Source organism: Rhodopirellula sp. J20-39 (genome assembly GCF_057365095.1).
The window spans coordinates 1,604,288-1,661,958 of sequence record NZ_CP195123.1 but is presented as its reverse complement, the minus strand read 5'-3'; the positions used below and the strand labels follow the sequence as shown (position 1 = coordinate 1,661,958).

Genomic DNA, 57,671 nt, shown 5'->3' with positions numbered 1-57,671 from the left:
TGCCAATGCGTTTCAACAGGACACGCATGACTACGTGATGCAGGTCAGTAAGCGGACCGCCACCGGTGCACAAATTGCCGTGCGCAGCATCACCGATTACGACGCGAACAACGCGACCGGAAACCTGACCCCCAGTGCTTGGCAGTCCCAGTGGCATGCCGAACTCCGTCAACCTCTCTTGCGTGGGGGCGGGCTGACATTCAATCGTATTGCCGGACCGGCAGCACTTCCCGGCGTCTATAGCGGCGTCTTGATTGCCAAAGCCAACAACGATATCTCGGTCGCCGAGTTTCGCGAGGACGCCCGCAATTATGTCAGCAATGTGATCAACGCCTATTGGGATTTGGCATACGCGTATCGAGACGCAGACGCACGTAGCGAAGCACTGGAACGAGCCCGCAAAACGTGGCAGAGCTACGACGCCCAAAAAACAGCCAACCGACGGGGCGGATCGGCCGAAGCATTGGCCCGGGAACAGTACTATCGGTTCAAGTCCGAATATCAGGATGCCGTAGCGGGCAAGCTGGTCGGGCGAACCCAGACCAACAACTCATCTTCAGGAGGCACGTTCTCGGGAATTGGCGGCGTCCTGGCAACCGAGCGACGGTTGCGACTGTTGATTGGATTGCCAGTCACCGAAGCCGATCTTTTGCGTCCCAGCGACGAACCGATGACCGCACCGGTTGTCTTTGATACCGACTCATTGAGTGTCGAAGCGGTACGGATGCGAGCGGAACTACAACAGCAGCGATTGTTGATCCAGCGGCGAAAGATGGAGCTGCTTGCCGCTAAGAACTTCCTGTTGCCGACACTCGATTTGATCTCGATCTATCGGGTTCGCGGCTTGGGGAAAGATCTGGCTGGGTCGGACAGTGCATTGCAGGAACTGGGCTCGTTCAACTACCAAGAATACGAAGCGGCGCTGGAATTCAAGATGCCCGTCGGCTACCGACAAGCACACGCCGCCGTCCAGCATGCAAAGCTACAAATCGCTCGCGACGAAGCCGTCCTTCACGAACAACAGCGTCAGATTCTGCATGACTTGCTGAGTACGGTCGCGGAGACGGATCGAGCGTTCGCATTGGCCGAAACCAGCATGAACCGATACCTCGCCGCTCGCGATGCATTGGACGCACTGGACGCAAACCGCGAAGCCGGGCTGCCGATCAGTCTGGAACAACTTCTCGATTCACAGCGACGACTTAGCGAATCGCAAACCAAGTATTACCTGGCCGTGACGGAGTACATGATTGCAATCAAGAACGTGCAATTCGAAACCGGCACATTGCTCGAGAACACTCAAATCACCATCGCGGAAAGCTTCGACTCGGCGCTATAATAACTTCGCTGACACCGGGTCAGAACTTAGCATCGATGCCAGTTACCTAGCCGCGCCAACGACGCGTCCAGGCTATCACACATGCGGATGCCTATTCAGATCGACCTAATTGAATTGAATCAATATTGGTGAACTTGCCGATCTGCATGTTGGCACCGCCGACCATCAACAACTCGTTCTCATTTCGAGGCAGCATGCGGTGGAAGAATCGTGACGGGTCGCTTTGCGCGATCGTTTTCCACTGCGATCCATCATCACTCAGTTGATGCACAAAGCCGTCCATCGCGGTGACGTAAAGCTTGCCTCCGGTGGCAAAGGAAGCGGTCCCGAATCCAGACATCGGTTTGCCAGGCAACGCAGGTCCCATACTCCACGAGTCTGTCTTCGGATCGTAGATATCGACTCGAGTGGTCGGCCCATCTTCAGGCCCCATTCCGCCGACGACGAACAGCTTGTCGTGATGAGCCGCAACGCTGATCGCTCGACGTTGAAACGGTGGCTCAGCGAGCGGTTGCCAAGCGGCGTCTGCATCATTCAAATCCAACAACCAAGCCGTCTGATGCCATTGGCTATCGTCACTTTCACCCTGCAAACTCCAACCGCCGAAAACATACGCGGTATTGCCCAACACAGCCGCATCTAACGACGATCGAGGCTCGGGCAGATCGGCTAGCTTCGTCCATTGGTTGGTTTCAGGGCTAAAGCGAGCAACCGAAGTTTGCGATTGCAGATCTTGCTCCTCACCCTCTTCGTTCATTGCCGTGAACCCGCCAATACGGATGACGTCATCACCATGAGCGACGAGTGCCAGACCTTGTAGCGACGGACCGGAGGGAAGCTGTTTCCACTCGCCGTTACTTCCTGCGGTCAGCTCCAACATCCAGAAACGGTTGGATTGTTCAGCCTTCGAATACAAGTGTGCGCCGCCGGTATGGCCGCCATAAACGAACAACCCGTTGCCCGCGATGGCTGCGCCGAAGCTAGTCAATTCCTCGGGAAGATCCGGCAAATCCGAAGGCACGATCGATGCCGAACTGTTGGGAATGATTTGTGGCTCGGCTGGCTTGGTTTCGGTCGGTTCAGTTTCCGCCGACGTCGTCTTGTCCGACGCAGAGATACGGAACGTAGCCGTTAGGTAATCCGTGGTGCTGCCGTAGGCTTCCCCTCGGTGAGTTCCGGAAGCATCCTTGTTGGTCATGCCTACGACAACCGCGTTCAACCCTTTTTCTAACTCATCCGCTTTGAACCGAACGATGCCGTTATCGTCGGTTTCGCGAGCAGCCTCCTCGTGTCCCTCTTCGCAATACAGCGAAACCTTCGTAGCGGCCAAAGGTTTATCTTCGTGCAACACCGTGACTTCCACGCCACCTTGCTCGTCGGCGCGAATGATGGTTTGCAACGCAGCATTCTCACGCGGCTTCGTCGGCCAATCGTCTGGGTTGGATTGTGGAAGGTGTTCGACGTGGTAGGACAATTTTGTTCCGTGATAGAGGCCGTAAGTTACCGATCCAGAGATCTCCGACTTCGGATCGATAGGCGTCTTGCATTGTAGACCAACCAGGGCGTCGTTGTTCACTGGAGTCGTCGCGATGGCTTCGCTTGAACCCTCGGTCATCAACTGAATCGTTTGGATCGACTCGGGCATCGGATAGGTGCGGTCGTCCGGCGTCTCACCGAACCACATGATGACGCCACCATCGTCATCGGTCGCAAGCCAGGGGAAATGAGCGGTTGCCACATTCGCCCAAAGCAGCACGAAAGTCGCCGCGGTCGTTGTTTTGAAATGGCGTTTACTGATATTCATGATCGATTTTGCTAATAGGTGTTTAAAGATGAACAGACCGACGCAGTCGCGGTCTGAATACTCGCAAGATACGAGGTAAGTTGTTTCGTTGATCAGCGAGTCGTTAGCTCAAAGAGAAATTGGTTATCCGTTTCGGGATCGACTGTCGCTTGCAGTACTCCCGCACGCTGGTAGCGAGCGGGCACAGTGCGACTTTTCAGTGGGTCGCGTTCACCAGACTGGATCGCCTTAATCGCTTGCGGCAATTCAGGAACGTCTGGCATCACAACCACGTCATAATGCCCCGGTTTCACTCCCTGTTCTGGAGCCATTTGGAACTTTCCATCCACGACAACACCCGTGGCATCGCCGCTGCGTTCTTCGCCAATGAATCGGATCATCGCCGAAGAAATGGGTTTCCCATCCAATGTAACTTCACCCGCGACTGGAATACGCTCCAACGTTGTTTTTTGGTCACATCCACCAGACATCGATGATGCCATCATAAAAGCAACGATGCAACAAGTTGTTCGAAGTCCAATCCTCACGGCGCGTTCTCCACCACTTCATGACCGTTGCGGGTCGCCAAAGAATTCAGCAACTCACGATCAACAAATTCAGAAGCAAAACGGACGCTGCCGTCACCAAAGAGCATGTGAACACCACCGGGGTGCATGCTTTGAAAGCCACCGTTATTGGCCGCCGTGTGAACATTCAATTCTTTTTGTGTTGTCCCAAGTGAAACAACAGGATATCCCACGACCCAACGTGCCGTTCCCCATTTCACACTGCCCGCCGAGGCGGCCGGTGGAGTCCACAAATAGTCAACCATGTCGTAGGTTGTTTCGCTGAACGCCAACGTCATGCTGGTTCCGTCGGTCAGATCGCGGAAGCCCGTGGCGGGGTTGTTGTATCCGTAAGCGGTCCAGTTCAAACCAAACATGCCATCATTCTTTGGCATGTAAGAACCTGTGCCTTCACAGGCTAAATAGCTTGACGGGCCACCGGTTTCGCCGTTGCTAGTATCGGGCACCAAACGGGGCAACGGCATGGATGGGCACAGATAAGTCTGGATCTGTTGAGCGGCAACTTCTTGGTTGTACGGGTCCGAGTAAGACTTACTGAAGTCAAACTGCGAATACGTGTTGTCTTGTTCCAGATACGGCAACACAGCGGCTAGTGGACCGATGAAGTTGCTCAGTCGTGAGCCCTCGGGGAACTTGTTGAAGCTGCCGTGATAGTTGTGCAGTGCGAGCCCAACTTGCTTGAGGTTGTTACTGCACGACATCCGACGTGCCGCTTCACGAGCGGATTGGACGGCGGGCAGAAGCAGCCCAACCAGAACGCCGATGATCGCGATCACCACCAACAATTCAACAAGCGTGAACGCGGACCGGTTAGTTGGACGAGCCCCGGATGCTCGCCGCGATGAACGTTTTTGATTTGAGAAGCAAACCGCGGACGGACTGACAACAGCCAGACCCAAACGAGTTAGGGCGATAGGGGAATTGAACGCGGACATGCATACATACAAGCACTTCATGGAAGGCTCCAGCGAAAGGGCACACGGAAGATAGATCAATCTCGAAAAAACAATTTTCGAGACGGGATCGAGCGTGGCTGGCTGGAGGGCACAAGATGGCCCGTTGCTTGCTGCGTCGTCGACAGACTGACCCTATTGCGAATCAGTCTCAAAGAGTGTGGCCAGTGGACCGGTTCGACGCAAGTGTGAGAATGAAATTTATTACTAAGTCGTCGAGCTGCTCGTTTCATCCGTTTCTGGATTCACCAGTGAGATGCCTCCAAAAACTAGGGTCAGAGTTGTGACGAATTCGCGCTATCGGTTCGGAGAACCAACGTGTAACAGGTTCACGCTGTCGGTTCGGAGAACCGAGCGACAATACGCCCAGCTTTCCAAGCTCGTTGTTTCGAGCGACAATAATGTGACTCAGCTTTAATGTCGCTCTGTTTTAGTGTCGCTCAGCTTTCCAAGCTGATAGCGTCCGCTTACACAACGCGACCTTCGACCCGCTCGACTTCGTTTGCCTAGGATCCACCATGGATTCATCTTGTGAACTATTCGATCCGAACGCCGACTTCGACCAATGGGATCGCACACGCCCGCATCGACACCAACCGGCTGCGATTTGTTTCCTCACTATGCGGCTGAACGATTCAATCCCCGCATCGGTTATTCAGACTTGGCATCGAGAACGAATCGACTTTCTGCAGCGTCACGGAGTTCACGTCGATCGGGACTGGAAAGCTGGCTCCCAAGAACTCTCTCTCGACGAACAACGGAAGTTTGACAAACATTTCTCGCAACAACGGGAAACCATGTTGGACACATGTCTTGGTGCATGCGAACTTGCCAATCCGATCGCTTCGCTGGAAGTTGCGAAATCACTGGCCAAATTTCATGGTGATCGCTATTGGCTCGGTGATTTTGTGATCATGCCAAACCACGTTCATTGCTTGGTCGCGTTCAAGACATCCGAAATCGCCAAATCGCAACCCGGTGGATGGATGAGATACTCGGCGAGACAGATCAACAAGTTGATAGGGAGGAGCGGCTTGTTGTGGTTTCCCGAACCGTTTGATCATCTTGTGCGGAGTGCGGAGCAATTGCAGTATCTGCGAAACTACATTCGCGAAAATCCGGAGAAGGGGGGGATCGCGGAGGGGCGTTACCACTACCGATTTTCTGATGGGCGTTTCTAGGGCAAGAGTGTTCGCGGGTGCTAATTGTCCGATTGGGTTCGCGTTTGTCTTTGAGAACCGACGGGTAACAGCTTCGCGCTATCGGTTCGGAGAACCGAGCGACAGTGTCGCTCAACTTTTTAAGCTCGGAAATTCGGGCGGCAATAATGTCACTCAGCTTTAATGTCGCTCAGCTTTCCAAGCTGATAGCGAAAGCCTGGAATACGCTAACCAACTGCTTACGACCGGCAAAACTCGTCGTGACTCACCCTATCGATCCCGAAGCCCAACGGATAAACAGGTTCACGCGTTCGGTTCGGAGAACCGAGCGACACTTTTCTTCGATTCGAATTTGATAACTCAAATACAAGACCATCGCCAAATCGAGAAACGACATCATCCGGCAGAATCACAACCGGGAATGGTTGGCTGCATTCCGAACATCTTTCTGCTGGACCAAAAGAATCTGACGCGGAGTCACCTGGTGACCAAGACAACGATCCTAGCGTCGCTAGCTACAAAGCCACTTCCGGCCAACCTTGGTAACACACCGGTCGGATGAAACGCTCCAGACTGGCGTAGCCGACCGAGGTGCTGCGGCCATCCAGGCTCGCCGGGTACGGACCGCCGTGGTGGGTTGCTGCACCGATTTCCATGCCAGTCGGCCAGCCGTTGTAAATGATTCGCCCGGCAAATCGTTCGGCGATCGCAAGCCACTTGGCTTGGAAGTCCGTGTCCTGCGGATCAGCGTGTAGTGTTGTCGTCAAGGAACCTTGGAACTGCCGGGCGACATACAGCATTTGTTCTTCGTCAGCACATCGAATCAACAGCGAGGTAGGGCCGAACGTTTCGCAGTGCAGCAAATCCTGTTCAACTGCGGTAACCGCATCGGTTGCGTACCAATGAGCGTCACGATGCCACGGCCCGATTGATTTTGGATTTGAATCAGGTACTGCAACTTCCATCCCGAGTGAACCATAAAGTTGCTCCACGTTGGGTGTCTGATCCAACTTCGCCACGCCTTGGTCGAATGCGGCCGCGATGCTCGCACTCAACATGGGCATCGGTCCGGTCTCGCTAATGACGCCCATTACTGCTTCGATGAATATATCCGCTTGACGATCGAGCATAACCACGACGCCGGGCTTGGTGCACATGTGCCCATTGCCGAACCGCAAAGACGATGTGAATCCGCTAGCGATGCTTTCACATCGGCGATTAACCGCGACGGGTGCCAGGAAGACCGGATTGGTGCTGCCCAGTTCGGCAAACAGCGGAATCGGACGTTCTCGCTTCAAACAGGCTTCCGCCAGTGCTCGCCCGCCGACGGGGCTGCCTGTGAATCCGACCGCTGCGATGCTGGGATGCTGCACAAGGGCAACCGAGGTTTCTGGACGGCGCCCGTGCAACAGCGTGAACACGCCTTCGGGGAACTCCATATCTGCGATGACTTCACGAACGACTGCTCCCAACAATTCACACGTGCCTGGATGCGAGGGGTGCGACTTGACGATGACCGGACATCCAACGGCGATCGCGGCGACGAAATCGTTCCCGACAACACTGATCGCCAGCGGGAAATTGCAGGCACCGAATACCGCGACGGGGCCAACCGGGATCATCCGCCGCCGCATCTCCGGCTTGGGGATCGGTTCTCGACCGGGGTTGCCTGAGTCGAATTGACGCACGTCCCAGACTGATTCCTCGGCGAGCCCCGCAAATAAATTCAGTTGACCGGTCGCGCGGACGAACTCGCCTCGCACCCGCTCGGGCAGGTAGCCAGTCTCCAGCTCACACCGGTCAAGGATCTCCGTCTCACGCTGCCGCATCTTCGCCGCCACCGCTCGCAGGAAGTCGCCACGTCGTTGCGGTGGGCAATTCCGCAGCCATTCGCACGCCACTTCGGCGGAACGGGCCGCGTTGTCGATGTCCGCGTCAGTCGCCTCGCAAAAAATATCGGGCAATGGAAGCCCTGTTGCGGCGTTATAGGCGGTGAAAGTGTCTCGCTCGGTCATGACACGCTGGAGAACGAAGGAGTGAATGGTCGACAAGTATTGGATTCAACAGTACTGGCGGCCTGAAAAGTGGCAGCGCGGCCCAAAGACAATGATACCGATCGTTGTTAAACTACCGCGACCCATCAGAGTCGTTCATTGTCATTCAACTTAGGGAAACTAGCCATGGCTGCGGATCTATTTGGCGCACGCGATCAATTCGAAACCGGTTCGGGGAAAGCCGCCCTCTACCGCCTGGAAGCGTTGCAAAAGCAAGGGTTTGGTCAGATCGATCGTCTGCCGTTCTCGATCCGTGTTTTGCTTGAAGCTGTCCTGCGAAATTGTGATGACTTCCAAATTTCGCAAGATGACGTCAAGAACCTGGCGGGCTGGCAAGCCACCGACGTGAAACCGCACGAGGTGCCCTTCAAACCTTACCGAGTCGTTCTGCAAGACTTCACCGGTGTCCCTGCCGTCGTCGACTTGGCCGCAATGCGTTCGGCGATGGAACGAATCGGCGGCGATGTCACCAAGATCAACCCGCTGATCCCGGTGGATCTGGTGATCGATCACTCGGTTCAAGTCGATTTCTTCGGCAGCGAAGGAGCTTTGATCCAGAACGTCGATATCGAATTCAAACGCAATAAAGAACGTTATGAGTTCCTGCGTTGGGGTCAACAAGCGTTCGACAACTTCACCGTTGTGCCGCCGAACGTCGGGATCGTTCACCAAGTCAACTTGGAATACTTGGCCCGCGTCGTTGCACTGACTCAAGACGAAAAGGGTCCTGTGGCCTGTCCCGATACGCTCGTCGGCACCGACTCGCACACCACCATGATCAATGGTTTAGGCGTATTGGGCTGGGGCGTCGGCGGGATCGAAGCCGAAGCGAACATGCTCGGCCAACCCCTGTACATGCTGATGCCGGAAGTCATCGGCTTTGAATTGACAGGTGAAATCCCAGCCGGGGCGACCGCCACCGACATGGTGTTGCGTGTTGTTGAGATCCTTCGCGAAGAAGGCGTGGTGGGCAAATTTGTCGAATTCTTCGGCAAGGGCATGAACGCGATGAGCGTCGCCGACCGAGCCACGATCGCCAACATGGCTCCAGAATACGGTGCCACCATGGGCTTCTTCCCTGTCGATGATGTGACGCTGCAATACATGCGTCAAACCGGACGTACCAAAGAAAACGTCGAACTGGTTGAGCGTTACTGCAAAGAACAAGGCCTGTTCCGTCTCGATGACGGCCCGACGCTGAACTACACCAAGACCTTGTCGCTGGACCTATCGACGGTCGAGCCTAGCTTGGCGGGACCGAAGCGGCCACAAGATCGTATCGCCTTGAAAAACATGAAGGCGTCGTTCAACGAATCGCTGACCGCTCCGGTAGGAAAAACCGGCTTCGGTCTGCCAACGACCGATTTGAGCAAGACCGCCAAGGTCGTCAACAAAGACAACACGACGGAAATCACGCACGGAGCCGTCGTAATTGCCGCGATCACGTCCTGCACCAACACATCGAACCCATCAGTGATGATCGGTGCCGGCCTGGTCGCCAAGCGTGCTGCTGAACGAGGCCTGAAGGTTCCTGTTCACGTGAAAACGTCGTTGGCTCCGGGTTCACGCGTCGTGACCGATTACCTGAACCGGGCTGGCTTGACCGAGTCGCTAGACAAATTAGGTTTCAACACCGTTGGATATGGGTGCACGACCTGTATCGGCAACTCCGGACCGTTGCCCGAACCGGTTGCCAACGCCATCAAGGAAGGCGACCTGATCGCATCGGCGGTCTTGTCAGGCAACCGAAACTTCGAAGGCCGAGTCAATCCGCTGACCAAGGCAAACTACCTGGCCAGCCCACCGCTTGTGGTGGCCTACGCCTTGGCAGGCACGACCGACATCGACTTAGTCACCGAGCCACTAGGCCAAGACCAAAACGGGAAAGATGTGTTCCTGAAAGAAATTTGGCCAACCGCCGAAGAGATCCGCGAGACCATCGCGACTTGCATCAAGCCGGAAATGTTCACCAACGAATACGAAGCGGCCGTGAAGGGCAACGAGCTTTGGAACGCGATTGAAATTTCCGGTGGCGGTCTGTTCCCTTGGGACGACAACAGCACCTACATCCATCACCCACCGTTCCTGGATCATGTGACCGGCGAAGCAGTTCCCGACATCGCTCCGATCCGCGGTGCTCGCGTGCTCGCTTTGCTTGGCGACAGCGTCACGACGGACCACATTTCGCCAGCCGGTGCGATCGCAACGGACGGGCCTGCTGGAAAATATCTGCAAGCCAATGGCGTCGACGTGCGTGACTTCAACTCGTTTGGTTCACGCCGCGGGAACGACCGAATCATGGTCCGCGGAACGTTCGCCAACATTCGCATCCGCAACCAATTGGCCCCCGGCACCGAAGGCGGCGTGACCCGCCACCTGCCCGGCGGCGAAGCGATGAGCATCTACGATGCATCGATGAAGTACCAAGAAGAAGGCGTGCCATTGGTCGTCCTGGCCGGAACCGAATACGGTACCGGATCAAGCCGTGACTGGGCCGCCAAGGGCACCATGATGCTGGGCGTTAAAGCGGTGATCACAGCCAGCTTTGAACGGATCCATCGCAGCAACTTGGTCGGCATGGGCGTGCTTCCGCTGGAATTCACCGATGGTGCCACGTGGGAATCACTGGGCTTGGACGGAGAAGAAACCTTCGACATCGAAGGCCTTTCCAACGACCTGGAACCACGATCGTTAACCAAGGTGGTTGCCACCAAGGCGAGCGGCGAGAAGGTCGAATTCCAGTGCCGAGTCCGGATCGACACCCCGGTCGAACTTCAGTACTACAAGAACGGCGGGATCCTTCCAACCGTGCTGCGAAACCTTCGCGGCTAGTCGAGATCGCCGATTGCTTTGGGCTGACCAAAATTGCGAATCCATGCCAGACTTTCACCCGCGAAAGTCTGGCATCGTCGACAATGGCCTACCGAAGCTTACGAATGCAACACATCCTCACCCCGAGCCGAACCGTCACCTAAGTGGCTTGGTTCGGCTCATTCGTTGATTGGCAAAGAATAGCTCCCATGGACTGGATCACGATCGACACCGCTCGACAAACGGATTCCTCCTCGCTTCCACAATCCATCGAGGTCCGCGGTTGGGTTCGCACTCGGCGGGACTCCAAAGGCGGCTTCAGCTTCATCGAAATTAACGATGGGACATGCTTAGGCAACCTGCAGGTCGTCGCCCCCGCGGAACTTGCCAACTACGCCGACGAAATCCAAAAGCTGACCGCGGGCTGCTCCGTCGTCGTCTCCGGTGAACTGAAAGAGTCACCAGCGAAAGGCCAAGCGACGGAACTTCACGCCGATGCCGTTCGCGTAATCGGTTGGTGCGATGGCGAAACGTACCCGTTGCAAAAGAAACGGCACTCATTCGAAAAGCTACGGGAATGGGCACACCTGCGTCCTCGGACCAACACGCTTGGTGCCGTCATGCGAGTTCGAAACCGGATCAGCCAATCGATCCACCGGTTTTACGACGAAGAGGGTTTCTACTACCTGCACACGCCCATCATCACGGCCAGTGATTGCGAGGGTGCCGGTGAAATGTTCCGCGTCACAACCGTGGACCTCGAAAAACTCGCTACTGGCGATAAACCGCTCGATCCGTCACGCGACTTTTTCGGCAAGCCAACCCAGCTCACCGTCAGCGGCCAACTCGAAGGCGAAACCTACGCATCGGCCCTGTCACGGGTGTACACCTTTGGCCCTACCTTCCGCGCCGAAAACAGCAACACATCCCGCCACTTGGCTGAGTTCTGGATGGTCGAACCGGAGGCTGCGTTCTTCGACCTGCAAGACAACATGGCGCTTGCCGAACGGTTCCTCAAACGGATCTTCACCGATTGCTTGAACCAGTGCAGCGAAGACATGGCGTTCTTTGACTCCATGATCGAAAAGGGCAAGATCGCCCAAATCCAAGCGGTCATCGACAAGTCGTTCGAACACATGACGTACACCGATGCGGTTGAAAAGCTGACCACATGCGGCGAGAAGTTCGAGTATCCGGTGCAGTGGGGCACCGATTTACAAGCTGAACACGAAAAGTACCTGACCGGACTTGTCGGCGGCCCCTTGATCCTGACGGACTACCCATCGTCGATCAAACCGTTCTACATGCGAGTCAGCGACGATGGCAAAACCGTTGCCGCGATGGATGTCCTCGTTCCGGGCGTAGGCGAGATCATCGGCGGCAGCCAGCGTGAAGAACGCCTCGACGTGCTGTCATCTCGGATGCAAGAAGCCGGATTGGATGAAAGCGAATACTGGTGGTACGTCGACCTACGTCGCTACGGCACCGTGCCGCACGCCGGCTTTGGCTTAGGCCTTGAGCGGGCAGTCCAGTACGTCACTGGAATGACGAATATACGCGACGTTATCCCGTTCCCAAGAACCCCCGGCAGCGCCGAGTTCTAGAACCATGCCGCCACGATCACCACTCGCTAGAGTGGCTTTGCGTTCAGCCGCTCGGTGGTGGTGAGCGGCTGAGTCCTGACTACCGTCGGCTAAATCCATCTGGCAGAAACCGCAGGGCGGCGTCCAAAACCAGCCCCGAGTGGAACGCGATTCGCGTCTTGTGCGTACCGAAGGGAAACCTTGCGTGATTCCGTGCCAAGGTGGCAGCCGCCTGAACGAATACTCCAATGCCCCCTATTTGCCATTAAATGAGGCAGCGGGCGCCAGGGCGGCCTCGACGCGATTGCTCCACATTTAGCGAGAGCTCATTAGATGTTTGCCAGACTGTTGATCCTTTTTATCGTCGTTCCATTCGTGGAACTAATCCTGCTGCTGCGTCTCGCCGACGCGACCAGCTGGCTGACGACGCTTAGCATCGTGATCGTGACTGGGTTAATCGGATCCTTTTTGGCCCGCCGCGAAGGCATTGCTGCATTCCAGCGTTTTCGCCAGGCGATCGCGGACGGCCGAATGCCGGGCCGGGAAATCCAGGATGGGCTGATGATCGCGTTTGCGGCGGCATTGTTGCTAACCCCGGGCATTCTGACCGATGCGACGGGCTTTTTGCTGCTGACACCGTTTGGCAGGCGGTGGATCGGCGGAGCGTTACGCCAGCGATTCACGGGGCAATTCCAGGTTCGAACGAGCGGTTTCGGGCAATCCGACAGTGGACCGGGCCAGGCGAATTCGCCGCACATGCACGGCTCGTCTCAACCGGGCCCAACTCGCCACTCAGGCAGCCAATCCGGAGCCGGCGACGGCTACACGATCGACTCGCCAAGCTTCCGCCCAAAAGCGCCTCGCTAGGCGTCTCAGCGAAGGCATCTCGCTCAATCTTCGGCGATCCAGCTTTCTGATCGCTTCCAGCGGTGGGGCAATCACGCTCGAGAAAGATTTTTGAGTGAATTGTGGCTGATTTTCTTCTCGCACCAAATTTTTTTCGTGCGCAAATCGTCACAACCTGAAGGGCGGGCAAATCACCCCAGAAAAAATTGAGTCGTGTTACCAATAGGTGCACGCCGATGCCCGGGGCCATATCAATGGGGCCGCTGAAACACGGCAATTAGCGGGGCGATCGCTCGAGAGACGGTTAATAACCGAGAAAGGGCCAGAACTGCGTACTTAGCGTTCCAATGGCCAACAGTGGTTAGGGGCGGGCTCGAACCGCCGACACCGGCCTTTTCAGGGCCGTGCTCTACCAACTGAGCTACCTAACCTGAACAAAGTGAAGCATTTCCTCGAAAGGTTAGCGATCGAAGTCGCCTGCAAATGCTTTTCTGCTCAACAGAGGAGAAAACTACGCTATCATGTGGGTTCGCGTCAATCGGCCCCGGCAACAATCTTTTCCCGATTCTGCTCAAAACTTTTCAAAACGCATTTTTACTATGGGCACGGCTGCTCCTCCAGAACACGATTCCTCGCTAAATTCCGGCGTAGCATTGGCTGAATCCGGCGTTCATGACAGCGCGGACCCACACAGCGATCTCACCCCGATCCAAAGAAAACGGCTCGAAGAACGCGAAAAATTGCGGACGAGCCCGTTCGATGCTGTGACTTCCTTCTTTATGGCGGTCATTTTGTTCTTGGGTGTTTTCGTTTTCATGCTGTTTGTCATCTGGTTGACCATGCGAATGCCCGAACGCGTCAAACCGATCGAACCGATTATCGAAAATGCAGCCGGACGAGCGGACAACGCCGAAGGTTTCGAACGAGATTTCGAGCCACCAGGTGCTGAAGAAGTCGAAGAACTGATGGAACCCACCCTTCAAGACACGATTGAAGCGGTCACCGAAGCAGTTTCCAGCGTCGCTGCTTCCCTGGACACGATGAACACGAACGCGACGGCCAGCACGTCTGGCACCGGCAAGGGCGATTCACGCCCACCAGGCCCCGAAGGCGAAGGGGAAGACATCGTGCCTCGGTTCGAACGCTGGCAACTGAACTTCACGTCCAAGGGCCTGAAGCCTTACGCCCAGCAATTGGATTTCTATGAAATCGAATTGGGTTCGATCGGCGGCGTGCAGGGGGTCGACTATGCGACTAATTTGTCGACCAGTCCAAAATCACGCCACAACAACGACAGCAAAAGCGAAAAGCGGCTCTACTTCATGTGGGCGACCGCCAGCCCGCTGAAGCAATTCGACATTCAGCTTTTGACCCAGGCTGGTATCAACACCAGTGGTCGCCAAATTTTGAAGTTCATTCCACCGGACTTAGAAAACCGCCTAGCTCGTACAGAATTGGATTACGCGATCTCCAAAGGTCACAAAAGCGTGACCGAGATTGCGAAAACGGTTTTCTTGAGCAAGCCTTCTGGAAGCGGTTACGCATTCGAAGTGACTGAGCAACGCTACCGCAAGGGAAAGTAGTCCTTCAGTGACGACCTTCCATCTCCTAAACTCGCCCAACCTTAAACAACCACTGAAGCAGGAATCGACCTTTGTTTTTCTTTGCCGCCGCTGACCTTTACACCCTGATTTCCAACTCGACGTACGGTGCCCTGGCGATTGTCGCTCTGTGGGGGCTCTACCAAATCGTGATCGTGTGGACCCGCGTCGCTCAAAAGCGTTTCAAAACGGAAGAGCAACAAGATGAATTCATGGACGATTGCGAGCAAATGCTGAAGGTCGCCGACTTCGAAGGTGTTGAGCAGTACTGCGAAGGCGACACGCGGGCCATCCCGCAAATGATGCACATGGCAATCGATAATCGCCGCGAAGGTTTTCGCCGTGCTCGACAAATCATGATGGACCGTTTCCAACGTGACGTCATGAGCGATCTGGAATACCGCTTGAGCTGGGTCAGCACGGTGATCAAGAGTGCCCCCATGATCGGGCTATTCGGAACGGTTTTCGGGATGATGGGGGCGTTTAAGACGCTTGCGACCGCGGAATCGGTCGAACCGTCGCTGTTGGCCGGTGACATTCAAGTCGCACTGGTCACGACCGCTAGTGGTTTGGCGATTGCGATTCCGTTGATGATTTTGATCGCGACCGTCAACATCCGGATTGCAAAGATGGAAGACTTGGTCGGTTCGGGATTGGTACGGTTCTTTGAAGCTTTCAAGGTTGGTCTTGGCTTGGAAGAGTCGGGCCAGGTTCCTGCACCTGCCGCACAGGCCGTTGCGGTTGAGGAAGAGGAGATTCAAGAGGCAACCATGGCTGAGTAGTTCGCGTAGTAAATGCGTTTACTGCCAAAGCGTACTCTCCAGCGTTATCCGGTCGACCGACCTTCCCGCAAGCACACCATCACGACAAACGTTCCCACATGAGCACCCATCTCGACGACGACAACGACGAAGAAGACTTGGCGCCGCCACGCGCGAAGCGTGAAGAAGAAGAGATGGACATCACGCCGATGATCGACATCACTTTCCTGCTGCTGATCTTCTTTGTGGTGGCCTCGAAGATGGACCCGACTCAAACCGGAAACATCCCCGACGCAGAAAACGGGCTGGCGATTTCCGCAAAAGACTCAGCGGTTATTTTCATTGAACCGGTCGGCAAAGACAAAGTCGTGCTGAAGCGACGCGACCAAAGCGAATTCAGTAGCGACGAAGAAGCCCAATCCAGCGAGATCGTCGAGTACATCACCAACGAGCTGGAAAAATCGATCAGCAAGAACAAAGACCAAGTCATGCTGTTGGGCGACGGCGCGGTCAAGGTTTCGCAGGTAACCCGCATCCAAAAGATCATCGGCGATGAATTCCAGGACATGGAATTCACGTACATCGCGGTCAAAGAAAAATAACCCAGCAAACGAAATAGCCGATGTCTATCAAAATCGAATGCGAGCACTGCGGAGCGAAGCGGAAGGTCAACGAACGGTTGGCCGGTCGCGTTATTCGCTGCCCAAAGTGCGAACAACCGCTGACCATCCCCCAGGTCGAAACAGTCGCCGAAGTGGTCACTGCTGATGTGGTGGCAGCCGAACCAGTGGAAGCCCAGCCCGTTGTTGCCCAAGCGACTGAGCCAGCCGAGGCTCCAGCGGCGGTAGCGGTTGCCGCTATGGCTGCACCCGCGCGAACGGCTTCTCCCACGGCGACGCAACCTTCTCCCTCACCGCGTCCACGTGACGACGAAGAAGAGGACGATGGCGTCCCCCCGCGAAAGAAGCGAGAAGACGGCGAACTCGACATGACACCGATGGTGGACGTGACGTTCCTGTTGCTGATCTTCTTCATGGTCACGGCCAGCTTCAGTCTGCAGAAATCGATCCAGATGCCGCGGCAGAACTCGGACCTGCCGAGTATGTCCAACCAGGAAGAAGAGACCGAAGAGCTTGATCCAATCGAATTGGAAATCGACGAGTCCGGTGCCTTCCTCGTTTTAGCAGCCGAATGGGAACGCGAAACGCCTGGCAAACAAAACTTGATCACGGCGTTGAAGCAAGCCATCGGCGACAACCGCGACGGAATGAAACTCGACATCAAAGTCCACGAGAACGCTGAACTGCAAATGCTCGTTGACGGCATGGACGCAGGAACCATCGCCGGCTTCGCCCAAATCCAAGTCACCGAAGTCGACGGCTTTGATTGAACACGGCTTTCATGATTAGTCCGTTTGCATAGCCAACTCACTAATCCTGCCCACTTGTTATCCAGATCACCCGTGTTGGCGATCGACTCTCGTTTCCATCCGTTTAGCGATTTTCACAATGCACTACGATGACTTTGATCATTCGCTCGTTGCCGAAAGCGTCGCAACGGTGGCTCCCGCATCCAATTCCGATACGGTTAACAATTCAGGACGCGGTACGGACGAACAAACCCCGACTTTCCCACCTCATGTGGCTCGCGATGGCGGCGATTTGGACATGACGCCAATGGTCGACGTGACGTTTTTACTGCTCATCTTTTTTATGGTCACGGCCAGTTTCTCGCTGCAGAAATCGATCCAAATACCTCGTCACACTTCGGACCAAGCGTCGACGTCCCCGACCGACATAGATCTTCCTGAGCTAACGCCGGTTGGCCTGGAAGTAGATGAAACCGGCGCTTTTTTGGTTCTTTGCCCCGACTGGGAACGCGAACCGATTGGCAAACAGAACCTAGTAACCACACTTAAAGAAGCCCTCGGCAATGACGCTGACACGATGAAACTAGAAGTTCGCGTTCACGAGAACGCTAAGCTTCAAAAGCTCGTAGATGCAATGGACGCAGGAACCATTGCCGGCTTCGCCCAAATCCAAGTCACCGAAGTTGACGGCTTTGATTGAGTTTCCAGCAAGGTGAACTTGCCTGCGGCTTTTTTGTTTCACGCGTTCACTCCCGCTTTCTGCTTTTCGAGTCTCATCTCAACGCCCCCTATTCCACGCTCCTTGCTTCTCATCTCTGCCCCATATGCTTGCTAACGAACTGATCGACCGCTTGGAACGCCGCGGTCTACTCGACCAAGAAATCATCGAAGCGCTTCGGCAACAATTGTCTGAAGGTGGTGCCCGCGTGACGCCCGAAGCGGTTGCTAAACTTCTGGTCGACAACGGACAACTGACCAAGTTTCAAGCGTCCAAGCTGATTGGCGAACTTCGCAGCGATGACTACGGGGATGCAGGCGAAGTCGTTGAAATTGTCGACGACATGGATGAGATGGAGTTAATCGACGACGACATGGCCGAAGAAGTCGTTGAGGTCTTTGACGATGAAGCTGACATCGTTGAGGCGGAAGAGGAAATTATGGAAGCGGAACCGGTGATGGCCGAAGCTGAGCCCGTTGAGGCGGAAGCGGTTCAAGCCACTCCGGAACGCCCCGTCCGAAAACGCCCTGATTCCCGAGTCAAGCCACCGGAGCAGAAATCGACTTGGGACTCGTTCAAAGTCTATGGCTACGTAGGCATCATTTTGTTCTTGGTGCTTGCCGCGGTGTTCTTCACCTTCGTCTTAGGCAAGCAGAGCGCCGAAGACGTGATCGCGATCGCGAACAAACAATACGATTCCCAGAGCTACCAACCGGCCCAAGATTCGTACATCTCGTTCCTCGCATCATTCGGACAAGAGAACCAATATTCGTCATTGGCGCGAGTGCGAATCACGATGTGCGAGTTGTATCGTGGTGCTCAAATGACTGACCCGACCAAAGCGTTGGATCTGGCGAAAGAGAAACTGCCTGGCATTGTCGATGAAGAGGCAATGAACGAGGAACGCGGTAACCTAGCGGGGCTGCTTGTCGATATCGCTGAAAACATAGCGGAAGAAGCAAGTAAGGCGACGGTGACTTCCGAAAAGCAAGCGTTGTTGGACAAACTGGACGAACAGTGGACGCTGATCGACGATCCTAACTACATGCTTGCGTCGATGAAGACGACATTAGAAGGACGCTTGCTACAAATCACCGAAGCCCGCAACCGGGTCAAGCGTGACATCGACCGGAACATCCGCTTAGACGAAACCGAAGCGGCGATGCATGCGGCACTGAAGGACAAAAACACCAAGGAAGCCTACGACGAGCGTAAGTCGCTGCTGCGTGACTTTCCGGAACTGGCGGTCGATGAACGCCTAACCGTCCTGATCCAAGAAGCCAGTGACATCCAAGAAACGCTGGTCAAGCTGTCCAACAACAAGCCGGAACCAACCACCGAAATCGAACAAGACGTTTCACTGAAATCGATCGTCTTAACCACCCGGCAAGGCGATTCGATCGCCGGATTGGAACGAGACATCTTTTACCTGCGTGCCGGCGGTAGCGTGTTTGCGTTCTCGGCGTTCGACGGTCGCTTGTTATGGCGACAATTCACCGGCTACGGTGAAGATCACACGCCCATTCGACTGGAAGACGGTGACGCGGTTCTGCTCAGTGACATCAAAACCAACGAAGTTCGAAATTGCCGCGGTGAAGACGGCCAACTTCAATGGCGGACTTCGATTGACGAACCTTTCGTCGAACCGGTCGCCGGCAAGGATTCAATTTTGATATCCGGCAAATCCGGCCGGCTGATTTCGCTGGATTCGGAAACCGGCGATTCCAACTGGGTAGCCGAACTGCCGCAACCACTGACCACACCGGCCGGCTTGGACGACAAGCTTCGCCGGGTCTATATCCCTGGCAATCATAGCAACCTTTATGCACTGGATTCGCGTACCGGCAAGTGCTTGGAGAGCTTTTACATCGGTCACGAAGAAGGCACGGTCGCGGTAGCCCCGATTTCGCTGTTAGGTCACTTGTTTGTAATTGAAAACGCCGGTGCGGACTACGCTCAAGTGCATGTTCTGCGGATGGACGAACAGGGCGGCAACCTCACCGTTGCTCAGCCGCCGTTTCGCTTAACCGGAAACGTCCTGGTTCCACCAGTACTGCAGCAACGACGCATGATTGTGCTCACCGATCGAGGCCAAGTTGCGGTCTACGACATCGAACCCACCGCTGAACGGCAACAAGTTTCTCGCATCGCCGAACAGGTCGCCTCTTACGACACGCCGACCCTGACTCGGATGGCGGTTGGACGCAGCCAGATGTGGATCACCGGTACGCGGGTGGGACGTTATGAATTGCAAATCAACACCGGTCGTGTCGTCTACGACTGGGGTAAAGCCGAAGGCGACATGTTTGTCGGCCAACCGCTGGCGTTCGAAGATGCACTGATCCACGCTCGCATCCTGCGAGGAACCTCAGCGATTCGAGTCACCGGTGCGGAACCCAAAACCGGCCGCGAACTTTGGCGTACCGACGTGGGAACTCCCATTTCCATGCTGACCCAGACCGACAACGGTTTCCATGCGGTCACTAGCCAAGGCGCTTTGTTCCAACTTGACCGCGAGTCACTGTCGAGCGGTTCGACTCAAGGTCCGATCGAAAACCCGGGTGCGAATTCAATCAAAATGAATTTCAACAACCCAATCGACTTGGGCGAAAACCGTCGCTTGTTGTTGAATCAATCGCAGCGGGGTGAGGCGATGGTTTACGATCCGTCACGCCGATCCGAGAAACTTCGCAAGATCACGTTCAATCTGACGGGTCCAAAACCGACTGGCGTTGGCATCTTCAGCGGCGAAGGAATCTTCTTGCCACTTGATTCGGGACGTGCAGTTGTGATGGACTGGCAAACCGGTACCGAAGAAGGCCAATCACAAAGCAAGAGCTCACCCTTCCAGCCGCTAAGCGATCCGACAGCCACGGTTAGTTGGACGAATCCTGTTTTGGTTGGTGATGACCGCAGCCAGGTTGTGATCGCCGACAGTCGCAAGAAGATTTACCGACTTCGCGTAGATGAACAAATCAAGCAAGTCGAAATCCAGGATCTGGAAGTTTCGTTCTTGGGACGTGCCGTTGGGATCGACAAGGTCTTCATTGGCGGAGCCAACGGCCCGGCAGCTGACTTCTTGATCGGCTACGAAATGAATGGGCTAAACCAGAAGTTCAAGAAGCTTCTCGACGGGCGAATCGCCTGGGGTCCTTCCCTAGCCGCATCGGATAACGGCGACTCACTCGCTTTAGTGATCACCAACGATTCAGTCCTTCGCGGATTCGCCAGCGACGGCAGCCAAACTTTTGAAACCCCTATGCCTGTCGAAGGCCTTCCGATCGATGACGTGGTCTCTATCGAAGGCAACTGGGTGTTAACCGGTCGCGATGGTTGGTTGGTTGCAATCGATCCTAGTAATGGATCGGTACGAGGCACGACTGAGCTGGGTCAACCGTTATCGGCCAGCCCATTGCCAGTTGGCAATCGCCTACTGGTTCCCGGACGGGAAGGCGTCGTCTACATCACCAACATTCCTGGCCAATAACCTGATACTGAAACTGTGATCGAAGACTGAAACAGTGACCCGAGACTGAAACACAAAGGCAACTTATCCGAAAGCTTGTCGGCGAATTGGCCGACGAGTACCCCCTCTTGGTTGGCCGATTCCATTGATCGAACCGGTTAACGTTGATCGCCAGCATTCCCGACCCTCGCTTTTTAAGCGAATAGGTTTGGACTCATCCTGAATACCAACTTCATGTTTTCACTCAGCAAAAATCTTATTCGCTTTTCGAGTTGCTTTGCCGGCCTCTTGTGCATTGCTTGGATGACGGTCCAGACCTGTTCTGGCGAGATCATCAATTATGCCGAAAAGGGCCGACCAGAGGCTCCCGGCCTCGAACTGCTTCAAGAAGAACCGCACGATATCATCCAGTTCAACGAAGAAGCGGGTGGCGGCTGGGTGAAGGCACGCCTGCTGGAACTGGAAGGGGGTCGCACGATGCCTCAAGATCCCAAGGGCGTGATTAAGTTCAAGATCATCGGTATCGAAACGAAGGAGTTCGTAGCAGATTGGAAGAACATTGAGTCGATTGATTTTTGGGAAAAACGACTAGAACGCGAGACCGCTGAACGCATCAAGGCGGGCGATTTTCCTGGCGCGTATCCGTTCCTATCAATTTTGATTCGGGATTACCCCAATCGTCGCAATCTTCGCACACTGCGAGGCGAGTTTCTTTTTCGAGACGCGGGACGTCGTGCTCGCAACGGCGAAATCGGTCCCGCCTTGGCCATGCTTGAAGAACTCCAGCGATACGCCCCGGAATACAAGGGCGGCGTCGTCATGCGTGCTCTGTCCGAAATGACCGATCGGTTGATGTTGGACTTAATGAAGAAGAAGCAATTGGAACTCGCCCAAAAGCTGCTCGCCCGTCTGGAAAAGGACTACGCCGGTAAGCCGCTGACCTCGATCAAAAAGTGGAACGATACGTTTTACAAGATGGCCGAGGAACGGCGAGACAAAGCCAAAGTTGCTCTGGCCAAAGGGATCGAAACAAACGTCTTCCAAGAGTTCCGCGACGCTCGTCGTCTAGCACGCGAATGCCTTTATTTGAAGCCGACCATCGAAGGCGGTAAGGAACTGGCACGAAAGATCGAAGAGATTTACCCGCTCGTTAAAGTGGGTGTCTTGCAGACCGCCAAAGATCCCGATCCCACGCGACTGGACAATTGGGCGGCGAGACGTGCAGGTCGCTTGCTGTACCGCGTGTTGTTTGAAATGCAGGGCGCTGGACCTGAGGGCGGTGAGTACGAGTTCCTGTTTGGCGAAACCGAACAAAGTGCCGACCGTATGAAGTTCTCGATGATTTTGGTTCCAGAAAAGCTGCAAGCACCACTTAACCGCGTCAACGGTTTCTTCGTCGCCGATCGTTTGGCTGAACGTGTCATGCCATCCAGCGACCTGTACTTTTCACCCTGGGCTGCCTCGGTCGAACAAATCGGTCTGGATGGTCCCAAGCAAATCGATTGCGTACTGCGTCGCCCCAACGTGCTTCCTGCCGCCCTGGTGCAAATGAATGTCGACGGCAGTTGGTTTGGCGGTGAACCGGGTTCGCCCACCGGTGATTACCGACGCGATAAGGTTGAAGGCGACACGGTTCGGTACACACTGGTCGGCGAGCAACGCACCGCATCCCAGCCTCGCGAAATTGTCGAGATCCGCACCGAGTCCGCACGCGAAGGCGTCGCGATGCTGCTTCAAGGCGAAGTCGATGTGCTGGACCAACTCTTCCCCGCCGACGCGGTGCGATTGGAAAAGAACCGCAGTGTACGAGTCGCACGCTATCCGCTACCCAGCATCCACATGCTGGTACCGTGCAGCGACCATCCCTATCTTGCCGAACGTACGTTCCGACGTGCACTGGTCTATGGGACCAACCGCGAAGACATCCTGACCGGCGAATTGCTAGAGAGCATGGAAGTACCGGGCTGCCGAGTCCTATCAGGCCCGTTCCCCGCTGGCTTGGAAGACAATGATCCGCTTGGTTATGCCTACGACCAAAACATCAAACCGCGACGCTACGAACCCCGTCTGGCCAAGCTGTTGATGACCATGAATGCGAATCAAATGGAAGCTCTTGCGGACCGTCGAAAAGAAGAGACCCCCGAACTGACACCGATTCGACTGGCGTACCCGCCCGAGAACCTGTCGCGCACCGCGTGTGAAGCGATCAAGAGCCAGTGGGAACTACTCGACCTGGAAGTTGAACTGGTCGAACTCCCCGTCGGGGAAGCGTTCCCGAAAGAAGGACAGGCTGATCTGGCATACGTCGCCGCGGCAGTCTGGGAACCCATCATTGATGCTCGCCGCGTCCTCGGCCCCAGCGGCATGGCCGGCAGTACCGATCAACTGGTGGGACTGGGGCTACGACGTTTGGAAGAATCAAAGAACTGGAAAGATGCTCGCGACCGCTTGTTGGATCTGCACTTCATTTCCAATAACGAACTCCCAGTGCTCCCGCTTTGGCAACTCGTGGACTCTTACGCTTACAACCGAAATCTACTCGGCGTGGGCTCTGACATCGTGTCGCTCTACCAAAATGCTGAAAAGTGGAGGTTGTCCCTATGAATCAATCTAACAAGATGAGTCATCGTATCCTCCATCACTCGGCGCGAACCGTGGCGTTACTTGCCGCTGTCGCTTGGATCAGTGTTGCTACGATCTCGAACGTTGTTGCCGTTGAATCTGCAACCGACCCGAATGCTAGTAATCCAGTTGCCAATCAGGCGACCGCAAACCCAGACGTCGGCCCCAACTCGATCGACGTCACCGCGCCGGGTGGAACTGATTCCCCGACGACTCCCGACGGATCATCTTCGAATGCCTCACCTTCGGATGCGTCAGCCAGCGAAAACTCTTCGGAGGGTCTGGAACCAGGACAACTGGAAGCTCGTCCTGAGGAACCACCACCGTTCGACTACGCACCCTATCGCGTGCTGATCTGGATCGCCTCGGACAATCCTCGCATCAACGCCGATTCCCTTCGCCAACAAGTCCACGACTTTGTCGATCGCGACTTCTTTTCAGTCTGGCGGACCGCAATCGCTGACGCTCCTCCCGCCGTATCAACAATGGCCCAGCGGGATTTGGGATCACTCGACTTTGACGTGATCGCGGGATCCGATCCGGTGATTGCGATCAAACGCACCCACAAAGATTCTCTTCGCATCCACTTCGCTGGCGATGCGGGACGATTCCTCAATGGCATCCAAGGCACCAAGGCTCGCGTCCAGGACATCATCGACCGAATCGAAGCCGATCCCGAATTTGAAACCACACCGGCCAAGTTTGCCTGGAAGGATAAACTCGTCCCAATCCAAGGTGATGCAGTTGCCGTGCAAGAGCTTTGGAAAGAGGAGTCGACCGAAGCCATTCTCGTTTCTCGAGGTATGGGCGATACGCTGACCGATCCGAATGCCAAGCTGATCGTGCCTCCGATCAAAGGCCAGGTTGTGCAGGCGATTGAGCAGTTCGACAAAATTTACATTGCTCGGCTGCAAACCCAGCAGGCACCGATGAGCGTTCAGGTAATCGAACTGGACACACTCATGCGTCACTTCGGCAGCGTCACGACGATGCCATTGGCCACCGAAGGACAACTCGCCGAAGTCGTCGGGGCATCCGTCCGCAACGCTTTTTCTCCGGTCGTTCGTATTGATAACGCCGGGCAAAAATCAGCCACCGGCCTAGTCCGTGCCGCAGGACTGGCATTGGACAAAGACTCCCCCGCACACATTCGGGTCGGCGACGTCTTGCAGCCGATGGTGCGAAAAGACGACCGCAACGGAAAGCCCATGACCATCGGACCACTTGACTGGGCATACTTAATCACCACCGAAGCGGACGGCGAAAAAGTCAAAATGGACTTCCATGCGGGACGTATGGGTGGGCTCCAGGGACGCAGTAATAACCGCACCCATCGCATGGGAATTCTGGTGCGACCGCGTCTGGAAGAGACAACTCTGCGATTGCACGCCAAGGGAGATCCCAACCAGCCGCTAATCGGCTACGAGATCTACGACAAAGAACTCGAAGGCAAGTCCATGACATTCGTTGGCCGCACTAACTGGAATGGTGTCATGACGGTAGGAAAGATCGAAAGCCCGTTGCGTTTGCTGTATGTCAAAAACGGTGGTGCTGTGCTCGCACGTTTGCCGATCGTCCCCGGCCACTATCCCATCACGGTTGCTGACCTAGCCGGCGACGACATGCGACTGCAAGCGGAAGCCTACATCCGTGGCGTCCAAAACGTGATCATTGACCTAATTGCGGTTCGTGAACTCTTCAAAGCTCGAATCATGATGCGACTGAAGAAGGGCGAACTTAAAGAGGCCGAAGAGTTGCTGGAAGGCTTGCGTAACGAACCGTCCAATGAACGGATTGCCAATGACATGGGCAAGAAACAAACCGAGTTTCTAAAGGCAATCGGTCGCAACGCTAACCAGCAAGCCAAGGTCGACCAAATGTTTAGCACGACCCGAGGCTTGCTATCCAAGCACATCAACCCCAAGATCATTAATGAACTTGAAGACGCTTTGATCTTGGCCAAGCAAAACGGCAAATTGCCATCCGAAGACGACGAAGACGACGAAGAAGGCGAAGAAGGCGAAGAAGGCGAAGAAGGCGAAACATCGTCGGAAACAGAAACCGCTGAATAGGGCAACTTTAACCTGGCCTAATCTGCTTTAATAACCGCTTTATTCACCGCGGAACGCTACACCAAACTGGTAACCACCGATCAACGCTAGAAGCGAGCCTGACGCTGCTGCAGGTACTCGGTGAGCGCCTTGTCGAACGGCATTCCAGTGTCCAGCGGGACGTAGTCGATCCGCATCGCGCTGCACCCTTTTTGGTACGCAGCCCTAAAAGCTTCGACGCCCTGCAAATACTCCGATCGAAACCCGGTCGCGTCCACCGTGACCTTCTCGCCGGATTCCGGATCTTCAAATTCGATCGGCCCTTCGTAGGGGAATGTCACCTCGGCTTCGTCCATGACATGGAACACAATCACATCGTGACCGCCATGTCGCAAACGTCCCAACGCGGATAGCACTTCACTGGGATCCCCTAACAGATCCGAAAACAACATGATCAAACTGTGGTGCCGCAGCATCGCGGCGACCTGGATTAAGCTATCGGGCAACTCAGTCGTGCCATCCGGCGTCATCGCCGAAAGCGCCGCCATGACGTCGCCCATTTGCCCACGACGACTTCGCGCCGGCAAGACCGCCCGCAACTTATCCCGAAACGTTAGCAATCCCACAGGATCCTTTTGCATCGTCATCAAATACGTCAACGAGGCAGCCAAGCATGTTGCGTATTCGAACTTGGTCATCGAATGCAGATCACCAAATCCCATCGATTTTGAAAGGTCCATGACCAAGTAGCCGGTCAGGTTGGTTTCCGCTTCGAACCGCTTGATGTAGTGCTTGTCCGTCTTGGCGTACACCAACCAATCGATCAGCTTCGGATCATCGCCGCGGTTGTAACGTCGGTGCTCGCTAAACTGAACCGAAAAGCCTTGAAGCGGGCTGGTATGAAGCCCCTGCAAAAACCCTCGCACTACCATCCGAGCCCGCAAGTCGAGCCGCTTGATCTTCTGGAGCGATTCAGGTGAAAGCGAGGCGGTCATGATCGCGACTCAAGTTGGCCATCAACCAATTCCCAGCGTTGATCAAGCGACTCGGCCAAAGCCGTCGAGTGGGTCACGGCTACCAAGACGGCATTCTCGTCCGCCTGCAAACGCAACAACAACTCGGTGATCTCGCCAGCCGTTCGGGCATCCAAATTACCGGTGGGTTCATCCGCTAAAATCAGAGTGGGACGCATCAACAACAACCTCGCAATCGCGACTCGCTCCCGTTCACCACCAGACAACTGACCTGGCAAGTGGGTCGTCCGTTCACCCAAACCGACCGATTCGATTAACGACAATGCTCGGTCACGGTGTTCCGAAGTCGGTCGCCCGATCGCCAGCGACGGAATCAGCACGTTTTCCAACACCGATAGTTGTGGCAACAGATGGTGATCTTGAAACACGAAACCGATCGATTGGTTTCGGAACAAAGCCCGCTGCTTCTCAGTCATCGAAAACGGATTGTCGCCATTGATCGACACGGTTCCGCCATCGGGTGAATCAAGTGTCCCCAAAATCTGCAACAACGTTGTCTTACCGCTCCCGCTGGGACCGACAATCGCCGCGGACTGTCCCGGCGACAAATCCAACGACACATCTTTCAGAACGCAAAGGGGCTCTCCGGGGGTCGGGTACGCTTTACGAACGTGCTGAACTGTTAACACGGATGGCTTTCAAACTACGGGACAACGGGTGCACAACCAGTGTAACAAACCACCAAGCGTACCGAACCGCCAGATCCCCCCGCGTCAGACTTCGTTGCATAACAGTGGCTCTATCTCAGGCCGTCTACCGCAATAGGCCTGTCCTGCACCACTCGCCCAAAGCAATCGGTTTTTCAAACGCTGATCGTGCCCATGCTATCTACGCGGGACCGTAGCCGAACACAAGTCCGCTACAGCTAAACCATCCACTGTGGCTGCGACTTTGCATCGTCGCCGAACCAACCGCGTTTCTTAGCCGCATCGACCAATCGTTGTGGTGGTCGCACGACAAGCAATGTCATCAATGTAATGAACACGATCCCGATCACGGCGAAAATCCGTCGCATATCAGCAACCGCATACACACCGCCTTCTCCCGCTGGGGTAATTTCGGTTGGTGTGACCGGCAAGCCATACTGCTTTGCCAACTTCACAGCGTTGATCATGTTGATGACCGGAATGCCTGACGCTAAGAACCTCGCTGCGACACAATCATTGGGCGAAGGTTTCCCGTCTGGGGTTTTCGACATTCCGACCTGGGTCGCGCCCAGAAGGCGACTTGGCGAATAGGCTGATACCGGACGAATCACACCTTCACCAAGCGTATCATTGCCAACAGTACCGCCAACGGAGGCATCACCACCACCGACGTTGATATAAACCGCGTAGGTCTCGTCCTCAACGGCTTCGGAGTAAACGAGCATCCGGCGTTCAATCGCATCCTGATCATCCGAACTGTCCATCAACGGCAGCCCACTGCGTTCAATGGATGCTTCCAGAATTTTACGCGTTTCGTCACTCATGCCAGCGGCCCGATCCTCGAACCCGCCGCGCGAAACCATTTCGCTGCGAAAAGGCATAATCCCTTCGTCAAATAGCATCTTCTCCATGTCCGGCCACATCAGGTCGGGCGAATTCGCACCGAACTGGCTAGAAGCCGCACTACTGACGATCACAGGCCGACAATCAAGCGACTTCGCCGCGCTGTACACCGCAATGTTCAACGCTGGAAAAGATCCGGTGCAGCCAATCGCAATCCGGTCGCCGGGGCGAACCCCCGCATCAACCAACAATCGCATGGCTACGGCAGCGAAATTCGGATTCACACTGGTTTGTTTTGCATCGAGGTGACCAGGAAGACTGGTCACCAAGGACATCGACGGGCCCAACATGCCCGTGTCCGCTGGATCATGGATATCAAGCATTGTGTGGTTGAGAACGACGCGACGACAATGAATCGCGTCGAACGCTTCTTCAGCTCGCTCGGAAGCGTCTAACATCCGATCCTGCAGATCGGGAACGCTCATCGCGAAGACAGCCCATCTGTCAATCACTGGCCAGCGAGCAGGCATGCTGCGGACCGCCACAACAACTGCGATCGACACGACCGCCAAGATCACCAGCGACCACGACGAAATCTTTTGTGGTCGATAGTACAGTTTCTTCATCTTCAGGATTCTTTCATCATCAATTCAAAACGTGACACGCCGCGTAGCTCCAACAATCCGCTCAAGCCAAATTCGTAACGCCAATCGCAACCAACACCAAATGCACCAACGCGGAAGCAATGACCAGCGGCGATAACGTTTGCACCACACCGCTACGTGAAATCCACAATGCGACCAAGCCTGGGATCACGAACCCAATCACGGTCATGTTTTGCAGCCAACCAAGCGACACCTCGCCACTGGGAACCGTCCCGGTGGAACCTGTCGCCATCGCCATCGAGACGCTCGGCCAGATCAATTCCAACATCGCTCGCAGTGTGGCCGCAACCGCGAAACCAAACACCATCGTCAACACGACCCGGCGACGTCCGAACAAGATCGCAAAACGATCCACCTCGTGCACCAACCACGCGGTCAGTAATGCAGCCGCGATAGTCGCGACCACCGTCAACGGTTGATCAAAAGACAGAGCCAAGTATCCAGGAACAATCATTCCTCCGACACTCAACCCGAAGGCTTCCGTGAACAGCAGACTGACGACCAACCCAATTCCGATCGACAACGCTAACCATTCCATCTCAGACCATCTCCAGCACACGTTTGTCTTCAGACGCGGTTGCTTGCGAATCGCCAGCCGTGGCTGGTTGATTGACAACCTTCTTGGCAGCGAAGTCGGTGCAGCTATTTGCGTCCGCGAAGAAATCGGCCAATGCCATCCCGGGTCCGGCAATGTTGCCAACGCCCATTAGCATCATATCAGTTGATGCTAGGCCGGTCGAACTTTCCGAATTTGCATCCGTTGCTGATGATTCCGAGCTGAACGAACTGCCCGCCCCAGCGGCGACAAGTTGCGTCTTGGCTTCTTCAGCGGCAAACGACTCCGTTAGCATCGAAACCACTTCGCGGCCGTTGGCGTTCCCCAAGCACAAGATGTGATCTGGGTTCATTTTGCCCTTCAGCAAGCGACGAAGGAACACGTCTGTTCCCGAACCGATGATGACGACTCGATCCACGCTACGCCAATCGACGCAGGCATTCGCCATTGTCACGCTGCGGTCGATTCGGTCGACGCGGCAATTCATGATTAGCACTCGACGAGTCACGCCGGGGAAATAATCGTGAGCGGCTTCCCAGATTCGGGTTGTCGATTCAGGGTCGTTAGCAGCAAACGCGTTGACGAAGTGCCAGTTGTCGCCAGCCACCGTTTGTTGGTGAACACGCATCGCACCCGGATCCGGTTCCGCAGCCCACATGCCTTGCAAAGCCACTTCCCGGTCTACACCCATCTCGGCACAAACGGCCAACGACAGCGCGACGTTTTCAGCGTGTTCCAGGTAAGAGAACTGCGAAAGCTCTTCGGCGGTCACGCTCGCGGAGTCTTCCGATGTAATGTTACGCATTTCCGAGCCGCGGTCACGACAAGCTTCGTTCATCACGTTTAGCGAGTCGTTGCGATCTTCGGCGGTCAAGAACTTTCCACCCACAGGAACGGTCGCCGAAAGAGCGCGAGCCACGTCCAAGCGTGTAGGTCCCATCACGTCCAAATGGTCGGCACGGGCGTTGGTGATCACACCATGGGTGGAGCGGACCAACTTGAGTTCACAAACCGATTGCAACAGCGGTTGCAAAGCCATGCACTCAATAACCAATGCTTCGGCTTTTTCGGCAACTGCAGTTTTGACAATCCGTTTTTGCTCGATGACGTTTGCACGATCCGGGCGGAAGATCGGCATCTCGCGACCGTCAGCGAAGATCATTCGTGCCAACGTACCCGTGGTCTTGGCACATGTTTTGATTCCACCGGCCCGCAAACCAGCGGCGATCAGACGGGTCACCGAAGACTTACCGCGAGTCCCGTTGACGTGAATTCGATAAGGGATCTTCTCGAGTTGACGGCGATACCACCAGGCCTCAACAAGAGCGGCCAAACCAACTGTAGCGGCAACCGCTACCAATGCATGCAATCCGTTCACAGACGGTTCTCTTTCATACCAGAGGAGACGCGAGCCAACGGTTCAACGCCAACATTGGCGAAAGGGGGAAACCGATTGACCGATACGACAAAACCGACAACTAACGGCAATCCAGCCGCTAGTTCAAAAGGGGGTTTGGTGACCGCGACTTCGCTGGAGGTGCGGAATCATCGTTGCTGAAGGTCCGCAAAGTAAGCCGCGCAGATCTCCCGCGCTGGATGCATTACGAATTCTCTCGATGACTCGGCCCGACAGTGTGGGGGCGGTCGATTGGCTTAGAAAAGGCCCGCGAACGAGTCAGCCAAACTCATGTCGTTCTTGGGAAGTTCGAGAATTATTCTCTAGCATCGGTCTGAGTAAAGAGCAGTCCGCAATAATTCCCGTTCGAACTACGAAAGTCGCCTAAAACACCTAGAAAGGCACCTTATGGCTGAGACGACGCCACAGAATCCACCAGCCGACCTTGACGGACAGGTCAAGTTTGACGGTTAGGAAAACATCCCCGGATTTTCCTAACAGTCCGGACCATCCGCAGAGTCTTTAAGACTCGATCGGGCGACCCTTTCGGTCTCCAGTCGCTTCCCGCCAACATCGTTAACCATACCGATGAAGACACTAAGCCCCCCACATTCTTAGCGGAATATTGGCGGCTAAGCGATCAAATGGCGTCTCTGCGCTAGGTGGCAACTTGCCCCTGGTCGTGGTGACCACCATCGGCTGGATAGGCCTTGGCTAAGAACCAAACTCCAGCGTTGTTAACCAACCGTTACAGCTACTGAACCGGAATGACGTCGACTGATTCGGCTTGTACTAGTCCTGATTCAGCCAGTCGGATCGCTTGCTCTCGCTCGTATTGGCTCGCGAAACCCAGGCTGGCTGGCCGGACTCGCCAAACGGGATCTGCTTGCAGATGCTCCATCCCATGCTGCCGCGCATCCACGCCGGCCAAATCCCAAGCAGCCCACACGGCGGCGTCCTGCACCCGAGACCGAATGGGCCAGGACGACGGCCACGGGTTTACGCCATTAGCCTTCAACGCTTTTCTCGCTCGACCAATCGCACCCACCAACACTTCGGGATGGGTCGCGACAATCCGTTGGTCTTTCATTGCATCACACAGCCATGACTGACGCATTGATTCGGTGGCTAATTCACTGCGGAAGCGTCCATCCATTTCGAGCTGATGGATCGCGAGCAGCGCCGCAACCCGATCCTGAGGCAAGCATTCCGACGCAAGCGTTCTTGTACTAATCGCTTCCACCACTGCATCACGCCGATACATCAGGGCTAAATACAAACGCTGTTCGATCGACCATCCATATGGGTTGCTTAGCAAAGTGGCGTCGACTAGACGGCCCAGCACTCGGGTTGTCGCATCGGGATTCTCAAGGCCGTGATCAACGCCTTGGAAATGATCCAGGTGCGAATAAATGATCTTTGACTCGACACGGTACAAGTGCGGGCTTCGCGAAGCAACACAACCGAGATGGGCGATCAATGTTTGCGACGATTCGTGGCGGCCCCATCGCCCCCAGCTATTGGCACAGCTAGCCGTGATGGGCGACCAATCCAAATCGGGCCCCGCCTGCTCAGCAAGTCGGGTGAAAACGTCGAAGGTTTCGGATCCCTTGCCAGCCCGCTGTGAAAACGTACGCCACGCATCCAACACGGCAGTTCCTACACTTTGTTCCGCGTCGTCGTACATGTTCGCCGGATCCAGTCGATCGAGTTCTTGATGATGGACCTCGTTTGCGATTTCATCGACAATCCGTTCAATCTGTAATTGTGTTTCCAGGTCGGCTAACAGACTTGATCGCCACAACGCTTGTACGATCTCCCCACGTTCAAACGAGTCCGACTCAGTCGCTAGCCGCACCAGATTCTCGATCGCGAGTTGGCGAGCATGATAGTGCGAATTGTTGATACGCCCGATCCAGTGCTCGTACCCGCGACCGTTCAACTTGTCGAAACGGGGTCGTTCCACGTCATCGGGACCTGCCTTCAAAAGAGGTGAGTTCAGCGGTTCTTTCGATTCCCGTTGATGTCCGCTCGAACCAGAATTCATCGCACGAGGATCGGTGCCGTCCGCGATCGCGATCATTCCAAAAGGCAAACCTGACGCCAGCACCACACCGATAATGAACGCAGTCATGCAAGCACAGTTTGCTACACAGGTAGCTACACAAGGCTCACATGCCACGCCCTGAACAGACCGCTGCGAACAGCGTGGTTGTGTCATCGAAAAGACTCGGCGAGGACGCGCCAAACGAGTGGCCGGTTCGCTTTGTGTTGAATGTCGTTTCAATCCTGGCCCTCATATGTCGATGTGCACTCAACCTTAGTTCGCTTCTAGTGCCAAGGCCAACGATTCCAACCGGTTCTGGTCATCCATCGATGGCAACTACCAACCCAAACGTCGCGATCAGCTGCCGCACGAATCCACCTCGGAAAGCCTATTTCGGCCACGACAGTTTCAGTTGGAGACCTCCATCGACACACTGATGTGGCTAATAACGTTGACCATGCATCAAACGCACAATCCGGTTAAACTTCCTAACCCATTCATTCAATGCTTTACGAAAACTTACATTTCGGCCGCATTTCCCTCGACTTAACCTGACGACCAGTTTGATGCTGATTTATTGCTTCGAAGATGATCGTGTCGCAAAACTAGCTCCGATCACCCACGCTCGGCCCGCTTATGCAATCACGTGCGCGGGTTACCGGCTGATCGACTGGCTGCAAGAACTGCAAAGCCAAAACTCCGGGTCGAAGCTGGTTGGCGAAGTTCGGCCTCACCTGCGGTCGATCCAAGACACGGACTTTGCAATCGAAGAGGTTCCCACGCTGCTTGGTCGACCTGACGCCTCAGCATCCACCGAGAAAATCGGCGACGTTTTGCTAGTCAACGCGCGGCTGGCCCCCACGCTGGCCAACTTCAAGCGACTTCAAGAACTCACCAAGTCAAAACGCTTTGCCGTGGCCACCGAAGTCGGTGACGACCAAGACACTGAACCTGACGACGAAGCAAGCGGTTCAGATCGACCTAGCGTTTTGGCGGCCTGGCTACCTGCGGCCGAAGTGAACACAGCCATCGAAAAAGAACGCCGTAAGTCGGCTGAAGCCCCAACCCCGAAATCTTCAAAATCCACTTCCAAGTCGTCTGCTTCGACATCGGCTTACACGCAACACGCTTGCGATTTCTTGTGTCGACACGCCATGACAGCCGAGCGAATGCCTTCCACCAGCAAATGGCAAGTCTTCGGATGGCCTCACGATGTGGTTGCGACGCATATGGTTAGCATGAGCGACTCGATGGAACACCGCATCGCGAAGGGAAACTACGAACAACTTCAGGACGGCGTCTTTGTCGGAAAGAATGTCTCGCTGGGCCAATATGCATCGATCCATACCTCCGGCGGTGCCATCGTTCTAGAAGACGACGTGAAGGTAGGTCCCTTCTGCTTTTTGGAAGGGCCATTTCACGCCGGGCACAAAACTCGCGTGATTGAGCACTCATCCATCAAAGATGGTGTCTCCGTCGGGCACACCACCAAAATCGGCGGCGAAGTCGAAGCGTCGATCATTGAGCCCTACACCAACAAACAACACCACGGGTTTTTGGGCCACAGCTATCTGGGAAGCTGGATCAACCTGGGTGCTGGTACGTGCAACAGTGACCTGAAAAACACCTACGGCAAAATCAACATCGAATACGGCGACCAAAAAATCGCCACAGGCATGCAGTTCCTTGGTTGTGTGATGGGCGACTACACCAAGTCAGCGATCAACACTGGCATCTTCACCGGCAAGGTCATCGGCGTCTGCAGCATGATGTACGGCTTCGTGACCGGGAATGTCCCCAGCTATGTCAACTACGCGAGATTGTTTGGTCAAACATCGTTACTGCCACCTGAAGTGATGGTCAACACGCAAGCCCGAATGTTCGCTCGCCGTAACGTCGAACAACGCCAAGCCGACATCGATCTCATTCACGCGATGTATCACTTGACCGAGAACGAGCGAGAGCAATCCGATCAACTCGGTCTTTAAGAAACAGCCAACCGATAGCGTCGGCCGGTTCGCAACGGTTAAAGAACACCGAAAGATTACAGGCTACCGGTCTTTGGAATACCAACCGGATTCTTGACTTTGTTGTCGCACTTGATCCTTCCAAGCATTCGCTCGGGTCGGTTCGGGTTGCTTATCAACTGACGAACCACGGTAGCTCGTTTCCTGCATCGATGCTTCCCGAACCGGAACGCTCAAGCGCTGCCCCGTCGATGGCGACCAACGCGTTGGCTGGTCATAACCTTGACGCTGTATCATCGATTCCGGCGACGGTAACGCTGGTAACAAATCGGGAGCGTGCAATTGACCATTACCGGACGCACGACTGGTTTCATTCTGATAGCTCGGTGGCGTGACCACATTTGTGTTGCCACGCAACGCAGTTTGCGTCGTTGAGTCAAATGGATTGCGATAGTTGTCCGGCGCGGGGATCGGGCGTACTCGATGCCACTGTTCGCCTTGTTGCCCCTGCCCATTTAGGTTTGCAGGTTCGCGACTGGGCTGCATCCCCGTCGTCAACTCACGCAGGTCGCGTTGATCCCGCTCAATCTCATAACGACTTCGCTGCAGCGAATCCTCAGCGGGTTGCCGATCTTCGGTGGAGGGTCGATAGGGCGTGGACGATCGACCGTTGGACGGTGGATCAAGCTGATAGTGGGATCGCACAGGCGGACGTTCGTCTTGATACGAGTCCTGATTATCGCGAGCGGATCCCGACGAATCGGTACGACTGAGGTCATTATCGCTGGACCGAGTGTCATAGCGATCGTCGCTGTCACGACCCGAGTCATATCGGTAGTCGGTCTCAGGGTAGCGAGAGCTTTCACGTTGCTGCTGTTCCATCGCCGCACGCCCGGCTTCGTAACCCTTTCGGTAAACCTCGTTGGGATCTACGTTTGGCGACGCCGAACGAGCGTTCCCCAATTCTGGTGCTTCCACTGGAGCACGGTCCGAAGGCGAAGTCACCCGGTCTGAACTGCCCGTCAATGGACTCAGATTCGAACCCGGCCCGGAAAATGTCGAATCGGAATAGGTTGACCCCGAATAGGCCGAACCGTAGTCACTGGATAACGGCAAATCCATTTGCGGATAGGGCACGGTCAGGTCAGGCCGTCCCGATAACGCGGGTGCCGAACCGGAATAGGATTCCGAGGGCAAGGTAGGAGGCGAGAGCGGCTGGTAATCGCCACCGCTTACACCGCCACCGAAGGCACCGCTCGTGTTTCCATAAGAATCGATCGTTGACGGCATCGTTGTGCTGGGATAGCTAGTGCTTGGAATCGGCGACGCACCATACAGATCATTCCCACATCCCGTCGCTCCGCAGGGCGCCACTGGCGAAGTGGGAACCCCACCCGTCATCGGGTCGAAGGTTGCAAAGGGAGTGCGTTGGAGTTGCTGAACGCTTGAAGCACAAGGCTGCTGGACTGTCACCGTGGTGCCAGTGATCGGATCCACGGAAGTGGTTGGGCGATAGTAGGTAATCGGAGCGTTGTAATATGATGTTCGATAGCCGGTGCCCAACAAGGAATCGAAAAACCGAGCCAATCCCGAACGAACTGGCGTGCGATAGCCCGAAACCACTGGCGCCGTCGCCGGACGCAACGCTGTCACCGACGGTGCGGTTGCAGAATAGCTATTAGGATAGACGTTGCCCGTTCCATAGAACGAATTGCTGGTCGTCGCCGTTCCACGATAACCGCTTACCACGGGCATCCCCGTGTAAACCGAAGGGTTGTCTAAGGGTACTGCTCCATAAGCTGGACGCTGCACGGAATAAGCAGGCGGCGTGGAATAGACGCTAGTACCAGCCAATGGCAACACTGGGCTAGTCGTAGCTCCGGTCAGCAAAGGCGTGTAGCCAGCAGTGTAAGGTGCGTAGCCTGCGGAGTAGCCGCCATAGCCGGCGGCGTACGGCGTCCCGTTCGTGATCGGCACCGGCGGAGCAGCGGCGTAAGCTGGCTGCCGACCGTACATCCAGTCCGTCAGACAACACGCCGAAGCGGAGGATGCAGCGACCGAGGAACTCACCACGGCAGCAGCAAGCACGGCTAACAGATTTCGTCGTCTCGAGTGGGCAGGCATCAACCATTCCAAATCAGTGGGCGTCACTAAGCATAAACGGCAAGCCAAACGCCCTCGGTGGGATTCCCCACGTCAGCGCAAGATGGCTTCCGGTGCAAGTGAACGTCTCGACCGACGAATGGTCAATGTTTCTTGAGGCGAATTTTTTTTCTTGTGAACCTTTGCGGTCAACGTCGTGCCGGTTGAAACGATTAGGGTAGCTACAGCGACACTTGGCTTAGACACTTCGGTTTGCCCATTTTGGAAGCCCCAAATTAAGTCACTCGAATTGGCCCAGCGCCGCAAAACGCAACTTAGGTTTACATACCGAGGTCATGTACTGAATTGATGCACCACTTTGTATCTCGCTCTTCGCCAAACGATTCGAATATCTGTATGAACCAAGCTAATTCAACCAAAATTCGAGTCTTGCTGATTGAAGATACCGATACCGATGCGCTTTTAATCGAGCGACTCATCCGAAAGCCTGACTGCAGCATTTTCACCGTCGATCGAGTGGATAGCCTATCGGCCGCTACCGAACGAATGCTGTCGGAGTCCTTTGACGTTGCATTACTCGATTTAAACTTGCCCGACGGTGAAGGCATCGATTCACTGCATTCGTTGCGTGCGGTCGACGCTCGGTTGCCGATCGTCATTCTTACCGGACACCAAGACGAAGAGCTTGGCCTATTAGCTGTCGAAACGGGTGCCCAAGATTTCATCTGCAAAAATTCCGTCAGCGGCACGATTCTTTATCGAGTCCTACGATACGCCGTCGCCCGCCATCGAAAAATGCTGGGCTTCGCGGCCGAAGCCCAAACCGACTTCTTAACCGGCCTACCTAATCGCCGTCAATTCGACGAGTGCTTTCGTGACATGGCGGCATCGAACGACTTGATGTATTTCGGCATGATCGATGTCGATAACTTCAAACAACTCAACGACAATTACGGCCACGCTTACGGCGACCATGTATTGCGTCAATTGGCCAAAATCATGCAAAGCCAACTGAAATCGTTCGCCCACGTTGCACGACTTGGTGGTGAAGAATTTGCAGTGCTGATGCCTGGCCTGAACCGCACGACTGCTTTCCAAGCAATGGAACAACTGCGGCAGCGAGTCGAAACCCACACGTGGCAATTCGAAGATCAAGACGTGACCGTGACCATCAGCATTGGTCTCGCCCTGGTGGACATTACTCGTCCCTGGACCACTGCCGCGTCTTTAGCGGATGACGCCTTATATAACGCGAAGCACAATGGTCGAAACCAGGTTTATCATTCGACCTCGCCTACACCACCCTCTTCACATTTAAGAGGCGTTGCACGGGACGATGCGGCACCAGCAGCACTCGGTGTCACGAACTGCCAAACCAACACGAATACACCCGTGATCCCATAGCCAGCGACGTACTCCATCACTTCGGGTATCGATGCGGCAGGTAACCAGAGCGAACTACCTTCGCTAGCCAAGAAGGGAACGAAAATACGGTTCCCAGCAATGGGCGAGTGCATGATGCCGAAAAACGTGAGCCCTGCGGCCAGGAATAAAACTCCAGCGGCAACGTTAAGCTTCTTGTCAATCATGGATGCTAGCATCCATGCCCACAGCAATCCGGTAACGATGAAGCCGTTGCTGAGCATCCGCAGTGTCTGCAAATCATCTCGCAGGGCACCGCCTTCTAGATCCACTGCCGTCACACCCTGACCTAACATCAAGCCATCGCCAAAAATTCGGTTGGGTAAGCTCATTGCCAAATAGGCTAACGCAGGCAGACAAGCAATAGCCACCGCGGCGTAGTGACGTTTGGGCGTTGCCAAGAAAGTTTGTGAAGTAATCTCAAGCCCCACAAATACCAAAATGGGGTACACCACCGGTGCGGGAATCCAAGCGTTGAGCCAGGCAAAATAGCCTACCACCCCCGCGGTCCCAATCAAGATCGCCGTTGCCAACGTATATGCAGCACGCCCACCCATCGCTTTATACGCGGGGTGACCAATGTATGGTGTCGTTTGAATGACCCCGCCTGACAACCCAGCGATCAATGTCGCGATCGCTTCGATACCAATGATCGCTCGGGTGTCGTATTCGTCACCCGCCGATGCGGCGCTCTCGGTGCAATCAATCCCGCCCACCACCGTGGTCAACGCGAACGGTAAAACAAAAGGTAGGTAAGGCAACGCGTAAGGGAACGCATCCATCCACCCAAACGAATAACTGCCAAGCCACTCCGTCGGAAACCAGCGCACCGATTCGGCCGCAGGGAACTCATACCCGACGATCCCTAGACCGCACATGATGTAATAGGCGACGCCAGCAACGATCAACGCTCCCAATGTGCCTGGTGTGCGACCGGGTAATTCGACATGTCCAATTAACGTTCCTAATACGATCACCATCGCCAACATGCCGGGCAGTGGCGAACCAAGGATGTGAGTCAGCGGAAAGAAGCTGATCAGCACCAACGCCACCGCTGCGAGCGATCCGAGCAACCCGGCTCGAGGCACAACCCGGCGCACTAACTGCCCGAACGGTGCCAGCGTCAACTTCACCGCTCCGCTGAAGATGGAACACCAGATGCCAATGTGCCAGGTGTGCATGCAAGCCGCTTCAACGTCCATGCCGTCCCGGCGTGCAGCCATGAAGGCAGGCCCCAAAACCAATAGAGTCATGCCGAACGTGGAAGGCGTGTCCAGCCCCAGTGGCATGGCAGTCACATCGGTGCGGCCGACTCGCTTGGCAAATCGCAATGCCAAAAAAAAGAATGCCAAGTCACCCAGCATCACGCCCAACGCGGTACCGGGAACCATGTGGGTCACCGAAAAGGAAGCCGGCAATCCAAACCCGGCCAACAAAGCCACCATCAAAAGCAGCCCGGCTAGGTTATCTAGCATCAAGCCGAAAAAGGCGTTGATGTCGCCCTTGGTCGCCCACCACAGGCCCGATGGCGAACGATCACCGTTGTGGATGCCGCCGCTGAACATTGTGCTTCCGCCCGAATCCGACCTATCTAAGTTGCTGGGGGGAGTCATTTCGGACACGGGCAAACCTCGTATGATATCGTTCCAGGCAATCCAGGGCTCGAACAGCCTAACCCACATTCCCCCTGCACGAAAGCAAGCCCGATGAAGACCATGATCGTGATTCCCGCTCGACTCGCATCAAGTCGACTGAGCGAAAAACTGCTCCTCCGCGCAGCCGGGAAATCGATCTTGCAGCATACCTACGAAGCTGCTCAAGGTTCCGCACTCACGGATTCCATTTTGGTAGCCACCGACGATCCCCGGATCGTCGCCGAGGTCGATTCCTTTGGCGGCGAAGCACGACTGACCAGTGTGGATTGCCAAAGCGGAACCGATCGGCTGGCGGAAATCGCTCTCATGCACAGTGACGTTGATCTATTTGTCAACGTGCAAGGTGATGAACCGGAGATTTCACCAGCAACCATTGACGCCGTCGCCGGTCTGTTGGCGGCACGCCCCGACGCGGATATCGCCACTGCGGCATGCCCAATTACTCACGAACCCAAACTAAACGATCCGGCTTGTGTGAAAGTGGTCATGGGTACGAACGACCGAGCGATTCTATTCAGTCGGGCCGCAGTGCCGCATGTCCGCGATGGAGTTACCCCAGCGGACCTGAATGCGAATCCACCCATCTTTTGGCAACACATCGGCTTGTATGCTTACCGCAGGGACTTCTTGCTCTGGTTTGCCACCCAGCCGCCTGGACGCTTAGAGCAACTGGAAAAACTCGAACAACTGCGTGCCATCGAAGCCGGTAAAACCATCGTCGTTACCGCCATCGAAGCTTCCCCGCCCGGTATCGACACTCTGGAAGACTTCCGCGAATTCGTAGCTCGTGTTGAAAACGAATAGAGCATCGTGCTTCCGGCTACCGACCGATTGACCTCCACCTCCTCTCCTATTTGCCGCCTTCGTTTTGTCCACTGAACGGCGACCGGATTCGCGACCAGCGATCCTTGCAACTAAGATTCAATCGGCAAATTGCGTCGCAACTACCCGGGGCACACATTTGCCTTCCGACTGACTACAATCTTCGCTTCTGCAAGATTCCCACCTTCTGATCCTTCACTGATAGGATCCCTACCCTTGATTGGAACCCCACCTATGAATTTAACGATTCGACAACTACTCAAAGCCGCTAGCGTCTGCTCGTTAACCGTCGCAGCGATAGCGAACTCGGCCACCGTCTCAGCCGAGCAGGCTACGGCTCAGGCTGGCGAATGGAAAACTCTTTTCGATGGCGAATCGACCGACGCTTGGCGTGAATACGGCCACGATTCCATCACGACTGGCTGGAAAGTGGAAGACGGCGCACTGACCTGTATTTCCAAAGCGGATCAAGGCGATCAAGCACGTGGCGAAAACCTGATCACCAAAGACAAGTTCGCCGCCTTCGAACTGGAACTTGAGTTCAAGGTGACTCCAGCGGCCAACAGTGGAATCATGTTCCATGTCGTCGAAACCGATAAACAGCCCTATTTCACGGGTCCAGAAATCCAAATCCAAGACCACAAGGGCGGACACGATCCACAAAAGTGCGGCTGGCTTTACCAGTTGTACCCAGCCGAAATCGATGCGACCAAGCCAGTGGGTCAGTGGAATAAACTCCGCGTTTTGATCACTCCCGAGAAATGCCAAATCACGATGAACGGAGTCCTTTACAGCGAGTTCGTTAAGGGAAGTGAAGACTGGAACAATCGAGTGGCTAAGTCAAAATTCGGTAAGTGGGAAGGCTTCGGAGAAGCAACCTCGGGCCACATCTGCCTGCAAGACCACAACGACGAAGTTTCCTATCGCAACATTCGCATTCGCGAACTGTAGGCGACCATGTCAATCGCGATACAATGACGATCGCGGTACGAGTCACCGTCTGACATTCCCGTGAAAATCCGCAGGAAACGCAGACAAACAGGAAGACCGAAATGAATCAGGCATCTGGAATCGAGGCGGCACCAGCCCAACCGAACCAGATGCCTTTTTTATTTTCACCACGGGTGGACCTGCTTACCTTTGGCGGCAGCGCCTTGGTCGCGTTGGCGATGCTGCCGCTTGGTGCCGCACTGGGTGTGTTGCATGACGACACGCCGGGTTGGACTTGGATCGGTGCGATCCTGTTGATCGATGTAGCTCACGTCTATGCGACCGGCTTCCGCACCTATTTCAATCTTGCGGAACTACGCCGCCGCCCGTGGCTCTACGGACTGACGCCCATCTTAGCGTTCGCAATCGGGATCGCCGTTTACAGCGAAGGGCAACTGCTATTTTGGAGTGTACTGGCGTACCTCGCGGTCTTCCACTTTGTCCGTCAACAATACGGATGGGTGTCGCTGTACCGATCCAAAGAAAATCAACTCGTATCATCGAGCCTTTCGTCCGGTGAAACCGACCCAACCGGTTGGTGGGTGGACACAACGGCAATCTATTTGGCAACGCTGTACCCGCTGGTTTACTGGCATGCGTCGCCGCCACGGCACTTTCACTGGTTTACCGAAGGTGATTTCTTTCATCTACCTCCGCTCGTTGCCACAGTGCTAGAACCGATCTACTGGATTGCGTTGGCGACCTATGCAATTCGCGCACTGTGGCGGGGAATTCGCCAGAATCGATGGAACCCTGGCAAAGATTTGGTCGTGCTAACGACGGCAATTTGTTGGTACGTCGGAATCATCTCACTTAATTCCGATTACGCGTTCACCGTAACCAATGTGATCATTCACGGCGTGCCTTACATGGTGCTCATCTACTGGTATCGCTGGCATCGCTCAACACCGACATCCAGCAAGCTCGACAACGTCACGCACGAACTACAACCACCGCCACTGGCAACCACTTCCCGGTGGCGAACCACCGCCGGTCGAGTGTCGCTATTCCTCGGCGCCATCTGGGTACTCGCTTATGCCGAAGAATTGCTTTGGGATCGCGGCAGTGGGCAACGCCACGAGTGGCTGTTTGCCTGGCTGGGCACTCAATCGACTTCTTGGGACGTCGACGCATGGTTAGCGCCGCTGCTCGCCGTACCGCAGATAACCCACTACGTTCTGGATGGATTCATCTGGCGACGATCCGCAAGATGATCTCCGAAGACACCACCAAAACCTGGCTCAAAACCGCTCTAACTTAATCAGTTGAGAGCGTATCAGTGGGTTGCCCGATGCCGATATGGGTTGAACAACAAGTAATTTAGGTGGCGATACAAATCGCTTGAGTTCAACAACTCGGCATGCTTCCCCTCGCCAACCAAATTAGGGCCATTGAGCAAGACAACGCGGTCGCATTGCCGCATCGTTTGTAAACGGTTGGGCAGCACAACAACCAACGATCCCAGATCAGCCAATCGGCGCATTGCCTTCAAACATGGGTCGTCATTGAGATGTTCAGTCGGTGCTGGTGGCTCTTTGACCAGCACGATCGCCGGACGATGCAACAGCGCCCGAGCGAGGCCCAGCGTGTAACGAGCACTGATCGACAAACCATCCGGCGTTCCGAGACTTCCACCTGCAGTTTGCCCCGTCTGCCCCACACGAGACTCTGCAATTGGCCCGACAATTGTATCTAAACCATCACTCAGCCGCGTAATCCGCTCGTACAAACCAAGTGCTTCCAGCACGTTGACCATGTCCCGCTTGTCAACACTTTGATCCAACCCGGACATCAAGTTGTCCGTGATCGTCCCTTCCCACAACGGACCGTCTGGCGCAATCCACATCACTTGCTTGGCCAACGCCTTGGGATGGACGTCGCGGATGTTGATGCCATCGATCTGTAACATACCATTGCTAGGCCGACCGAAGCCCATCAACAACTCCACCAAAGATCGCGTCGACAACTCGTCGGATCCCAAGAATGCGACCAACGACTTCGGTCGCAACGACAGACTCAGGTTGTTCAAAATTGCCTTGCCGGACGAATCCTTTAAGGAGATGTTTTGCATATCGACCGACTCTCGCAAGCCAGCCAAACCGACTCGCTGTTCGCTAGGCGCACCATCGTCATTGTGTTGCAGGTAGAGATAAATCTCTTCGCAAGCACGGCTACTGCGTCGAAGTTGCCTCGCCAATTCATTCAAACGGCTCGCCGAAAACGCGGCTCCGGCCAAAGCCAGCCCCAACACCAACGATGCCGGCAGACTCAAACCATAGTGATCCACGCCGCCGTCAGCGACCTCTTCCGACAAGATGTTCGCACCCAGTCCCATTACGAGTACTGCGATGGCCACACTTCCAGCGAACATCAAAATAGGCCACAACCGGCCTCGTCGAGCATCGTCACCCGCCAACCGTCGATCCAGTGACTCCAATTCGGCATCGTACGCTTGATCAGCTTGTCGTCCTGCTTGCAGCCGTGCCATCATCGGCGCGTCACCGATTAAGTTGATCAGCCGTTCGCGGATTTCCGGAATTTCAAATCGCGAGAGTTCCAACCAAGTTGGATTTCGCAGCCGACCATAAAGCTTCCAAATCGCGGCGCCACTAATGACCGCCAACAAGGCAAGCCAAACGTTAACCATCAGCGCCAACACGACGCAGCCAACCAACATAAAGATGCTGCGAGGAACCACGCGGTACCAAAGCGACAAACCGATCCCAAGCTCAGGCAGTTCTTTACCGATCAACTGGGCCGCCCGAATTCGCTGGGCAGCAGCGCCTTCGATCTCCGCCCGTCGCAAACTCTGCTGGAACATCCGTTGGTGCAGCGACCGAACAACACCTCGAGTGAGTCGGTCCGACGATCGCCGATTCAACCAAATCGCTAAGCAGAAACATGCCGTAATTGCTAACGCAACCAGCACCAATTCAGTGAGCTGGGTGAAACTGTCTTGACTGACGAAACTAACCGGCAACGGCACGCCCAGATAGGTTCCCAGTCGCACGGTGCTGACTCGGATTCCACCAACATCAATCAGTTCCGCCACGACGCCAAAGAGGACGAACATGACCGGAACGAACAAACCCGCAACTGTTGCCCAAAACCAATGGAAACCGGCCCTGCTTTTGGTGGCCTCGCTACGGGGTTGGCTCAGGGTAGCAAAACGATTCACCAGCGAACGCCTCTAAGGTGGAAGTGAGCGACGCGGACAAGTACGTCATTTTGATGCCCTTGATTCAATGTCCACGAGTAGCGGGAATGAAAATTACATCCCAACCCTAAGCGTTCAGGAAGATTGAACGCCTTGAGATCTCCTCGCGAACAGATCGCTATCAGGTTGCTAGTTTAATTCAATCCAACCAGCCCATTCTAAGCTAAATCGCGATCCTCGAACAACAACATCGCTAGCATCCACACCGCAATCACGAAAACAACCAAGTAGTTGAACGCACCAGCGAGGTAAATAAGCGGCACCGCGTTACCGGCATCGACAGCGGATTGGACGTTGAACGAGTTGAGGTTGGGGACCACCACCGCAATCAGTTTCCCCACAAAGCCGACAAGCTCCGGATTCTGCTTCGCCGACACCACCAGCGGACTGGTTAGGTTTCCGATCACATAGATTGCAAAACAGGTGATGAAGTTAGCCAACAACGGCAGCCGCGTCGCCAATGCCACCGCGATTCCACCGATCGCCATTGTCTCCATGAAGTACAGGCCCAATACCGGAAGCGTTGTCATGATCTCTTCATGCCCAACTTCCCACGCCGGGGTCTGCTTACTCGTTTCGCGAGCATCGTAAATCGGCTTGTATGAAAGCACGACCAACAACACTGCCGACAAAATCACGAACAATACCAGCACACTCAACATGATCCCGGTGTACTTGCCCAAAATGAACGACCGACGGCTCACTGGTTTGGAAAGCACGGTCAGTGCAGTTCGTCCCTCGATTTCATCGCTAACCGAAGTCCCTGCGCTCCAAACCGCCAGCAACATCCCGAGCACCATGATCAACGTCACGCCACTGTCTTTGAGCAGCCGGATGTCGTCACCGAGCGTGTTAAAGGGAAAGATCCCAAACAGCAAAATGCCAAAGATCCCGATCGCCAACAACAGCAGATACAGCGGCTGTGCCATTTCGTTTTTAGCCGTCGACAACGCCAACGCCCAAACGCGTGGTGCCGCTTGGCGTACTGCCATGATCGCGGTCATGGTCAGGAAGAAAATGATGGCGGTAAAGACGATCGACGACGCCTGAGGTACTTGCGGCGAGTTCTTGAACGTGAAGACCACGTTCGCTTCGTCAATTTCTTGGTTGTAGATATGCAGCTTGCCTGGATCACCTGGGATCGGTGGTTTCTCGCGATCTTGATAGCGATAGGTCACTGCCTCGCTGCTACCGGGGTTGACCGTTACAGGTGCTCGGCTGAATGCCGCTGGGTTGTCCGAATCAGAAAGGAAGACCTTCTTGTCACTTTCAATTCGAAGCTCGGCCACATTGCGGAAGTTGTACTGAATGTTGGCTGGCAAGAATTCAGGCTCATCCGACGACGCAGGTGCAATCTTCGCAACTTCAACACGGGTCCCGTCACCCACCACATTCACCGAAGGCACACTTGCCAGGATCTCCTCTGCCTCGTCGACAAACGGTGTCAGCGCCAACCCTAGTGCAGCGAACACGCCAAACGTGCAAAGCAGGTAAGGCACAACGCCTTCACCTAAGATCGAGAACCATTCGCTGCGGGTTCGGTGCCACAATCCGTAGATCAAGCCAAAGCCCAACCCAACGCCGATGGTGATCAACGGCAACAGCAACAGCTCTCGGTCATCACCGCCCTGAGGCAGATAGAACATGCACAACAGTGCCGAGAAAATCGCTCCCGCGATCAACGAAAAGGTGATACCGCGTTTAGGCGAATCAGCCAAATTGCCCAACCCAGGCACGAACGACAGCAACGACAAAACGCCGTAGATGATCGCCACAGCGACGACCCCCAAGACCAAGCCCATCGACAGCACCCAAAGCGGGGTCGAAAAGACCGGCAACCACTTCCCCATCTGCCCGACAATCCCGAATTGGTCTACCAAGCTCAAATGGCCAGCAAATCCCAGCGGGTCAATCGCCCCCAACGGATTCGAAAGTTGAGCGGGCGAAATCACGGAGGACAGACCCTCTAGCGGGGAAAGGCCGATTTCAGGCAGTGGACCAGCGGTCATGCTCGGTGACTCAGGAAAAGGGAACGGGACAAGCGATAAAAAGACGGATATTGCACCAGAAATTGGGTGCGAGTCCCAAGCTACGCAGCGTGACCCCGTTTGGTTTGCCGAAAAACTTGTCTTTTGACAGGACACTTCCCGCCAGCCGCCCTCGCGACGACGCCTTCGCAGCGATCGATATTCCCGGATCGCCACATTGTTCCCCAAGCCAGCACATTTCCAGAGCCGAGACTAGCTGAACGGAGGATTAAACCAGCAGATAAATCACTGTCTGGGCGGCGACAATTCGCATCACCATGGTCAGCGGATAAACCGCGGCATATCCCGTCGCGGTGGCAGACGATTCGCGAAGTGAACTGGCGAACGCCAGAGCGGGGGGGTCCGTCATGCTGCCCGCCATCACCCCACACAGCGTCAAAAAGTTCACTTTGAACAACCAACGCCCTATGACGCCAACGACCAATAGCGGCACCATCGTGACAAACAACCCCGCCGCCATCCACAACACGCCTTGGCTGGTCAGCGCGACCGCGAAGAACGTTTTCCCGGCGGTTAGACCTGCACTGGCCAAAAACAAAATGATGCCCAACTCACGCAACGCCAAGTTTGCCGAGTACGGAATATGCCAGACAAACTTGCCAAGTTTCCCTAGTAAGCTGAACACAATCGCCGCGATCAAAGGACCACCGGCCAAACCCAACTTGACCGGGAACGGTACCCCGGGAATCTGCAACGGGATCATCCCCAACAACACGCCGATCGCGATGCCCAAAAATACAGGGGCGAACTGGGTCTCGTTTAGCATCTTGACCGAATTGCCAAACAAAGCGGTGACTTGCTCCAACGCAGACTCATCGCCCACGACGTGCACGATATCCCCATAATGCAAGCGGGTGGATCCGCGAGCGGGCATTTCGATTCCCGATCGAATGATCCGCGTGATCGTGGCGTTATAAAGATGATCGATCGAGAAGTCCCGAAGCGGCCGATTGATCGCAGCCGCTTCGGTCACGACGATACGACGAAAACTGGCATTGCCGGTCATCTTCATCAGGTCCAAGTTCGAAGGCCGACCGATCAACGGCTCAAAACGGTTCAACCCCGCCTCCGTACCAACCACCTGAATCACATCGCCTGGGTGCAAGACGGTCTCATCCGTCGCCACTGCCACGGACTCGCCACCCACCGGCTTCACTCGGGAAATACGCACCCCGGTTTCTTCGAGACCTGGAATTTTGCCAAACGCGTGATCCGCCAAATGTTCGTTATCGACTTCGATCGCTCTTCGAATGATCGGTTCGCTGGCTTGGTCCGATTGACTCTTGGCATTTTCAACTTCCTCATCCAAGTTGATTTTGAAGACCGATTTTAAGATCAGCATGCTGGCGATGATCCCCAAGATGCCACCGGGATACGCCACCGCGTACGCCGATGCCAACATCCCCAAATCTGGCGAACCCGGTGCTACCGTCGCCGCCGCTTGTTGTGCGGCACCTAGCGACGGCGTGTTCGTGGTCGCTCCGGTCATCAAACCGCCGGCGGCGAAAGCGGGCAAATCCAAAACGGACTGAAAAAACAGAACCAACATCACGCCCAGAAACACGACCGCGAACGCCATCCCGTTTAACAGCAAGCCTTGTTCTCGCCAAAGCTGAACAATCCCCGGTCCAAGCTGCAAACCGATCGTGAAGACGAACAGCACCAAGCCGAACTCTTTCGCAAAGTGCGCAACCTCCGGCTCGATCATCACCCGATCGCTGGCCGATATGAAGTGACCCGCCACAATGCCAACGAACAAAACCCCCGCTGATCCCAAGCCAATCTTGCGAATGCGAACACCGCCGATCAACAGCCCGCCGACGGCAACACTGACCAACACCAAAATCGTAAATGTGACTGGGTCCACGATCCATCAACCAAAAAAAGGGGCTAGGTCAACGAAGCTGACCACGCGTTTATATATGCCAAGATTGATTGTCCAAACTCCACGCCTTGAGCGGAACCCGAGCTGATCGAAACGCGCAACCATCATCCCCAAGACACAGATGCCGGAACATTCACAACCCAAGAATTTCTGAAGAACATCAATCGTTGCGTGCCCTCCATCACTACCGCGGAATCATTCAGATTCCGACAAAAAAAGCCGTCGCTCTACCACGGAGGCGATCATCCACATTTGCATCAACTGCCCCAGTACAAAAGTGTCAATTCGGGGCATCGTGATATCAAATGTCGGATGCCCAGCAGCATGCAAAGCATCCTTGCTTTCCTGAATCGCCCGGGTCATTAACTCCGGAATGGTGCTGCCAGCGAATTCTGCTAAACCATCGTGGTTTTCAATCGATTCACCAACGGTCAACGTGTCGGTCCGCCATGAATCAACTATCAAATTAGTATGCAAGCAAGGTTGATGAATCGACGATTCGCCATCGGTTGACGAGGTAAAAATCGCTAGAGGATCCGTCGCTGCCGCGATATTAATCCGGTCGCAATCTGACTGACGAACGACACCGTGATAACGTGGGCAAGCCTGCACCTTGATCGCAGGCGAACACGCTATTTCACTAACATCGCGTCGCGAAGCCGAATCGCCTTGCAAACATGCCGAATGCATTCCCGCATACCAGTCTCCGATCACCCGCAAAGCTTGGCTCCATACGTTCAAAACTCGCATTGGCGTACAACGACGCTGCGACGAAAGCCCACACCTCTTTGCTAAAAGATGATTCACTGCAACGTACTGCATCACCATATTGGATTCATAAGACGTTGATTGAAAATGTGCGTTCATCGCCGCTGCTCCTTCCAGCAACTTCATACAATCCAATCCCAAGAACGCGGCGGGCAACAAACCGACGTGCGATAACGCACTGAATCGACTCTCGATTGTTTCCGGAATCGCAAATGCCTGCCGACAACCCAGCGTCGCCGCCAGACCACCTAGCTTCCCGCCAGGCCCCGTAACCGGGATCACCAATCTCGGCGACCAGACACCAGACTGCTCACCCAAGTGAACCGGCAAATTTGCCAAGAAATGTCTAGACGCGACCGCCAATTCTGATGGATCGCCACTCTGGCTAATCAAAACAATCGCGTAGCGTCCCTCCGCTTCTGTAACGCTATCAGTGTTCGCATGCAAACGCTTAGTTAGCGAGTCGGCAGCGTCGTTATCAAAATCGTTGCCCGCGAAATACATCCGAGGTTTACTGCCTCGCGATGCGCGAGAAAGCTCGTTGTGATACGGATCGCAACACGCTTGGATAATCGCTTGATTGCAAAGGGTTGCTTCGCTCGAACCTAATACCACCACGGCATCCAGGTGCTCGTGAAGTCCATTGGCAACCTGAAAAATACGCCCCAATTCCGAACGTTCTCTTTCTCTGGCATAAGCTTCCAACAATTGCTCAGGCAACCGGTAAAAGCCTTCATCAAAGCCAGCACCGATTTCGCCAAGACGCCCCGCTAGCGAATCGAGCTGATCCTGGGTGACGCCGTATTCAGGATGCATCGAACCGGATGCGTCGAATCGCAGCATCGACATAAGAAGGTCTCGTGGACAGCAGTAGCAAGAATCAGGATAAAAAGCCAAACCAGATCGTTTGACGGGGTCGTTTCCGTTCGAATAGGCCGCCAAACAATTCGCCAAAAAACTCGGCGTCCCAGCGGCCAGACCCAGCGGCCAGCCCCAGCGGCCAGACAACGGAAAGACATCGGTCAGATAGGACCGCAAAGCATAACCAGCCAACGCCACATCGCACGCCCCCAGTCTCAACCTCGATTGCGATTCCAGCACCTTCCCTTGCGATTCAGTCGGGCTTCACCCAGAATCAAGTGACTCGCTGCCACAAACCAAACCGGATTGTCATGTTGGAATGGATCTCATCGTATTCGACGCTCGCGATTGTCATTGCGGCAGTCGTTCACGTGGTCGCTTTTGTCGTTCTCGCTGGCTGGGCAAAGGCCGATCGACGGCGAATTGCTCAATCACTGGAACGGTTCACTGATGGACTGCCCCACCGCAGCCGAATGGATTTCAACACCCACCTTTCGGATCAAATTGAGGCCTTCCTAGCGGATATCAGCGACGTGATGTCCCAGCCCCCTGAATCCGCTGACCGTGTCACGCTTGCACAACGCGTCAAGATCCTAGATGAGCGACGCGACTACCTTCAATCGTTGCGATTCGAGACCGCGTGGAATGTCGCCCGCACCATGATCGAAGCCTATCCACTCGCGGGCGTGCTCGGGACGATTCTTGCCATCGGTGCGGCGCTCGCGGCTGACGACCAAGCGTCTGTCAGTGTGATCGTCACCCGATTCGGCGACGCGATCTGGAGTACGTTTGCAGGACTGGTTGCCGCAATCCTTTTGATGTTCATTGGAAGTCTGGTCGAACCCGCTTTCGCGAGGCTATCCGAAAACCGCATGGATGTTCGCGAGATGGCCGCCAAGGTGAAACGAGAATTGACAACAACCGATTCCGCCAGCCCTCAATCGTGAGCAACCAAACATGAACATGTTGTGGGCAATCCGACGTGTGCGATTTCCGCTGACTCCGCTGATGGATCTGTTGCTGATTATCGTCTTTGCACAGTTCTTGGATGTTCGCGAAACATCCCAGCGGCAATACGCTTCACTGGAGACGGAACGTCGCAAATTGGTCGAACAAGTCGCGATGGAACGTTCCGAACTGGCGGGGATCCGGCAAGCGATGCAAGCCGAACAAAAACAGCTGAACATCCAGCGGGATCAAGCTCGCGCGGATCGTGACGAAGCGATCGACCAGTCAGAAACAAAGCTAGCCGACGTGCAATTGGCGATGGACTTGATCGCAAAGTACTTTCAAGTCGACGAGTCCGCGATCACACAAATGCCGCTTTCTGGCGAAACGAAATCAGACAACCCCGTCGAAGATGCATTGGCCCGAGCATCCAAGTTAGCTCAAGGCGAACCCGATGCCGTCATTCGCTTTCTAATTGGCCATGCCGAATTGCTCAAACGAGCGGAAATATGGACCGTTCACGCCGACGATGCGAAAGCCATTCACATTCACGCGGGCGATAGCAACGAAAGCTTTCGCTTAGAAGCAGGTTCACAAGCGGAGCGGACCGCCGAAGTCGCCGAGCGATTGTTTGCCGCTTACAAACAATTCCCGCAGCCCAAAGGTTTGGTCATTCTGTTGGTCTCTTTCGATCCGCAAAGCGTTGCCGGCGTTTACCAACCATTGATCGACGCGATGCCCCAAACGCTCGAACGCTTACGTAGCGATACACCGGAATCACGGTTCGAATACACCGTACTAGGCGCAACACCGGATCCGATTTCAAACGACTGATCTATCACTGAATGTCGTTGCCAAACGACCGCGTACGCAATCACTCGAAGCCTGACTTACAACACGCCTGTGTCTTGCAAGATCTCGGTGATGGCGGTTTTTGTTTCTTGATCCAGGTGGGGATAACGATCGGAATCCAAACCGTCGCTCAGCACCCGTTGCAAACGCGAAATCACAACCGGTCGCAACCGCGGATGCAAATTCGCAAACGCCTCGCCGTGAATCAGATAGCTACAAGGATATCTGAATATCCGTGATTGCAGATCAAATTCTCTCAACGACCGACCTTTTGTGTCTTGCGGACCGCGTTGTGTGAACTCATGCGTGAAAAGAAAAGAGCCTTTGATAGGCTCATGCAGTTTTGTTTCATTGCGAAACAGCAAACCATCGATCAAATCGCGAGCGTGCAACTGCAATTCGGCCTCAAACTCTTTGCTCGCTTCCGCCGTCGGTTCGAAGTTGGCAAATTCAGCAACTCGACGACGAACCAAGAAGTTCGCTCGGGTCATCAAATTATGCATCTGCGTTTGGTGTTCCAAAACCATCAATGCCACAATGTCGCTGTACGGCGACAAGTAATCGAATGTAGCAAACTCGTCGCGAAGACTTAACCTGTTGCCGCTGGTGGATGTATCCAGTCGTCCACCCTTCAAAAACGCGTTACCCATGTGAGTCATTGAGCCGTGTTTGCCGGTCACGTACCAACCGCCCCAACGCTCCGAAAAAGGGCTGGTATGATCGGTCACATACGATTCACGCTGTGCAGCAATGCTACCGTCAAAATCAGGTACCACACTGCGGACGACATGCCCCGGAACGCCTTGAGTCATGCTGGTCGCATGACACGAAAGGCATTCATACTTCGCTTGCCGAATCACCGCCGATCCGGCAGCCACACCATCCGAATTAACACCACCTTGCAAAGATGATCCAGGCCGAGCATCTAGGGTATAAAACGCAGCTCCCAGTTTTGGATCAAAGGTTGAAAACTCAATCACCGGTGCACCACGAACCCAGCCCACATAGGTGTCATCGTTGAAGTAGATCGCACGCGGATTACGGCGAGAGATGTAGCGGACCTGCATGCTCGTTTTGGAAAACACCAGCGTCTGGCTACTCGACGGCACATTTAATTCGTTGAGCAACGATTCCAGGTAACCGGTGACACCGTCCGCCTTCAGTATTGTATCGCCCGCCTGAATTCTCTCGATCAATTCGGTGACACGATTCCTTGGCTCCGTATCGCTGTAACGAATTGGATCCGCTTCGATGTCCACCGGCACCTGTGCTGCGGCCACACCGGGAGTCAGCAACGTCGTAAGCGTCCCGACTAAAAACGCGATAAGTACACATCTAGGTTGAGACAACAGGTGTTGACGGCTCGTCATCGGACGGCCTGAATGCCCAACAACTTCCCGGCTGTATCGCCCGCCTCAAACAAGTTCGTTGGCATTGATGCGGTGCGATCTTCGGCCTGGAACAGCGGATGTGTTTGCCGCAGGATTTCCAGAATCTCCGTGCGTGTTTCGGGAACCAAGTGAGCGTATTCAGGCGACTCGTCTTGCTCTTCCAGAATGGATGTCAATTTCGCCACAATCCGCGATCGCACTTCGTCAGGCAGGGCGAGAAAGGAATCGTTGTAGATCAGATAGCTACATGGATAGCGAAACATCCTTGTTTGCAAGTCGAAGTCCCGGAGAGATCTGCCTTGAGAGTCCTGACGACCTCTAGCCTGAAACTCCTTTTCGAAATCACTCGACCCGCTGACCGGACTGGTCAACGGAAACTCATCGCAAAACAGTAGATACTTCAACACCTTATCTACCGATGAATCGATTCGACGTTGAGCACTGTCACTGATGTGTCCCGCCGGACGTTCAAGTAGCTCATTCATTTGATAGGACTGATGCAATGCTTGGCGAGTTTCATAATTGGCGGCCGTGATCGCGTTATGCATCTGAGTCTGATGTTCCAGCACCATTAACGCCACGATATCGCTATGTGGCGTCAGAAAGCTATCAATCCGAAGCGAATTGCTCAGGTCCATTCGGTTGGCTCCGCTTTCACGGTCCAACTCTTGGTCATCCCCTTTGCTGATCACATTTCCCATGTGTCGCATCTCACCGTGTTTTCCAGTGACATACCAACCGCCCCAACGTTCTTTGAAATCACTGGTATGATCCGTCGTATAGGTACCGCTGCCGAACTTGGGTCGTCCCGCTGCATCGGCAAAGACGCTTCGCACCAAATACCCAGGTACGTTTTGGGTGCGACTGGAAGCGTGACAGGAAAGACACCCGCCACGGTCCCGAACAAACTTGAGATCCGCTTGCGGTTCAGAATTAGCCAGCGTGTAGAAGGTGGCTCCCTGATTGGGATCATTCGCCGCAAACTCCAACACGTCGCCTTGCTGGCAATACCCGATGTAAACGTCATCGTTGAAAAAGAGCGATCGAGGGCGTCGTGGAGATATTCGGTTTAATTGCAAACTGGTTTTCGAGAACACCAACATTTGCGAACTGGTCGGCACGTCGAGTGCTTCCAGGACCGCGGGTAGATAGCCGTGCTGGTCATCAAAAGCGAGCTCCACTTTCCCGGCTGCCAACTTTTCGGCAAGTTTTGCGACGGGGTCGTGCACGACGGTGTTGAGGTAATCGATTGGCGGTTTCTCAAACCCGTTGGCTAGCGCCGATGTAGGGCCTTCCACGACCAGCAAGATCAAGCAAAGCCAACTACCGAGTAAACACGCGATTTTCTTCGCCAAAAAGGCCTTCGAAGGGCAGGAGGATTCGCACATATGAAAATCCGGGGGGAAGGTGAGACCGAGTCGAAACCCGGCATTTGGGGAGTTCTCTATACTACCCAGGTGATACCTGCACGTCAACGTGCATGTTTCCCCAGTGCGAGAAAAGATCGACCGGCGCCCCATGCCTGAAGATCGACTTTTTTCGTCGCCTACGCCGTGCCGAATGCCTGTGTTAGGATCCCCGAACTTCCACTGCCCCATCTCCTTTCGCCCCATAATATTGCAACATGTCTCACGATGTTTACGCCGTCGGCAACGCCCTCGTTGATATTCAAGCTCAGGTCGACGACGCCTTGTTGGCCAAACTCGCGTTTGACAAAGGCATCATGACCCTGGTCGACGATGATCGCCAAGCAGCCGTGCTAAGCAACTTCGATCTTCCCTCACTGAATCGTTGCGCCGGCGGATCCGCCGCCAACACGGTTGCTGCGGTAGCGGATTTTGGTGGCAAAGCAGCATTCGTTGGCAAGATCGGCGATGACGACACCGGCAAATTCTTCTTGGAAGACCTTCGCAATCTAGGCGTGACGATTGATGTCGACCCGCTGCCTGATGCTCCCACAGGAACCTGCGCCGTCTTGATTACCGAAGATGCGCAGCGAACCATGCTCACCAACCTGGGTGCGTCAGCCAAGCTTTCCGAAGTCGACATTGACGAAGCCGCCATCCAAAACGCCAAATACATCTACATCGAAGGCTACCTATTCACCGGCGAAGACACCAAGGCTGCCGCCTATCGGGCGATGGACTTGGCCGTCAAGAATAACATCAAGATCGCATTCACTGCATCAGACCCGTTCTTGGTCAACATGATGCGTGAGGAAATCTGGGACATGATTCGTGGCCCAGTTGATTTGTTCTTCTGCAACGAAGAAGAGGCTCGCAGCTTAACCGGTCTGGAAGATCCGATCGCGTGTGCGAACAAGATTCATGAGTCAGCCGAAAACGTGGCCATGACTCTAGGCGAAAAAGGATCCATCTTGATGCACGGCGGCGAAGCCATTCCGATCGAAGGCGTCAGCGTGAAGGCGATCGACACCACAGGTGCAGGTGACATGTATGCCGGAGGGATTCTCTATGGAATCACCAATGGCTTATCATGGCACCAAGCAGGTCACCTCGCGTCGCATGCGGCCGCTCGCGTTGTCGGGCAATTGGGTGCTCGATTGGCGACCTCGTTTTCCGCCGAAGAAATGAAACAGTTCACGACCGTCTGAGCAAATTTGCTAGACGTTGCCATGTAGCGAAGTGCTACCCACATCACGATCACCCGCTCTGGCCTCGAACGAACGTTCGGGGCCAGTTGCATTTGGTGCCAGTTGCCCCCCAGCAGTGGCTTCTCAGGCTAGCTGCGTTGGCAGCAAGTTATGCTGGAGGCAAGTTGCACTGGAGGCAATTGGGACAGGCCGCCGATTGTGTTGGGGGTTAGCCAGCCGCCCCTTTTTGCCGCGTTCATCTATTGAGACGCAGTTAACTCGATTCTTGGTTTCTGCAGTCCCGGAAGTAAGAAATTCAGCCTACCGATTTTTTGGTTGCCGGAATGAATGCCCCAAACATGCTTACACGGGGGCAACCAGTCGGTACGCAGGTTGAAGAACACCTCAGTCAAAGGATTTAGTTACAATCGGAGGCCTCACCTCAACTCCCTCCCATGACAAAGGCAATCGCAGCAATGCCGAATCCCTCCACTCCGATCTCCTCCCCAAACACATCTTCGACTGAAGATTCGGCACCTTCGGCCAAGCCAGTTTTGGCAACAGCGGGGCAGCGTTCCAGTCGTCGCGCCGCACTAAAGAGCTCTGCCGGCCTCGCTCTTTCGGTCGGTTTCTGGAGCAGTGCTTCAGCCGCGCCCAGCTCTTCAGCCAACGACAAGCTTAAAATTCTTTGCGTAGGCACCGCGAACCGTGCAAGCGCCAACATCGAAGGAATCCAGTCACAAGACATCGTTGGACTTTGCGATGTCGACGCAAACTATCTAGGCCGGGCATCGAACCAGTTCCCAGACGCGAAGACCTATTCGGACTATCGCGAAATGATCAGCCAAGAAGCGGACAATGCCGATGCGATTGTGATTGCCACTGCGGATCATCATCATGCCCCGGCGGCGATCCGTGCCATCAACGCTGGTCTGCATTGCTATTGTGAAAAGCCACTAACCCACACAATTGAAGAAGCGCGTATCATCGCGACCGCCGCTAAGAAGATGGGCGTGGCAACCCAAATGGGAACTCAGATTCACGCTGGCGACAACTACCGTCGCGTTGTCGAGATCGTCCAAGCAGGCATAATCGGCGATATCAAAGAAGTGCACGTTTGGGTCGGCAAAGGTTGGGGTGGAGGCGAATTGCCCACCAAGCCAGATCCTGTACCGGAATTCTTAGACTGGGACCTTTGGCTCGGTCCTGCTCCCAAGCGTCCCTACGCTGCCGGTCGTTACCACCCCGCGCAGTGGC

The 57,671-nt window shown here is 54.9% G+C and carries 39 protein-coding genes, 1 tRNA gene and 1 pseudogene (2 of these 41 running past the window's edge); 22 read left to right on the top strand and 19 right to left on the bottom strand.

What is annotated here, in order from left to right; translation table 11 throughout:
- Positions 1 to 1,339: the 3' portion of a TolC family protein gene (locus tag ACR3ZL_RS05990; protein ID WP_473653393.1), read on the top strand. It extends 458 nt beyond the left edge of the window; only the last 1,339 of its 1,797 coding nucleotides appear in the window; its start codon lies beyond the left edge, outside the window; the stop codon is at positions 1,337 to 1,339.
- 91 nt (positions 1,340 to 1,430) lie between these two features.
- Here ACR3ZL_RS05990 and ACR3ZL_RS05985 read toward each other — a convergent pair whose 3' ends face one another.
- The 3 genes from ACR3ZL_RS05985 to ACR3ZL_RS05975 form a co-directional block, all read right to left on the bottom strand.
- Positions 1,431 to 3,143 (bottom strand): Kelch repeat-containing protein, encoded by a 1,713-nt coding sequence (locus ACR3ZL_RS05985; protein ID WP_486173279.1) that lies wholly within the window; start codon positions 3,141 to 3,143, stop codon positions 1,431 to 1,433.
- 92 nt (positions 3,144 to 3,235) lie between these two features.
- On the bottom strand, positions 3,236 to 3,523 hold the full coding sequence (locus ACR3ZL_RS05980; RefSeq protein WP_473648795.1) for a hypothetical protein: 288 nt from the start codon (positions 3,521 to 3,523) through the stop codon (positions 3,236 to 3,238).
- 143 nt (positions 3,524 to 3,666) lie between these two features.
- A complete protein-coding gene (locus ACR3ZL_RS05975; protein WP_473648796.1) occupies positions 3,667 to 4,665 on the bottom strand; it encodes a DUF1559 family PulG-like putative transporter in 999 nt (332 codons plus the stop codon).
- Between the two features lie 515 nt (positions 4,666 to 5,180).
- Between ACR3ZL_RS05975 and ACR3ZL_RS05970 the strand changes: the two genes are divergently transcribed.
- The gene (locus tag ACR3ZL_RS05970) at positions 5,181 to 5,843 is read left to right on the top strand and encodes a transposase (RefSeq protein ID WP_473648797.1); all 663 of its coding nucleotides are present in this window, start codon (positions 5,181 to 5,183) and stop codon (positions 5,841 to 5,843) included.
- A 494-nt stretch (positions 5,844 to 6,337) separates the two neighbouring features.
- Here the strand turns inward: ACR3ZL_RS05970 and ACR3ZL_RS05965 are convergent, their stop codons facing one another.
- Positions 6,338 to 7,873: an aldehyde dehydrogenase (NADP(+)) gene (locus ACR3ZL_RS05965; protein ID WP_473648798.1), complete on the bottom strand. Its 1,536-nt coding sequence runs from the start codon at positions 7,871 to 7,873 to the stop codon at positions 6,338 to 6,340.
- Positions 7,874 to 8,002: 129 nt separating this feature from the next.
- Here ACR3ZL_RS05965 and acnA point away from each other — a divergent pair, with 129 nt between their 5' ends.
- From acnA to ACR3ZL_RS05950, 3 genes are all read left to right on the top strand, one after another.
- Positions 8,003 to 10,708 carry an aconitate hydratase AcnA gene (gene acnA, locus ACR3ZL_RS05960; protein WP_473648799.1) on the top strand — a complete coding sequence of 902 codons (2,706 nt, stop codon included), beginning with the start codon at positions 8,003 to 8,005 and terminating at the stop codon, positions 10,706 to 10,708.
- A 188-nt stretch (positions 10,709 to 10,896) separates the two neighbouring features.
- Positions 10,897 to 12,291 carry an asparagine--tRNA ligase gene (gene asnS / locus ACR3ZL_RS05955; RefSeq protein WP_473648800.1) on the top strand — a complete coding sequence of 465 codons (1,395 nt, stop codon included), beginning with the start codon at positions 10,897 to 10,899 and terminating at the stop codon, positions 12,289 to 12,291.
- A gap of 312 nt (positions 12,292 to 12,603) precedes the next feature.
- Positions 12,604 to 13,137 carry an FxsA family protein gene (locus ACR3ZL_RS05950; RefSeq protein ID WP_473648801.1) on the top strand — a complete coding sequence of 178 codons (534 nt, stop codon included), beginning with the start codon at positions 12,604 to 12,606 and terminating at the stop codon, positions 13,135 to 13,137.
- A 337-nt stretch (positions 13,138 to 13,474) separates the two neighbouring features.
- On the opposite strand, the gene ACR3ZL_RS05945 is transcribed toward ACR3ZL_RS05950, so the two are convergent.
- Positions 13,475 to 13,547: transfer RNA gene (locus ACR3ZL_RS05945), tRNA-Phe, on the bottom strand.
- A 168-nt stretch (positions 13,548 to 13,715) separates the two neighbouring features.
- Between ACR3ZL_RS05945 and ACR3ZL_RS05940 the strand changes: the two genes are divergently transcribed.
- The 8 genes from ACR3ZL_RS05940 to ACR3ZL_RS05905 all read left to right on the top strand — a co-directional run bounded on the left by ACR3ZL_RS05940 (position 13,716) and on the right by ACR3ZL_RS05905 (position 25,725).
- Positions 13,716 to 14,699: a hypothetical protein gene (locus tag ACR3ZL_RS05940; RefSeq protein ID WP_473648802.1), complete on the top strand. Its 984-nt coding sequence runs from the start codon at positions 13,716 to 13,718 to the stop codon at positions 14,697 to 14,699.
- A gap of 71 nt (positions 14,700 to 14,770) precedes the next feature.
- Entirely contained in the window at positions 14,771 to 15,499 is a 729-nt protein-coding gene (locus tag ACR3ZL_RS05935) for a MotA/TolQ/ExbB proton channel family protein (RefSeq protein ID WP_473648803.1), read from the top strand.
- 98 nt (positions 15,500 to 15,597) lie between these two features.
- A complete protein-coding gene (locus tag ACR3ZL_RS05930) occupies positions 15,598 to 16,080 on the top strand; it encodes an ExbD/TolR family protein (RefSeq protein ID WP_486173278.1) in 483 nt (160 codons plus the stop codon).
- 20 nt (positions 16,081 to 16,100) lie between these two features.
- Entirely contained in the window at positions 16,101 to 16,868 is a 768-nt protein-coding gene (locus ACR3ZL_RS05925; RefSeq protein WP_486173277.1) for a biopolymer transporter ExbD, read from the top strand.
- Positions 16,869 to 16,986: 118 nt separating this feature from the next.
- Positions 16,987 to 17,547 carry an ExbD/TolR family protein gene (locus tag ACR3ZL_RS05920; RefSeq protein ID WP_473648807.1) on the top strand — a complete coding sequence of 187 codons (561 nt, stop codon included), beginning with the start codon at positions 16,987 to 16,989 and terminating at the stop codon, positions 17,545 to 17,547.
- A 124-nt stretch (positions 17,548 to 17,671) separates the two neighbouring features.
- A complete protein-coding gene (locus tag ACR3ZL_RS05915; RefSeq protein WP_473648808.1) occupies positions 17,672 to 21,052 on the top strand; it encodes an outer membrane protein assembly factor BamB family protein in 3,381 nt (1,126 codons plus the stop codon).
- A 282-nt stretch (positions 21,053 to 21,334) separates the two neighbouring features.
- Complete coding sequence (locus ACR3ZL_RS05910) at positions 21,335 to 23,635, top strand: ABC transporter substrate-binding protein (RefSeq protein ID WP_486173276.1); 2,301 nt, start codon at positions 21,335 to 21,337, stop codon at positions 23,633 to 23,635.
- The gene (locus tag ACR3ZL_RS05905) at positions 23,632 to 25,725 is read left to right on the top strand and encodes a hypothetical protein (protein ID WP_486173275.1); all 2,094 of its coding nucleotides are present in this window, start codon (positions 23,632 to 23,634) and stop codon (positions 25,723 to 25,725) included. Before ACR3ZL_RS05910 ends, ACR3ZL_RS05905 begins: the two co-directional genes overlap by 4 nt.
- Positions 25,726 to 25,811: 86 nt before the next feature.
- Here the strand turns inward: ACR3ZL_RS05905 and ACR3ZL_RS05900 are convergent, their stop codons facing one another.
- From ACR3ZL_RS05900 to ACR3ZL_RS05875, 6 genes are all read right to left on the bottom strand, one after another.
- Positions 25,812 to 26,699, bottom strand: a complete 888-nt coding sequence (locus ACR3ZL_RS05900) for a DUF58 domain-containing protein (protein ID WP_473648812.1) — start codon at positions 26,697 to 26,699, stop codon at positions 25,812 to 25,814.
- The gene (locus ACR3ZL_RS05895) at positions 26,696 to 27,367 is read right to left on the bottom strand and encodes an ABC transporter ATP-binding protein (protein ID WP_486173274.1); all 672 of its coding nucleotides are present in this window, start codon (positions 27,365 to 27,367) and stop codon (positions 26,696 to 26,698) included. Before ACR3ZL_RS05895 ends, ACR3ZL_RS05900 begins: the two co-directional genes overlap by 4 nt.
- Positions 27,368 to 27,603: 236 nt before the next feature.
- The gene (gene pgsW, locus ACR3ZL_RS05890; protein ID WP_473648814.1) at positions 27,604 to 28,854 is read right to left on the bottom strand and encodes a poly-gamma-glutamate system protein; all 1,251 of its coding nucleotides are present in this window, start codon (positions 28,852 to 28,854) and stop codon (positions 27,604 to 27,606) included.
- A 61-nt stretch (positions 28,855 to 28,915) separates the two neighbouring features.
- A complete protein-coding gene (pgsC, locus tag ACR3ZL_RS05885) occupies positions 28,916 to 29,431 on the bottom strand; it encodes a poly-gamma-glutamate biosynthesis protein PgsC (RefSeq protein WP_473648815.1) in 516 nt (171 codons plus the stop codon).
- A gap of 1 nt (position 29,432) precedes the next feature.
- Entirely contained in the window at positions 29,433 to 30,827 is a 1,395-nt protein-coding gene (gene pgsB / locus ACR3ZL_RS05880) for a poly-gamma-glutamate synthase PgsB (protein ID WP_473648816.1), read from the bottom strand.
- A 772-nt stretch (positions 30,828 to 31,599) separates the two neighbouring features.
- Positions 31,600 to 32,979, bottom strand: a complete 1,380-nt coding sequence (locus tag ACR3ZL_RS05875; RefSeq protein WP_473648817.1) for a hypothetical protein — start codon at positions 32,977 to 32,979, stop codon at positions 31,600 to 31,602.
- A 479-nt stretch (positions 32,980 to 33,458) separates the two neighbouring features.
- Between ACR3ZL_RS05875 and ACR3ZL_RS05870 the strand changes: the two genes are divergently transcribed.
- On the top strand, positions 33,459 to 34,880 hold the full coding sequence (locus tag ACR3ZL_RS05870) for a putative sugar nucleotidyl transferase (protein WP_473648818.1): 1,422 nt from the start codon (positions 33,459 to 33,461) through the stop codon (positions 34,878 to 34,880).
- 63 nt (positions 34,881 to 34,943) lie between these two features.
- Here ACR3ZL_RS05870 and ACR3ZL_RS05865 read toward each other — a convergent pair whose 3' ends face one another.
- Entirely contained in the window at positions 34,944 to 36,983 is a 2,040-nt protein-coding gene (locus ACR3ZL_RS05865) for a hypothetical protein (RefSeq protein ID WP_473648819.1), read from the bottom strand.
- 327 nt (positions 36,984 to 37,310) lie between these two features.
- On the opposite strand from ACR3ZL_RS05865, the pseudogene ACR3ZL_RS05860 reads away from it, so the two are divergent.
- Positions 37,311 to 38,225: pseudogene (locus ACR3ZL_RS05860) on the top strand (GGDEF domain-containing protein); the annotation flags it as partial.
- 17 nt (positions 38,226 to 38,242) lie between these two features.
- Here ACR3ZL_RS05860 and ACR3ZL_RS05855 read toward each other — a convergent pair.
- Positions 38,243 to 39,859: a permease gene (locus ACR3ZL_RS05855; protein WP_486173568.1), complete on the bottom strand. Its 1,617-nt coding sequence runs from the start codon at positions 39,857 to 39,859 to the stop codon at positions 38,243 to 38,245.
- Between the two features lie 231 nt (positions 39,860 to 40,090).
- On the opposite strand from ACR3ZL_RS05855, the gene kdsB reads away from it, so the two are divergent.
- The 3 genes from kdsB to ACR3ZL_RS05840 all read left to right on the top strand — a co-directional run bounded on the left by kdsB (position 40,091) and on the right by ACR3ZL_RS05840 (position 43,065).
- Entirely contained in the window at positions 40,091 to 40,843 is a 753-nt protein-coding gene (gene kdsB, locus ACR3ZL_RS05850) for a 3-deoxy-manno-octulosonate cytidylyltransferase (protein ID WP_473648820.1), read from the top strand.
- Positions 40,844 to 41,095: 252 nt separating this feature from the next.
- A complete protein-coding gene (locus tag ACR3ZL_RS05845) occupies positions 41,096 to 41,812 on the top strand; it encodes a 3-keto-disaccharide hydrolase (RefSeq protein WP_473648821.1) in 717 nt (238 codons plus the stop codon).
- 101 nt (positions 41,813 to 41,913) lie between these two features.
- Complete coding sequence (locus tag ACR3ZL_RS05840; protein ID WP_473648822.1) at positions 41,914 to 43,065, top strand: hypothetical protein; 1,152 nt, start codon at positions 41,914 to 41,916, stop codon at positions 43,063 to 43,065.
- 62 nt (positions 43,066 to 43,127) lie between these two features.
- Here the strand turns inward: ACR3ZL_RS05840 and ACR3ZL_RS05835 are convergent, their stop codons facing one another.
- From ACR3ZL_RS05835 to ACR3ZL_RS05820, 4 genes are all read right to left on the bottom strand, one after another.
- Positions 43,128 to 45,029 (bottom strand): ABC transporter ATP-binding protein, encoded by a 1,902-nt coding sequence (locus tag ACR3ZL_RS05835; RefSeq protein ID WP_486173273.1) that lies wholly within the window; start codon positions 45,027 to 45,029, stop codon positions 43,128 to 43,130.
- Between the two features lie 197 nt (positions 45,030 to 45,226).
- The gene (locus tag ACR3ZL_RS05830; RefSeq protein WP_473653395.1) at positions 45,227 to 46,918 is read right to left on the bottom strand and encodes an ABC transporter permease subunit; all 1,692 of its coding nucleotides are present in this window, start codon (positions 46,916 to 46,918) and stop codon (positions 45,227 to 45,229) included.
- Positions 46,919 to 47,324: 406 nt separating this feature from the next.
- Positions 47,325 to 48,983: a putative transporter gene (locus tag ACR3ZL_RS05825; RefSeq protein WP_473648824.1), complete on the bottom strand. Its 1,659-nt coding sequence runs from the start codon at positions 48,981 to 48,983 to the stop codon at positions 47,325 to 47,327.
- A gap of 213 nt (positions 48,984 to 49,196) precedes the next feature.
- Positions 49,197 to 50,618: a glucose-6-phosphate isomerase gene (locus ACR3ZL_RS05820; RefSeq protein ID WP_486173272.1), complete on the bottom strand. Its 1,422-nt coding sequence runs from the start codon at positions 50,616 to 50,618 to the stop codon at positions 49,197 to 49,199.
- A gap of 323 nt (positions 50,619 to 50,941) precedes the next feature.
- On the opposite strand from ACR3ZL_RS05820, the gene ACR3ZL_RS05815 reads away from it, so the two are divergent.
- Both ACR3ZL_RS05815 and ACR3ZL_RS05810 read left to right on the top strand, forming a co-directional pair.
- Positions 50,942 to 51,577, top strand: a complete 636-nt coding sequence (locus tag ACR3ZL_RS05815) for a MotA/TolQ/ExbB proton channel family protein (protein ID WP_473648826.1) — start codon at positions 50,942 to 50,944, stop codon at positions 51,575 to 51,577.
- Positions 51,578 to 51,587: 10 nt separating this feature from the next.
- Positions 51,588 to 52,412, top strand: coding sequence for a hypothetical protein (locus ACR3ZL_RS05810; RefSeq protein WP_486173271.1), 825 nt, complete (start codon positions 51,588 to 51,590; stop codon positions 52,410 to 52,412).
- 56 nt (positions 52,413 to 52,468) lie between these two features.
- On the opposite strand, the gene ACR3ZL_RS05805 is transcribed toward ACR3ZL_RS05810, so the two are convergent.
- On the bottom strand, positions 52,469 to 53,800 hold the full coding sequence (locus tag ACR3ZL_RS05805; RefSeq protein WP_473648829.1) for a hypothetical protein: 1,332 nt from the start codon (positions 53,798 to 53,800) through the stop codon (positions 52,469 to 52,471).
- Positions 53,797 to 55,209 (bottom strand): hypothetical protein, encoded by a 1,413-nt coding sequence (locus tag ACR3ZL_RS05800; RefSeq protein ID WP_473648830.1) that lies wholly within the window; start codon positions 55,207 to 55,209, stop codon positions 53,797 to 53,799. The genes ACR3ZL_RS05805 and ACR3ZL_RS05800 overlap by 4 nt, the downstream gene beginning before the upstream one ends.
- Positions 55,210 to 55,445: 236 nt before the next feature.
- Here ACR3ZL_RS05800 and ACR3ZL_RS05795 point away from each other — a divergent pair, with 236 nt between their 5' ends.
- Both ACR3ZL_RS05795 and ACR3ZL_RS05790 read left to right on the top strand, forming a co-directional pair.
- Entirely contained in the window at positions 55,446 to 56,435 is a 990-nt protein-coding gene (locus tag ACR3ZL_RS05795) for an adenosine kinase (protein ID WP_473648831.1), read from the top strand.
- Positions 56,436 to 56,869: 434 nt separating this feature from the next.
- Positions 56,870 to 57,671, top strand: partial view of a Gfo/Idh/MocA family protein gene (locus ACR3ZL_RS05790; RefSeq protein WP_486173270.1) — the 5' portion only. The gene runs 605 nt beyond the window's last position; 802 of the gene's 1,407 nt are visible here — the first part of the coding sequence; its start codon is at positions 56,870 to 56,872; the stop codon falls past the right edge of the window.

What these genes read in the sequence shown, in the direction of transcription:
- ACR3ZL_RS05985 (WP_486173279.1), bottom strand. Translation starts at nt 3,143, where the DNA reads ATGAATATCAGTAAACGCCATTTCAAAACAACGACCGCGGCGACTTTC.
- ACR3ZL_RS05980 (WP_473648795.1), bottom strand. Translation starts at nt 3,523, where the DNA reads ATGATCCGATTCATTGGCGAAGAACGCAGCGGCGATGCCACGGGTGTT.
- ACR3ZL_RS05975 (WP_473648796.1), bottom strand. Translation starts at nt 4,665, where the DNA reads ATGAAGTGCTTGTATGTATGCATGTCCGCGTTCAATTCCCCTATCGCC.
- ACR3ZL_RS05970 (WP_473648797.1), top strand. Translation starts at nt 5,181, where the DNA reads ATGGATTCATCTTGTGAACTATTCGATCCGAACGCCGACTTCGACCAA.
- acnA (WP_473648799.1), top strand. Translation starts at nt 8,003, where the DNA reads ATGGCTGCGGATCTATTTGGCGCACGCGATCAATTCGAAACCGGTTCG.
- asnS (WP_473648800.1), top strand. Translation starts at nt 10,897, where the DNA reads ATGGACTGGATCACGATCGACACCGCTCGACAAACGGATTCCTCCTCG.
- ACR3ZL_RS05950 (WP_473648801.1), top strand. Translation starts at nt 12,604, where the DNA reads ATGTTTGCCAGACTGTTGATCCTTTTTATCGTCGTTCCATTCGTGGAA.
- ACR3ZL_RS05940 (WP_473648802.1), top strand. Translation starts at nt 13,716, where the DNA reads ATGGGCACGGCTGCTCCTCCAGAACACGATTCCTCGCTAAATTCCGGC.
- ACR3ZL_RS05930 (WP_486173278.1), top strand. Translation starts at nt 15,598, where the DNA reads ATGAGCACCCATCTCGACGACGACAACGACGAAGAAGACTTGGCGCCG.
- ACR3ZL_RS05925 (WP_486173277.1), top strand. Translation starts at nt 16,101, where the DNA reads ATGTCTATCAAAATCGAATGCGAGCACTGCGGAGCGAAGCGGAAGGTC.
- ACR3ZL_RS05920 (WP_473648807.1), top strand. Translation starts at nt 16,987, where the DNA reads ATGCACTACGATGACTTTGATCATTCGCTCGTTGCCGAAAGCGTCGCA.
- ACR3ZL_RS05915 (WP_473648808.1), top strand. Translation starts at nt 17,672, where the DNA reads ATGCTTGCTAACGAACTGATCGACCGCTTGGAACGCCGCGGTCTACTC.
- ACR3ZL_RS05910 (WP_486173276.1), top strand. Translation starts at nt 21,335, where the DNA reads ATGACGGTCCAGACCTGTTCTGGCGAGATCATCAATTATGCCGAAAAG.
- ACR3ZL_RS05905 (WP_486173275.1), top strand. Translation starts at nt 23,632, where the DNA reads ATGAATCAATCTAACAAGATGAGTCATCGTATCCTCCATCACTCGGCG.
- ACR3ZL_RS05900 (WP_473648812.1), bottom strand. Translation starts at nt 26,699, where the DNA reads ATGACCGCCTCGCTTTCACCTGAATCGCTCCAGAAGATCAAGCGGCTC.
- pgsW (WP_473648814.1), bottom strand. Translation starts at nt 28,854, where the DNA reads ATGAAGAAACTGTACTATCGACCACAAAAGATTTCGTCGTGGTCGCTG.
- pgsC (WP_473648815.1), bottom strand. Translation starts at nt 29,431, where the DNA reads ATGGAATGGTTAGCGTTGTCGATCGGAATTGGGTTGGTCGTCAGTCTG.
- ACR3ZL_RS05875 (WP_473648817.1), bottom strand. Translation starts at nt 32,979, where the DNA reads ATGACTGCGTTCATTATCGGTGTGGTGCTGGCGTCAGGTTTGCCTTTT.
- ACR3ZL_RS05870 (WP_473648818.1), top strand. Translation starts at nt 33,459, where the DNA reads ATGCTGATTTATTGCTTCGAAGATGATCGTGTCGCAAAACTAGCTCCG.
- ACR3ZL_RS05865 (WP_473648819.1), bottom strand. Translation starts at nt 36,983, where the DNA reads ATGCCTGCCCACTCGAGACGACGAAATCTGTTAGCCGTGCTTGCTGCT.
- ACR3ZL_RS05855 (WP_486173568.1), bottom strand. Translation starts at nt 39,859, where the DNA reads ATGCTAGATAACCTAGCCGGGCTGCTTTTGATGGTGGCTTTGTTGGCC.
- kdsB (WP_473648820.1), top strand. Translation starts at nt 40,091, where the DNA reads ATGAAGACCATGATCGTGATTCCCGCTCGACTCGCATCAAGTCGACTG.
- ACR3ZL_RS05845 (WP_473648821.1), top strand. Translation starts at nt 41,096, where the DNA reads ATGAATTTAACGATTCGACAACTACTCAAAGCCGCTAGCGTCTGCTCG.
- ACR3ZL_RS05840 (WP_473648822.1), top strand. Translation starts at nt 41,914, where the DNA reads ATGAATCAGGCATCTGGAATCGAGGCGGCACCAGCCCAACCGAACCAG.
- ACR3ZL_RS05830 (WP_473653395.1), bottom strand. Translation starts at nt 46,918, where the DNA reads ATGGGGAAGTGGTTGCCGGTCTTTTCGACCCCGCTTTGGGTGCTGTCG.
- ACR3ZL_RS05820 (WP_486173272.1), bottom strand. Translation starts at nt 50,618, where the DNA reads ATGTCGATGCTGCGATTCGACGCATCCGGTTCGATGCATCCTGAATAC.
- ACR3ZL_RS05815 (WP_473648826.1), top strand. Translation starts at nt 50,942, where the DNA reads ATGTTGGAATGGATCTCATCGTATTCGACGCTCGCGATTGTCATTGCG.
- ACR3ZL_RS05810 (WP_486173271.1), top strand. Translation starts at nt 51,588, where the DNA reads ATGAACATGTTGTGGGCAATCCGACGTGTGCGATTTCCGCTGACTCCG.
- ACR3ZL_RS05805 (WP_473648829.1), bottom strand. Translation starts at nt 53,800, where the DNA reads ATGACGAGCCGTCAACACCTGTTGTCTCAACCTAGATGTGTACTTATC.
- ACR3ZL_RS05800 (WP_473648830.1), bottom strand. Translation starts at nt 55,209, where the DNA reads ATGTGCGAATCCTCCTGCCCTTCGAAGGCCTTTTTGGCGAAGAAAATC.
- ACR3ZL_RS05795 (WP_473648831.1), top strand. Translation starts at nt 55,446, where the DNA reads ATGTCTCACGATGTTTACGCCGTCGGCAACGCCCTCGTTGATATTCAA.